Origin of the sequence: Caenimonas sp. SL110, assembly GCF_001044395.1 — a bacterium.
GTDB lineage: Bacteria > Pseudomonadota > Gammaproteobacteria > Burkholderiales > Burkholderiaceae_C > Ramlibacter.
This window is the reverse complement of the sequence record NZ_JANU01000059.1, coordinates 1-56472: the sequence shown is the minus strand read 5'-3', so window position 1 is coordinate 56472 and position 56472 is coordinate 1. Positions and strand designations below refer to the sequence as shown.

The window sequence follows — 56472 nt, the reverse complement described above, 5'->3', positions numbered from 1 at the left end:
AACGCCCTTGTGCGCCGCGCATCGGTCGCGCATCGACGCGCCTCGCGGCTCGATCCTGTTGTTCGCGGCCTGCTCTGGTCGGCCGCAGCGGGCCTGCTCTTCACCGTGCTCAACACAATGATGCGTTCGCTGGCGATGGAGCTCCATCCATTCCAGACCCAGTTCCTGCGCTATTTTTTCAGCCTGGTTGTCATGATGCCGCTGGTGATTCGCGCCGGCATCGCAACTTACAGGCCGGTGAAGATCTCCGGTCACTTCACGCGAGGGGGCGTGCACACACTGGGCCTGGTCCTGTGGTTTGCAGCGTTGCCGCACATCACCATCGCCGACACCACCGCACTGAGCTTCACCGGCCCGATCTTCATCATGCTGGGCGCGGCGTGGTTCTTTGGAGAACGCATGCGCTGGGACCGCTGGGTCGCGGCCATCATCGGCTTTGCCGGGGTCCTGATCGTGGTCGCGCCCAAGCTCACGGGTGTCGGGGGTGGCTGGTCGCTGCTCATGCTCGCTTCATCGCCTGTGTTCGCTGCGTCGTTCCTGCTGACCAAGGCACTCACACGGTACGAGAAGCCCGGCGTGATCGTGGTGTGGCAGTCGATCACGATCACGCTCATGAGCCTGCCGCTGGCCTTGCCCTTCTGGCAAGCGCCAACCATGTTTCAGTGGTTCATATTTCTGCTGTGCGGAATTCTGGGGGCGTCGGCGCACTACTGCCTCACGCGCTCGTTCCTGGCTGCCGACATCTCGGCCACGCAATCCGTGAAGTTTCTCGAACTGGTCTGGGCATCGCTGCTGGGATGGCTGGTCTTTACCGAAACGCCAAGTCGCACCACGCTCATCGGTGGAGTGGTGATCTGCGCGGCCACGCTCTGGATCGCGCGGCGCGAAGCACGAGGGTCGGTTCGCGCTCCGGGTTAGGCGGAGTCTTTCGGCGCGTTGGCGATGCCGCTTGCCACATGCCCCGAAGGCACATGGCGCGCCGCATGATTCACGTGCCCGGTCTGGTCGTCGAAGAAGAAGTCGGGCTCGAACTCGCGCAGGAACTCGCCCTTGGGAAGGCCGCCCAGGAACATCGCTTCATCCACCCGAATATCCCAGTTCATGAGCGTGCGAATCGCGCGCTCGTGCGCGGGCGCGCTGCGCGCGGTGACCAGCGCCGTTCGCAGGCCCATCGCCGGTGTGCTGGCCTGCTGCAGCCGGTGCAGCGCTGCGAGCAGTGGCTTGAAGGGGCCTTCGGGCAAAGGCAGGCTCGCCTTGCTCATTTCGTGCTGCTGGAAAGCATCGAGCCCGTGCGACTGGAACACGCGCTCGGCTTCATCCGAGAACAGCACCGCATCACCGTCGAATGCAATGCGCACTTCGTTGGGATGGTTGCTGCCCGCCAGCACCGATTCGGTGAGCACGCGCGCTGCAGGAAAGCCTGCTGCCAGCGCCTCGCGCACATCCTCTGCATTGGCCGAGAGAAACAGGTTGGCGCGCAGCGGACGCAGGTACTTGAAGGGCGATCGGCCCTGGGTGAACACACCGCGTTCGAGCTTGATCTGGTTGGCCGTGCCCGAACGAAAAATGCGCATGCCCGACACCGGATCGTTGCGCGAGAGGATCACAGCCTCGACACGCTGCGTCGATGTGTCGTTGAACGCGAGCAATTTCTTGACGAGCGAAAAAGCGATGCCCGGTTTGGCTGCTGTATCGAGGCGCTCAAGTTGCAGCTCCATGTAGCGCTTAGGGTCGCCGCTTTCGAAGATCGCGTTCTCTTCCTCGAAGTTGAAGAGCGCACGCGATGAGATCGCCACTACCAGTTTGTCGTCGAGGGTCACGGACATGGTTGGCTCGATGTTGGCTCAGCGTGCGAACTGGTTGAGCTGGATGATCGGCAGCAGCACCGCGAGCACGATCAGCATCACCACCACGCCCATCGACACGATCAGCAGCGGCTCCAGGATGGTGGCCATCTGCATGGCGCGTCTTTGCACTTCGGCGCCGAGCTGGTTGGCTGCGCGCTGCAGCATGTTGGGCAACTGGCCGGTCTGCTCGCCGAGCCGCGCGAACATTGCGAGCAGACCGGGAAAGCGCTTCTTCTGCGCCATGGCCGAGGCCAGCGGTGCGCCTTCACGCACGAGCACGAGCGCGTCCATTGCATCGGCACGCATCGCCCGGTTGCTGAGTGTTTCGCCGGCGGCTTGCAGGGCCTTCAGGATCGGCACGCCTGCGCCCGCGAGCATGGCCAAGGTACTCGCAAATCGCGCTGCGTTGTAGCCGCGCGAGAGGCGTCCGATGAGCGGAAGTCGCAGCCACGCGGCGTCGAACCGTTCGCGCGTGGCTTCGTTGCGAAGCGCAAGGCGCAGGCCTATGAACCCGACAACGAGGATCGACAGGGCAAGCCAGCCCCAGCTGCGAACGAAGCCGCTGATTGCAAGCATGGCCATGGTGAGAAACGGCAGCGCGCGCTTGCTACCCGCAAACACATTGGCGACCTGCGGCACGACGTACGCCACCAGGAACATCACGATCACGATCGCCACGACGGTGACGATGGCGGGGTAGAGCGCAGCGCCCAGCAGTTTCGCCTTGAGCGCCTGGCTGTTTTCCAGGTCATCGGCCAGGCGTTCGAGCACGGTGCCCAGGTTGCCGCTGGCTTCGCCAGCACCAACGACCGCGATATAGATTTCTGGAAACTCGCGTGGGAAGCGCGCCAGCGCCTTGCCGAATGGCGAACCGGCATTCACCTCTGCGCGCAATGCGGCCACGAGATGGCGTTGCCGCTCGTTCTCGGCTTCTTCTGTCAATGCAGTGAGTGCGCGTTCCAGCGGCAGGCCGGAGGTGATGAGGCCTGACAGCTGACGCGTCCAGATGGCCAGGGCCGTGGCGTTGAAGACCGGTCGCGTGAAGATGCTGGAGGACAGGCCGAAGCTCTGCTCGTTGGCAGCGGCACCTGCGTTGACCGGCACCACTTGCAGCGGCACCAGGGACTGGCCCCTGAGCAGGCTGCGCACGGCCTTGGCCGTGTCGGCTTCCATCACGCCGCGCCGGGTGTCGCCTTGTGCGTCTAGCGCTTCGAATGAGTAGGCTGGCATGCGGCGATTATGTCCCCTCTCCCCTTGGGGAGAGGGTTAGGGTGAGGGTCGACGATCCGTCACGCCGACCGCAGGCGAAACCGCTGCAACTTCCCCGTCTCGGTCCGCGGCAAGCTCGCCACGAACTCGATCTCGCGCGGGTATTTGAATGGCGCGATGCTCGCCTTCACATGGTCCTGCAGCGCCTTGACCATGGCCGCATCGGCCGCGTGGCCGGCCTTGAGCACGCAAAACGCCTTCACGATCATCCCGCGTTCTTCGTCGGGCTTGCCGATCACGCCGCATTCGGCCACCGCAGGGTGCCGCAGCAGGGCGTCTTCAACTTCCGGGCCGCCGACGTTGTAGCCGGCCGTGATGATCATGTCGTCGGCGCGCGCCTGGTAGAAAAAGTAGCCATCGTCGTCCTGCATGAATGCATCGCCGGGGTAATTCCAGCCATCCTTGACGTAGTTGGCCTGGCGTGGGTCGTCCAGGTACTTGCAGCCGGTCGGTCCCTTCACCGCGAGCTTGCCGATGGTGCCGCGCGGCACCTCGCGGCCCTCGTCGTCAACCACCTTTGCGATGTAGCCGGGTACAACTTTGCCCACCGCCCCCGGACGCACATCGCTGGCAGCCGACGAAATGAAGATATGGAACATCTCGGTCGCGCCGATGCCGTCGAGCATCTCGATGCCGCTGGCCTGCTTCCACAACTGGCGCGTGGCATCGGGCAGGCCTTCACCGGCGCTCACTGAAATGCGCAGCTTGCCCACGCCGTGCTCGCGCGCAAACGGCGCCATCTGGCGGTAGAAAGTCGGCGCGGTGTAGCAGATGGTCGCGCCGATCTCGTTGATGGTGCGCACCATCGATTCCGGTGAATACGGCGCATCGGGAAAGTACACGCTGGCACCCGCCCACATCGGAAAGATCAGCAGGCCACCCAGGCCAAAGGTGAATGCGAGCGGCGGCGAGCCCACCACGATGTCGTCGGGCGTTGCCCGCAGCACGTGACGCGGCCAGGCTTCGCACGCGGCCATCACATCGCGATGGGTGTGCAGCGCAGCCTTGGGCTTGCCCGTCGTGCCCGATGTGAACGCCATCAGCGCCACGTCGTCAGCAGCGGTATTGCACGGTGCAACACCGCCATCTTTTTGCGACGACAACACCGCCAGCGAACCGGGTGCATCGAGCGTGTTGAAGGGAATGACAGCGCCAAGCACCGGCCGGTCCTTGCGTGCGAGTTCCAGTTCGTCGATGAGCTTGATATCGCACAGCGCCAGCACGGGCTGCGCCTTGTCGATGATGTCCGCGAGTTCGCGAGCGCGCAGCAGCGGCATCGTCGCCACGGCGATCAATCCCGCCTTCACCACTGCAAGCCATGCGAGCGACATCGCAATCGAGTTGCCGCCGCGCAGCAACACGCGGTTGCCCGGCACCAGGCCATGGTCTTCGGTGAGCACGCGGCAGATGCGATCGACGCGATCGCGCACATCCGCGTAGGTCAGCGTGATGCGGCTGGAGCGAAGCAGCGGACGATTGGCGAAGCCCTTGTCCGCGGCCTTGTCGAGCAGTTCTTCAACCAGGTTCAGCTGCGCCGGAAACTGCAGTTCCGGCAGGTCGAAACGCATGTCGGGCAGCAGTTGCGCCTGCGGCAGGCGGTCGCGCACAAAAGTATCCATGGTGGGTGATCGGTCTCAGGCAGCTTCCACGCGATCGCGCGCGTGGTCTTTCACCTTGCCCAGCAGCTTGTGCAGGGCGGAGATGTCCTTGTCGTTCAGGCCCGCGAACGCATCGACGATCCAGCCTTCATGCTGGTGCGCCATCTCATGGAAGAGCTTGCGGCCCTTGGGCGTCAGGCGCACCCGATAGGCGCGGCGGTCGCCTTCGACGTCCACACGGTCCACCAGTCCTTCGGCCACCAGCTGATCGGTGATGCCGGTGACATTGCCCCCGGTCACCATCATCCGGCGCGACAGCTCGTTCATCTTCAGTCCCTCGGGCGAACGCTCGAGCTGGGCCATGAGGTCAAAGCGCGGCAGCGTGGTGTCGAAGCGCTCGCGCAGGTTGCTGCGAACCTGCTTTTCCACGATCTGCGTGCAGGTGAGCAGCCGAAGCCACAGGCGCAGTGCCTCGGGGTGCTCGCTGTGGGCGCGCGCTTCCAGGTCCATGGGGTGTCCTTGTATTCGTACCTTAAATAGTTTAGGCCTAAACAAATTGCTGTCAACAGCATAGTCCCCGTGGTCAGCTCATCCGCAGCGCACAAAAGGCCACGTTCGGCAGCACACGTTGACGACCCCTGCGGCGTTGGTCAGAATTTCGAGATGGAAACCCTTGTTCGCACCATCGAGTCGCGACTGGCGGACCTGCCGGTGCCCGTCGCCGTGCGCCTGCCGGCCGGCGAACGGGTCGGTCCCGCGAGCGCTGCGGTGACGCTCTCGTTCAAGGAATGGTCCGGGCTGGTCAGGATGGCCACCGGGCAGATCGGGCGCATGGCCGAGGACTTCGTGGAAAGCCGCCTGCAACTCGAAGGGCGCATGCGTGACTTCATGGCCGTGGCCGCGCGCCTGCTGCGTGACACGCCCGTCAACCGTGAATCGAACTGGCTGGTGCAGATGCTGCGCCGCGCGCGATCGCTCGCTGCGCATGCAACGCCAGAGCGTGACGCACAGCAGATCGAGTTCCACTACGACGTCTCCGACGATTTCTACGCGCTGTGGCTGGACCCGCGCCGCGTCTATTCCTGTGCCTACTACCAGGACGCGGCCATGACGCTGGCGCAAGCGCAGGAGGCCAAGCTCGACTACATCTGCCGCAAGCTCATGCTTCGGCCCGGTGATCGCTTCCTGGACATCGGGGCGGGCTGGGGCGGGCTGCTGCTGTGGGCCGCGCAGCACTATGGTGTCAGCGGCAAGGGCATCACCCTGTCGAAGAACCAGCTGGCCCATGTGCAGCGGCTGATCGAAGACAAGGGCCTGCAGGGCCGCGTGCAGATCGAGCTGCGCGACTACCGCGAGCTCGATGAGCCGCAGGCCTACGACAAGATCTCGTCAGTGGGCATGTTCGAGCATGTGGGGCAGGCCAACATGCCGGCTTATTTCAAGACGATCCACACGCTGCTCAAACCGGGTGGCCTGGTCATGAACCACGGCATCACGGCCGGTGGCGTGCATGAGGGGGAGCTGGGTGCGGGCATGGGTGAATTCATCGAGAAGTACATCTTTCCCGGTGGGGAACTGCTGCATGTCAGTCACGTGCTCAAGGACCTCGCGATGTCGGGCCTTGAAATGGTGGACACGGAAAATCTGCGGCCGCATTACGCGCGCACCTTGTGGGCATGGTCGGACGCGCTCGAAGCTCAGCTGGAGCAGGCCCAGCGAGTCCTGGGTGCTACCGGCGATGACACGCGGGGCGACAAGGTGCTGCGCGCCTACAGGCTGTACCTGGCAGGCAGCGCGATGTGTTTCGAGCAGGGCTGGATTTCGCTGCATCAAATGGTTGCATCGCGGCCGGACGGCCAGCCTCAAACAGGCGCGTTGCGGGGCGCACAATCGAGCTATCCATTCAACCGCGAGTACATGTATTCATGCTCTACAAGTTCAAATCGAAAGCCGCCGGCGACGTGATCATGCTGGAGCCCAACGGCAAGCAGGTGCTGCAGCTCATCGGCAAGGATGCCGGTGCAAAGGGGATCATCGAACCGTCGCAGATGCACGCAGCTATCGCAGCGCTGGAGTCGGCGATTGCGAAAGAAGAAACGGACCGTGACGCGGAAGGTGCAGAGAAGGCCGACGGCATTTCACTCAAGCAGCGAGCTCTGCCGCTGATCGACATGATGCGCCGCGCAAAGGCAGCGGACGAAGAGATCGTCTGGGGCGTGTGAGCCCCTTCAACCTCAGTCGACCTTCGCGCCCGAAGCTTTCACCACCTGCGCCCACTTCTTGTGCTCGGCATCGATGTGCCTGGCGAACTCAGCCGGTGTATTGCCGCTCGGAATCGCGCCCTGCGCAACCATCTTCTCCTTGATGGCTGCTGTACCCAGTGACTTCGCAACTTCCTGCTGGATGCGATTGACGATGTCCGGCGGGGTGCCCGCGGGCGCCAGCAATCCAAACCACGAAGTCGCGTCGAAGCCCTTGAGCCCGCCCGCTTCTTCCATCGTCGGCACATCGGGCAGCGCAGTGGAACGCTGAAGGCTGGTCACAGCCAGTGCCTTGAGCTTGCCGGCGCGAATGTGCGGCAGCGCCGACGGCAGGTTGTCGAACATCACGTCCATCGTGCCGCCGATCAGGTCGAGCAGTGCAGGCCCGGAGCCCCGATACGGAAAGTGAACCATGAACGTGCCGCTCATCGTCTTGAACAGCTCTCCGGCCAGATGGATCGAGGTGCCGTTGCCGCTGGACGCCATGTTGAGCTTGGCCGGATTGGCCTTGGCGTACTTGATGAAATCGCGCACGTTGTTGATGCCCATGGTGCGCGCCTTTTCGGCGGGCATCACCATCACGTTGGGCACGCCTGCAACCAGCGTCACCGGTGCGAAGTCCTTGATCGGGTCGAAGGGCAGCTTGTCGTAGAGCGCGCGGTTGATGCCGTGCGTGCCGACGGTTCCCATGAGCAACGTGTAACCATCGCCGGGTGATTTGGCGACAATCTCGGCGCCCACGTTGCCACCGGCACCGGCGCGGTTATCGACGATGAACTGCTGGCCGAATGCCCTGGACAACTCAGGTGCAACTGCACGCGCGAGGATGTCGGTGGTGCCGCCTGCGGCGAACGGGACCACGATGCGCACCGGCCTGTTCGGCCAGGCGCTTTGCGCGTATGCCGGCAAGGCGCTCGCGCCCATGGAAGATGCAATCAGCGCCAGCGCTGCACGGCGGGTTGTGAAGGAAGTGGTGTGCTTCAAGTCGGGTCTCCTTGTTGTCGTGTGCCAATGGTAAGCGCGCGGGCGCACAAAAAAGGGCTGCACGCGGCAGCCCTTGATTGTCGGATCGGGTGACGATCAGTCGGCGTAAACGCCGGCAGCCTTGATGATCGGGCTCCACTTGGCGATTTCGGCGGCGACGAACTTCTTGTGCTCTGCCGGCTCCACGCGCTTGTCCACCACGACCACGGCGCCCAGGCCTTCCTGCTTCTTGATGAACTCGGGGTCCTTGAGTGCGACCTTGAGTGCGTCGTTCAGCCGCTTCTGGACGTCAGCCGGTGTGCCCTTGGGGGCGTACAGGCCATGCCAGATCGAGACGTTGAAGTCCTTCAGGCCCGACTCCTGCAGCGTTGGCAGGTCCTTGAGTGCGGGCGTCGTCAGGCGCTTGGGCGAGGTCACTGCAAAACCCTTGACCTTCCTGGCTTCGATCTGCGAGGTGGTGTTGGTGGTCTGGTCGCACATGATGTCGATCTGGCCGCCGATCAGGTCGGTCATCGCAGGGGCCGTGCCCTTGTACGGAACCGGTGTCATGTCGGTCTTGACGGCTTCCTGGAACAGCAGGCCGCACAGGTGCGAGGCCGAGCCCACGCCAGCATTGCCCAGGTTGATCTTGCCCTTGTTCTGGCCGATCCAGACGGCCAGTTCCTTGTAGTTGTTCGCAGGCAGGCTGGGCTTGCCGATGAGGGTCATGGGCACGTCGTTGATCATGCCCAGGTATTCGAAGTCGCTCTCGACCTTGAAGGGGATGTTGCGAACCAGCGTGGGCATGGTGCCCATGCCGATGTGGTGCACGAGCAGCGTGTAGCCGTCGTTGGATGCCTTGGCAACCTTGTTGGCGCCGATGGAGCCGCCCGCGCCGGCAGCGTTGTCCACGACGACAGTGGCGCCACCCAGCGGCTTGCGCAGGGCTTCGGCCAGGTCACGCGCCACACGGTCGGTCGGCCCGCCGGCTGCGAACGGAACGACGAGCGTGATGATCTTGTCCTTGACCGGGAAATCCGCGGCATGGGCGCTGAGCGTGACCGATGCGAGCAGGGCGATTGGCGTGAGCGCCTTCAGTAGTTTTTTCATGCGGATGTCTCCTTCAATGTGCAGTCAGGCAATGGTAGTGAGCGGCGCACACTAACGCATCGCGGGTTCTACTTACCGCAACTCCCGGGAAAGCCCCTACCGATGAGTGCTACTTGTAGCTTCTCGCGTCTTCGATGACCTTGCCATCGTTGGGCAGGGTGCCCGGCGCGAGCAGCAGTACGTCGCCGCGCAGCTTGGTCACATCACGGATGGCCTCGCCAATTCGGGCGTCCAGGCCTTGCGGGGCGTCGGCGGCTTCAACCTTCAGCGTCATCACGTCGTTGGCCATCTCGCCGCTCACGACCAGACGCGCCTTGAGCACTTCGGGAAAGCGCCGCGCAATGTCGGCGACCTGCGCGGGATGCACGAACATGCCGCGAATCTTGGTGGTCTGGTCGGCGCGACCCATCCAGCCCTTGATGCGGGTGTTGGTGCGGCCCGTCGGGCACTGCCCCGGCAGCAGGGCCGACAAGTCGCCGGTTCCGAAACGGATGAGCGGATAAGCCGCATTGAGCGTGGTCACGACCAGCTCGCCCACTTCACCTTCGGGCACCGGCTCGCCGGTCCCGGGTCGCACGATCTCGACGATCACGCCTTCATCCAGCACCAGGCCCTGGCGCGATTGAGTCTCGTAAGCGATGAGTCCCAGATCGGCTGTCGCATAGCTCTGATACGCAGATACGCCATGCTGCGCGAACCAGTCGCGCAATGTGGGTGGCAGCGCCTCGCCGCCGGTGAGTGCTTTCTTCAGGCTGGAGATATCGCTGCCTGCTTCGATCGCTTTTTCGATCAGGATGCGCAGAAAGCTCGGCGTGCCGGTGTACGCATCCGGGCGCAACTCGGCAATGGCCTGCAACTGCTGTTCGGTCTGGCCGGTGCCCGCAGGAAACACCGTGCAGCCCACGGCATGCGCGCCCGATTCCATGATGAACGCGCCAGGCGTCATGTGATAGCTGAAGGCGTTGTGCACCAGGTCGCCTGCGCGAAAGCCCGCGGCATACATCGCGCGGGCGGCGCGCCAGTAGTCCGCGTCCTTGCCCTCCGGCTCGTAGATCGGGCCGGGTGACGAGAACACGCGCTGCATCTGCGGGCCGCGCTTGAGCGCAGAGAAGCCGCCGAACACATCGGTGCGATCGGATGCGCGCTGCTGCTCGAACAGTTCGTGCTTGCGCGTGACTGGAAGCGTTGCCAGTGCTGCGCGTGACTGGACGGCGGATGCGTCAACGCCCTGGAGGATGCGCGTGAAAGCCGGCGCCGATGCCTGCGCATGTGCAACGAGGCCGGGCAACGCCGCCATCAACTGGCGTTCCCGCTCGGCAGCGTCGCGGCTTTCCAGCGCGTCAAAAAATTCGTTCACTCTTTCACCTTCCTCAGGCAAGCCAACGCTTGCGCCGCTTGTAGCTCTTCACATCCCTGAATGACTTGCGCTCACCGCCGCCCACGCCGAGGTAGAACTCTTTCACGTCCTCGTTGGTCGCCAGTTCAGTCGCCGGGCCGTCCATCACGACGCGGCCGCTTTCCATGATGTAGCCGTAGTCGGAATACTTCAGCGCCATGTTGGTGTTCTGCTCGGCCAGCAGGAAGGTGACGCGCTCCTTGGTGTTCAGGTCTTTCACGATCTCGAACACTTCCAGCACGATCTGCGGCGCGAGCCCCATCGAAGGCTCATCGAGCAGCACCATCGAGGGGTTGGCCATCAATGCACGACCGATCGCGCACATCTGCTGCTCGCCGCCCGAGGTGTAGGCGGCCTGCGATGTGCGGCGCGTCTTCAGGCGCGGAAAGTAGGTGTAGACCTTGTCCAGGTTCGCCGCGACCTCGCCCTTGCTCTTGCGCGTGTAGGCGCCGGTGAGCAGGTTCTCCTCGATCGTGAGGTGGGCGAAGCAGTGACGGCCTTCCATGACCTGCACCACGCCGCGCTGCACCAGGTCTGCGGGCGAGAGGTTTTCGATGCGCTCGCCGCGCAACTCGATCGAGCCCTTGGTCACCGCGCCGCGCTCGCCCTTGAGCAGGTTCGACACGGCGCGCAAGGTGGTCGTCTTGCCTGCGCCGTTGCCGCCCAGGATCGCGACGATGCTGCCTTCGGGCACCTGCAACGACACGCCCTTGAGCACGAGGATCACGTGGTTGTAGATGACCTCGATGCCATTGACGTTAAGAACGATGTTGGGTTTTTCCATTTGATGGGATTCCTTTGCAAGCACTGCGCGCAGCGCTTGCAAAGAACCTGTCATTGCGGCCTTGAGCCGGAATCCAGACGGCGCCTGATCAGTTGCCGTCTGGATTGCGGGTCGAGCCCGCAATGACAGCCTGTTTCAGGACTGGCAATCAGCCGGCGTCCGGCGGCTCAGCTTTTTCTCGCTGGCGTACTTTTCTGCGGAGGTCTTGACCAGCGGGCGGATCACTTGCTCGTCGGCCTGCAGCCAATCCGAGCTCCAGGTGAACTTCGCGCCGTCCCAGGTGTGCACCCGGGCCCATGCCGAGCCCATGTGGTCGGCGCAGCTGGTCGACACGGGGCGCATCACGCCCTTGAAGCCCAGCCCATCGAGCTTGGCTTGCGTGAGGTTCAGGTTCTCGTAGCCCCAGCGAGCCTGTTCGCCGGTGATGACCTTGCCCTTGCCGAAGCGGTCCTGCGCTGCACGCACACCTTCGGTCGCCAGCAGGGCGCCGATCACGCCGCGCATGTAAAGCACGCTGCCCACTTCTTCCTTGGGTCCGGTGCCCTGGCCCTTGGCATGCACCTTCTCCAGGATCTCCTTGACCACCTGGGACTGCGGCTCGGCACCGTGCTGCATCATCACCGCGCTGTAACCCTTGGCACCGGCACCGACGTCACGCAGGTCCGGCTCGGCGCCCGACCACCACGTGCCGAACATCTTCTCGCGCGGATAGCCGACCGCCTGCGCTTCCTTGATCGCGGTGGGCGTCATAACGCCCCAGGTCTGCAGGATCACGTAGTCGGGCTGCTGCTGGCGCACCTGCAGCCAGGTGGCCTTCTGCTCCACGCCAGGGGCGGCAATCGGCAACAGCTGAAGCGTGAAACCGTACTGCGCCGCGCGCTCCTGCAGGATCGGCAGCAGTTCCTTGCCGAAGGGGCTGTCGTGATAGCCCACGCCGATCTTCTTGCCCTTGAGCTTGTCCATGCCGCCGGCCTGCTTGCCGATGTGCTGCAGCACGGTGTCGCCGGCCACCCAGTAGTGACCGATCAACGGGAAGTTCCACTTGAACACCTGGCCGTCGGCGGAGTCGCTGCGCCCGTAGCCAGACGTGATCATCGGGATCTTGTCGTTGGGGATTTTCTCGGTCAGCGCGAACGTGATGCCGGTGGACAGGGGTTGGAACACCGTCGCGCCGCCATGCTTGCCCTTGAGGCGCTCATAGCACTCCACGCCGCGCGCTGTGTCGTAGGCGGTTTCGCATTCCTCGGTCAGGGTCATGACGCCGTTGATGCCGCCCCGGGCGTTCACCAGTTTCATGTAGTCGTTGTGGCCGTTGGCCCAAGGCGTGGCATTGGGCGCCACCGGCCCGGTGCGGCCGGTCAGCACCGGAAAGAACTGCTGTTTGGCCTGGGCCATGGCAGCGCCGGTGGAAAGCACGCCTGCGCCCACGGCCATTGCGAATACGAGTTGACGAAGTTTCATGGTTGTCTCCTGGTGATGACGAGAAAATCGTTGTCGGTGCTGCCGACTTTCAGTGGGGAAAAGGCCAAAGGCGCAGTTTCTGCTTGCCCGTGCTCCAGAGCCGGGCCAGACCATGCGGCTCCACGATCAGGAACCACACGATGAGCGCGCCAAAGATCATGAGTTCGGCGTGCGAGATGCCTGCTGTCGAAATCTCGACGCCGACGAGGCTGCCCAGTAGCGGCAGCATCTGGTTGAGCAGAATCGGCAACGTGACGATGAATGCGGCGCCGAAAAAGCTGCCCATGATGGAACCCAGCCCGCCAATGATCACCATGAACAGCAGGCGAAATGACTGGTCCACCGAGAAGGCCGCCGGCTCCCAGGAACCGAGGTAAAGAAAGCCCCAGAGCGCGCCTGCGACTCCGATGATGAAGGAGCTCACGGCGAAGGCGGTGAGCTTGGCATACACCGGCCGGATACCGATCACAGCGGCCGCGACGTCCATGTCGCGGATCGCCATCCACTCGCGCCCGATCGCGCCGCGCACCAGGTTCTTGGCCAGCAGCGCGATCACCGCGAGCAACGAAAGGCAGAACAGGTACTTGGCGAGCGGCGTCTCCAGCGACATGCCGAAGGCGCTCAGGTTCGACACCGACACACCGCCCGATGAGGAGTCGTTGGTGAACCATTTGATGCGCAGGAACATCCAGTCGGAGAAGAACTGCGCAGCGAGGGTGGCCACGGCCAGGTACAGGCCTTTGACCCGCAGGCTCGGCAGCCCGAAGAGGATGCCGAAAAACGTGGCGCACACGCCGCCCAGCAAGATGGCGACCAGCATGGGCATGTCCGGCACGCGCACGAAGAAATTGAACGCGCCGTACGCTCCGACGGCCATGAACGCGCCGGACCCCAGCGAGATCTGACCGCAATAGCCCACGAGGATGTTCACGCCGATCGCTGCCATCGAAAAAATCAGGAAGGGCAGCAAGATGGCGCGTACCGCGTAGTCGCTGGCGAGCAGCGGCACCAGCACGAAAGCGGCGACCAGCACGAGGCCGACCGCGATGCGGTCCTGCACGATCGGGAAGATTTGCTGGTCCGCCCGGTACGTGCTTTTGAATTGTCCGTTTTCCCTGTAGAACATGCTCAGACCCGATCGATGATTTTTTCGCCGAAAAGTCCCTGCGGACGAACCAGCAGCACAGCCAGGGCGAGCACGTAGGCGAACCAGATTTCGATGCCTCCGCCCACCAGGGGGCCGATGTACACCTCCGAAAGTTTCTCCCCGACGCCGATGATGAGACCACCGAGAATGGCACCGGGGACCGAGGTCAGGCCGCCCAGGATCACCACGGGCAGCGCCCGCAGCGCCACGGTCGACAGCGAGAACTGCACGCCCAGCTTGCTGCCCCAGATCATCCCGGCCACCAGCGCCACGATCCCCGCGACGCACCACACGATGACCCAGATGCGCGCCAGCGGTATGCCGATGGACTGCGCGGCCTGGTGATCGTCAGCCACCGCGCGCAGCGCGCGCCCCGTGGCGGTTTTCTGGAAGAACAGCGCGAGCAGCCCGACCAGGGCGGCTGCGATGAGTGCGGCGATCAGGTCTTCCTTGTTGATCAGGATGCCGCCCGGAAAGGTCGACTGGAACGCCATCACCGGGTCCTTGGGCATGCCGATGTCGATCTTGTAGATGTTGCTGCCGAACAGCGTCTGGCCTACGCCTTCGAGGAAGTAGGTGATGCCCAGCGTAGCCATGAGCAGCGTGGCGCCTTCCTGGTTCACCAGGTGGCGCAGCACCAGATACTCGATCAGCCACGCGACGACGAACATGATCGCGGCGGCGATGATGAAAGCGGCAACGTTGGCGACGATCTTGTTCTCGATGCCGGTCCAGGCCGGAAACCATTCGGCGAACCGCGCCATCGCGAGGGCGGCGAACAGCACCATGGCTCCCTGCGCGAAATTGAAGACGCCCGAGGCCTTGAAAATGAGAACGAAGCCCAGCGCCACGAGCGAATACAGCATGCCGGCCATCAGCCCGCCGAGCAGTGTTTCCAGAAAGAATCCCATGTGGCTGTCGTCCTATTCGCTGGTTCCCAGGTAGGCCTTGATGACCTCCGGGTTGTTTCGCACTTCATCGGGCGTGCCGTCGCCGATCTTCTTGCCGTAGTCGAGCACCACGACGCGGTCGCTGATGTCCATCACCACGCCCATGTCGTGCTCGATCAGCACCACAGTCGTTCCGAACTCGTCGTTCACGTCCAGCACGAAGCGGCACATGTCCTGCTTTTCTTCCACGTTCATGCCCGCCATCGGCTCGTCGAGCAGCAGCACCTGCGGCTCCATCGCGAGCGCGCGGCCCAGGTCCACCCGCTTTTGCAGTCCGTAGGGCAGTTGGCCCACCGGTGTCTTGCGAAAGGCCTGTATCTCCAGGAAGTCGATGATGTGTTCGACGAACTCGCGATGGCGCATCTCTTCGCGTTCGGCCGGGCCGATGCGCAGCGCCTGCATGAAGAGATTGCTCTTGATGCGCAGATTGCGGCCGGTCATGATGTTGTCGAGCACGCTCATGCCCTTGAAGAGCGCGAGGTTCTGGAAAGTGCGAGCCACGCCCATCACCGCCACCTGGTGGCTGTTCATGTGCTTGAAGGTCTGGCCGCGAAAGGTGATGGAACCCTGCTGCGGCTGGTACACGCCGTTGATGCAGTTGAGCATCGAGCTCTTGCCCGCACCGTTGGGGCCGATGATCGCGCGGATCTCGTGCTCTTTCACATTGAATGAAATGTCCGACAGCGCCTTCACGCCGCCGAAACTCAGCGAGATGTTCTGCACGTCGAGAATCACTTCACCGGTGGTGCGTCCCGGCGGGCCCTGGTCGAGCATGGCTGCTTCGCTCATCATGTTCATGCCGCCGCCTTCACAGGTGCAAAGAGTTTGGTGTCCGCGATCTTCAGCGTGGCGCTCACGCTGCCGGTGCGGCCGTCTTCGAACTTCACTTGCGTTTCGATGTACTGCTCGGTCTTGCCGCCATACAGCGCATCGACCAGCACGTCGTACTTCTCGGCGATGAAGCCGCGGCGAACCTTGTTGGTTCGCGTGAGTTCGCCGTCATCCGCGTCCAGCTCCTTGTGCAGCACCAGGAAGCGGCTGATCTGCGAACCCGCCAGCAGCGTGTCGGCCGCCAGGTCGGCATTGACCTTCTCCACGCAATCGCGGATCAGCTCATACACCTCGGGTTTTTGCGCGAGGTCGGTGTAGCCCGCATACGGCAGGTTGCGGCGCTCGGCCCAGTTGCCCACGGCATCGAAGTCAATGTTGATCATCACGCAGACCTTCTCGCGGCCGTCGCCATAGGCCACGACTTCCTTGATGTACGGGAAGAACTTGAGCTTGTTTTCCACATACTTGGGCGCGAACATGGCGCCGTCGTTGGCACCGCCCGAAATGCGGCCCACGTCTTTCACGCGGTCGATGATCTTGAGGTGTCCGTGCGCATCGATGAAGCCTGCATCGCTGGTGTGATACCAGCCGTCGGCGGTGAGCACTTCGGCGGTGGCCGCAGGATTCTTGTAGTACTCCTTGAGCAGGCCCGGCGACTTGACCAGGATCTCGCCGTTGTCCGCGACCTTGATTTCCACGCCGCTGATCGGAATACCCACCGTGTCGGCACGCGCCTGGTCGTCAGGCTGCAGGCAGACGAACACGGCAGTCTCGGTCGAGCCATACAACTGCTTGATGTTGATGCCGATCGAGCGATAGAAACTGAACAGGTCCGGCCCGATCGCTTCGCCCGCCGTATAGGCGACCTTCACGCGCGAAAAGCCCAGGTTGTTGCGCAGCGGGCCATACACCAGCAGGTTGCCCAGCGAATACATCAACCGGTCCCATGCGCCGACGGGCTTCTTGTCCATGAGCGCGGGGCCGACCTTGCGCGCCACATCCATGAACGCATGGAACATCTTGCGCTTGATCCAGCCCGCATCTTCCATCCGGATCATCACCGTGGTGAGCAGGCCCTCGAACACGCGAGGCGGTGCGAAGTAATAGGTCGGTCCGATCTCTTTCAGGTCGATCATCACGGTGGCGCTGGACTCGGGGCAATTCACCACGTAGCCGCACGCCAGCCACTGCGCGTAGCTGAAGATGTTCTGCCCGATCCATGCGGGCGGCAGGTAGGCCAGCACTTCTTCGTGCGATGTGAGCTTGTCGAAGATCGCGCCGGCATGGCCGCGGTCGAGCAGCGTGCGATGCGTGTGGACCACGCCTTTGGCATTGCCGGTCGTGCCCGATGTAAAGAACATCGCAGCCACGTCGTCAGGCTGCGCGTTCGCAACTTCATCGGTATAGAACGAAGGATGCTCTTTCGCAAATGCGGCGCCCGATTCGATCAGCGCGTCCAGCGATTGCAGACCCGGCTCTGCATACTTGCGCAGGCCTCGCGGATCATCGAAATAGATCGCGCAAACCTGCGGGCATTGCTCGCGCACTTCGAGCAGCTTGTCCACCTGTTCCTGGTCTTCAGCGAACGCGAACCGCACGTCCGCGTTGTTGATTGGGAACACGCACTCGGCAGCGACGGCGTCCTGGTACAGCGGAATCGGGATGGCGCCGAGCGACTGGGCCGCCAGCATCGTGGCGTACAGGCGCGGCCGGTTGGCGCCCACCACCACCATGTGCTCCCCGCGCGCCAGGCCCGCGCGATGCAGGCCGCATGCGATCTGCGACACCAGCGTTGCCATGGCCGACCATGTGTGCGTCTGCCAGATGCCGTATTCCTTCTCGCGCATCGCGGCATCGGCCGGACGCTCGGCGGCATGTTTGAGCAGCAGGCGCGGGAACGTGGTCTCCATTCGCGGGTGTCCTTTTGTGTTCGAGTCAGTAGCGAGTACGCGACTTGGGCGGATGCTAGGCCGGGGTTTGACGCCATGGTGTCTTTGCGACGACATTCCTAGGGAATGTCCTAGTAGGGCTTGCGCCGACGGCTGCGCGCCGTACCCTCACGCCAGCAACAACTGATTGACTGCAAGTGGCCACCGATCTCACGCTTCACCAGCGCCGCCGCGCGCCGACCTCGCAAGAGCTCGCCGGCATCCCGTGGCTGGCTGTCCTGCAGCCTGGCGAGCGCGAGCGCGCGGTGCGCGAAGTCGCCGTCAGCGATGCAATGGCCGGCGACTTCGTGTGCCGTGTGGGCAGGCCCGTGACCTACTGGTTCGGTGTGATCGAGGGACTGCTGAAAATGAGCAGCGACAACGCCGAAGGCCAGACCATGACGTTCTCGGGGTTGCCGCCCGGTGGCTGGTTCGGCGAAGGCACCGTGCTCAAGCGCGAGACCTACCGCTACAACATCCAGGCGCTGCGCAAAAGCGTGATCGCCGGCATTCCGGCCGATACCTTTCACTGGCTGCTCGATCACTCCATTGGCTTCAACCGCTTCGTGATGAACCAGCTCAACGAGCGGCTGGCGCAGTTCATCGCAGCGCGCGAGATCGACCGCATGAACAACCCGGATCTGCGCGTGGCACGCAGCCTCGCGTCGCTGTTCAATCCGGTGCTTTTTCCAGGTGTCGGCCATGTGCTGCGCATCACGCAGCAGGAGCTGGCGTACCTGGTGGGCCTGTCGCGCCAGCGTGTCAATGAGGCCCTCGCGGCGCTCGAATCGCAGGGCACGATCCGGGTGGAGTACGGCGGTTTGCGCATCCTGGACCTGCAGGCCTTGCGGTCCAGTGTTGTGGTCCGCCCGACGCAGCAGACACATCTTTAACGGGAGGTAAAGTGGGTTTCGCAGGTGCAGTCAGCGGCGCACAATGACGCTCATGAAGCGACGCACATTCCTACCCGTTGTTCTCGGTTTTCAGTTCGCCGCCAGCGGCCTCGCGTTCGCGCAAGGCGACGGCGATGAAGGCGCACGGCGCCAGGCCATGGAAGCTGCCGAGCGCGCCAAGCGCGAGAAGGCCGCGCGCCCTGCGCCCGCGCAAGTGCCCGGGCAAGTGCAACCCGCGCGGCCACCCGAACAGCGGCGCAGCGAGCAGGAACGCAGGGGCGCTGAAGCCCCTCGCCGTGATGACCGCCGGGGCGATCCGCGCTACGTTCAGGAGGCCCCGCGCAATGACTTTCGGCACGACGGCAGGCAGGGTGGCGCGCCCGACTGGAATCGTGACGGGCGGCCGGATGGGCATCGCGATGGCAGATGGGATGGCAACAGGGACGGCAATAGGGACGGCAATCGCCGTGGCTATCGCGACGATCCCCGTCACTGGAGTCCGCAGACGCGCCACGACTGGCGCGGCGCGGGTCCGGGCTACCGCTATTACCGGGGCGACCGCCTTCCCTATGAATATCGCCAGCGGCGCTACCTGATCCAGGATTGGCGGCCGTATTACCTGTACGCACCGCCTCGCGGTTATTACTGGGTGCACTGGGGCGACGACTTCCTGCTCGTGGAAATCGCGACCGGTCTCATCGTGCAGATCCTGCTGGGCAACTGAGAGCGCGGGCCGCGAAGGTTAATCCGGCCTATAGCCGGTCGCGTTGACGAATGTCAACGCGGGCTCGCGCCACAGGGCTACTGTGGGGTTGCATGCAATGGGGCATGCCAACCCGATGGAGGCCCTCATGAAACATACCGAATATCTCGCCGCTCTTGTGGCGCTTTCCCTTGCGCTTGCTGCGCCGGTGTCCGCCCAGGGCGACGGTGACCAGGAGGCGCAGCGCAAGGCCTTCAGGGATGCACAGCGCTACAACCAGCGACAGGCGCAACGCCCCGACCAGCGGCAGGCGCAACGCCCGGGTCAGCCACAGGTGCGTCCTGACCAGCGCCGGGCGCCAGGCAACTGGCAGCCTCCTGTGCAGCGTGCAGGCCCGCCCGACCAGTGGCGCGGTGATCGCAGAGGCAATGAACGCGGGGCAGGGCCGGATCGTCGTTTCTACCGCGGCGACCGGCTGCCGCTGGAATACCGTCATTACAACTACATCGTCGACGACTGGCGCGGCCACTACCTGCCTGCGCCGCCTCGCGGCTACTACTGGGTCCAGGTCGGCGCCGACTATGTGCTGGTGGCGATTGCGACCGGCATCATCTTGCAGCTGCTGCTGAGCAACTGACGCTTTGCCGGTCGCACTGCGCCTTTCGGGGCTGGCATCCATGCTGACTCACCTGCCAGGGCCGCTCGCCGGCCTGGCTTTGGCGCTCGGCGGCTGCGCGAGCGGGCCTGCGCCCACCGGTGCACCGCTGCCATTGGACGTGCCAGCGGCCTGGTCGCAAGGCGAGGCCGCAGATCGTGCCGGCCCGTCCGCGTTGTCGCAGTGGTGGTTGCGCCTGGACGACCCGCTGCTCGCGCGGCTGGTTGCCGATGCGCTGCGGTCCAACCACACCATCGCGATCGCGCAGGCCTCGCTCGCGCAGGCACGCGCCCAGCGCGAAACGGCGGCCGCCGGGCTGCTGCCTGCCCTGGACGGCTCGGCTTCGGCCGGTCGCAGCCGCTCGGGCGGCGGCAGTGCATCGAACAGTTTTCGCATCGGGCTCGACGCGGCCTGGGAGCTCGATGTTTTCGGCGGCAAGCAAAGCGCGGTCGCGGCGGGTGTTGCGGTCGAACGCGCCGGTGCCGCCAACCTGGGCGACGCGCGGGTCTCGATCGCTGCCGAAGTCGCGCTGGGCTATATCGCGCTGCGTAGCGGCCAGGCGCGGCTCGCAATCGCACTGGACAACCTGGCGAGCCAGCAGGAACTCCTGCAGATCACGCAGTGGCGGCTGCAGGCAGGACTTGTGTCTTCGCTCGAAGCGGAGCAGTCGCGCGCGGCAGCCGAACAGTCGCGTGCACAGGTGACGGTTCTGCGCGCAGCCAACCAGCAACTTGTTCATGCGCTTGCGACACTGACCGGGCGGCCGCCGATGGCGTTGTCGGGCCAGCTCGATTCGCCTGGACCCATTCCCGCAGCGCCGGCTGGCATGGCGCTCAGTCTGCCTGCGGACACCTTGCGCCAGCGGCCTGACATTCGTGCTGCCGAGTACCAGGTGGTGGCCGCATCGGCCCGGGTTTCGCAGGCCCATGCCCAGACCCTTCCCAGCTTCCGGCTGGCCGGCTCGCTCGGCCTGAATGCACTCACCCTCGGATCGCTGACCAGCGGCGCATCGGTGGCGAGCTCGTTGCTCGCAGGCCTTGCATGGCCGCTGTTCGACGGTGGGGCCGGGCGGGCGCAAGTACGCGCGCAGCAGGCGGCCATGGATCAAGCCGTTGCGGCCTATCGCGGCGCCGTATTGACGGCACTGAAGGAGGTCGAAGACGCACTGGTGGCGCTGCGCAGCGACCGCGAGCGCCTGGCACACCTGCAGCAAGCCGCTGGCGCCGCCGCCAACGCGGCACTGATGGCGCGGCAGCGCTATTCGAGCGGGCTGGTGGACTTTCAGGTGGTGCTGGAAACGCAGCGCAACCAGCTCTCCACGCAAGACAGCGTCGCCGGTGCGGCAGCCGATGTGACCGCCGACCATGTGCGTCTTTACAAGGCGCTGGGCGGCGGCTGGCAGCCCGATGACGACACGACGCTGGCGCCCACGCCGGCAGGAAGCGCCCCCTCATGAACAGTCCCCTTCCCGCATCTGCGTCGCAACCGGCCGCCGCCCAGCCCGAGAGTCCGGCTGACATCGCGTCCCTGGATGACGGCTCGACCGTGCACCCCTGGTATCGCCGCCCGACGCTGTGGGCCGCCGCCCTGCTGGTGGTGGCGCTGATCGCCGGCGCCTGGTACTGGCAGGTTCGCCAGTCCGCCAACGCGGCCCCCAGCTACATCACCCAGCCCGTGGGGCGCGGCAACCTGACACTGACCGTCACGGCCAACGGCACGCTGCAGCCGACCCGTGCCATCAACATCGGCAGCGAACTCTCGGGCACCGTGCTCAAAGTCCACGTGGACGTGAACGACCGGATTCGCAAGGGCCAGGTCCTGGTCGAGCTCGACACCGCAAAGCTCAACGACCAGATCCTGCGTTCGCGCGCGTCGGTGGCCGCGGCCAACGCGCGGGTCGCCCAGTCGGCCGCAACGGTGCGCGAGGCGCGGGCCGGCCTGGCGCGATTCGAGGAGGTTTCGCAGCTGTCCGGCGGCAAGGTTCCCTCGCGCGCCGAAATGGATGGCGCACGGGCCACGCTCGCCCGTGCGGTGGCCGATGAGACGAGCGCGCGCGCCGGTGTGGCCGATGCGCAGGCGGCTCTTTCCACCGACGGGATCAATCTTTCGAAGGCGTCGATCCGCGCCCCGTCTGATGGCGTCATCCTCACCCGCAATGTCGATCCCGGCAATGCGGTGGCGGCGTCGCTTCAGGCCGTGACACTGTTCTCCGTCGCCGAGGACCTGTCCAAGCTGCGCCTGCAGGTTTACGTCGATGAAGCCGATGTCGGCTCGGTGAAGGCCGGGCAGCCGGCCACCTTCACGGTGAGTGCGTACCCCGGCCGTCAATACCCGGCCACGATCACGCGCGTGGCCTTCGGCTCGACCATCACGGACAACGTGGTCACCTATCTCACGCACCTGGATGTGAACAACGCCGACCTGAGCCTGCGCCCCGGCATGACCGCGAGCGCCAACATCATCGCGGTGCAGCGTAACGACGTGCTGCTGGTGCCCAACAGTGCGCTGCGCTTCGAGCCCGTTGACTCGGCGGCGGCAGCGGCCACGCAACCGGCGGCCAGCGGTGGCATCGTGGCCCGCCTCACGCCCCGCATGCCGCGACGTGCGCGCAATTCGGGCTCGGCAACCACAGACCAGCCGGGCGCTGCTGCCCGCCGCGTGTGGGTGCTGCAGGATGGCAAGGCCGCGCCACTGTCGGTGATGGCAGGCATCAGCGACGGCCGCATGACCGAAATCACGTCGGGGGACCTCAAGGCGGGTATGCAGGTCATCGTCGACCAGAAGACCGCGGCCGCACCATGAGCGCAACGGCGCAGGTGCCGCTCATCCGCTTGCGCGGCGTGACCCGGGTTTATGGCAGCGGGCAGGCCGAGTTGATGGCGCTCAAGGGCATCGACCTGGACATCCAGGCCGGCGAGTTCGTCGCGATCATGGGACCGAGCGGTTCGGGCAAATCGACTGCGATGAACATCATGGGCTGCCTGGATACCCCCAGCGCGGGCGAGTATCTCTTTCGTGGCGCCCACGTCGAGCGTCTGTCGCGCGACGAGCGTGCCTTGCTGCGCCGCCGTTACCTGGGCTTCGTGTTCCAGGGCTTCAACCTGCTGGCACGCACCTCGGCCCAGGAGAACGTCGAGCTGCCGCTGCTGTACCGGGGCGAGAGCGCAGCCGTGCGGCATGCATCGGCGGCCAGGGCGCTGGAGTCCGTCGGGTTGCATGGATGGGAGACTCACACCCCGGCAGAGCTTTCGGGCGGCCAGCAGCAGCGCGTTGCGATCGCGCGCGCACTGGTGACGCAACCGGCAGTGCTGCTGGCCGACGAACCCACCGGCAACCTCGATACCCAGAAAAGCCGCGAGATCATGGAGCTGCTGCGCGACCTCAATGTGAACCACGGCATCACGGTGCTGATGGTCACGCACGAGGCCGACATGGCCGCCTACGCGCGGCGCGTGGTGCGTTTCGTCGACGGCCTCATCGAGAGCGACACGACCAACGCGGCCACGCCGCAGCAGCACTGATGCTGGTCAACACGCTGTTCCTCGCATTGCGCTCGATCCGGCGCAACCTGCTGCGATCGTTCCTCACGATTCTGGGCATCGTCATCGGTGTCAGCGCCGTGATCACCATGGTCACGCTCGGCAACGGCGCCACGCGGGCGGTGCAGATGCAGATATCCAGCCTGGGCACCAACCTGCTGATGGTGCGGCCCGGCCAGCGGCAGGGACCGGGCGGGCCCGGCGGTGGCGCACCTGCGTTCAAGGAATCCGACGGCGATGCCATCCTCGCGCAGATCGGTGGCGTCGAAGCCGTGGCCCCCGAAGCGCGCACCAATGTCACCGTGGTGGGCAACGGGCGCAACTGGTCCACCAGCGTCATCGGCAGCACCAACGCGTGGTTCGACACAGGCAACTGGAAGCTGGCTTCGGGACGCCAGTTCGAAGGCGATGAGCTGCAATCGGGCGGCGCGGTCTGCATCATCGGCGAGACGGTACGGCGCGAGATCTATGGCGCCACGCGCGGCCTGGGCGAGCAATTGCGTATCAAGCAGTTCTCATGCGCCGTGGTCGGCGTGCTCGCCGGCAAGGGACAGGGCGCGATGGGCAACGACCAGGACGACACCGTGCTGGTGCCGCTGCGCACGTTGCAGCGCCGGGTCACCGGCAACCAGCGCATCAACACGCTGCTGGTGTCCATGCAGGATGCCAGCGACGCCACCCGGCTCAAGCAGAGCCTCACGCAACTGCTGCGCGAGCGCCGCAAGCTCGCAGCCGGCGATGACGACAACTTCAACGTGCTGGACACGCAGCAACTCGCAGAGACGCTCTCGGGAACCACGCAGGTGATGACGATGCTGCTGGGCGCCGTGGCCGCAGTGAGCCTGCTCGTGGGCGGCATCGGCATCATGAACATCATGCTGGTGAGCGTGACGGAACGCACCCGAGAGATCGGCCTGCGGCTGGCCATCGGCGCGCTCGAACGGGATGTGCTGCTGCAGTTCCTGATCGAGGCCGTGGTGCTCGCGGCGCTGGGCGGCATCGTGGGCATCGCCATCGCGGCTGCCATGTCCATCGGGCTGGCTGCGGCGATGGACGTGCCCTTTCTCTTTGATCCGCTGACCAACGTGTTGTCGTTCGTGTTCGCCGCCTGCATCGGCGTGCTGTTCGGTTACTTCCCCGCGCGGCGCGCAGCCCGCATGGACCCGATCGAGGCGCTGAGGCACGAGTAGCGGCGACAATCGGCAGCGTCACGTACCCACAGGACTGCCCACCTTGCCTGAATCGCCCGCCGCAGCTGCCCCCACTTCACGCCTGAACAAGCGCATGGCCGAGCTGGGCATGTGCTCGCGCCGGGAGGCCGATGACTGGATCGCCAGGGGCTGGGTTCGCGTCAACGGCGAGATTGCCGTGATGGGGCTGCAGGTCACGCCCGATGCACGCATCGAAGTGGACCGCAAGGCGCATGGCCAGCAGCAGCAACAGGTCACCATCCTTTTGAACAAGCCGATGGGCTATGTGAGCGGGCAGGCCGAAGATGGGCACGAGCCCGCGGTGGTGCTGGTGCAGGACCGCAACCACTGGCGCGGCGATGGATCGAAAAACCGGTTCGCGCATTCACAGCTCAGGGGCCTCGCACCGGCCGGGCGGCTGGACATCGACTCGATCGGGCTGCTGGTGCTGACGCAGGACGGCCGCGTCGCGCGGCAGCTCATCGGCGAAGACAGCGAAGTCGAAAAGGAATACCTGGTGCGCGTGAGCTATGGCGACGTCACGCTTGACGTGCAGGCCGCCTTCCCGCGTGCACAAATGGCGCGGCTGCGCAACGGCCTGAGCCTGGACGGACAGCCCCTCAAGCCCGCGCAGGTCGATTGGCAAAACCCGGAGCAGTTGCGCTTCGTGCTGAGGGAAGGCAAGAAGCGGCAGATCCGCCGCATGTGCGAACAGGTGGGCCTGAAGGTGGTGGGCCTCAAGCGCGTGCGCATCGGTCGCGTGCTGCTGGGACAGTTGCCGGTGGGACAGTGGCGCTACCTGGCGCCTGATGAACGTTTCTGAGGGACAAGCCATGAAGAACGCATTGAAGACACTCGCCATCGGCGCCATCGCCGTATTCACCTTGGGTATTCACGGCACGAACGCGCAGGCGCAAGGCACGGTCAATGCGATCTGCAGCACCGACCAGTCGTGGTGCGAACTCGCAGCGCAGGACTTCACGCGCGCCACCGGCATCCGGGTGCTGCAGACGCGCAAGGCCACGGGCGAGGCGCTGGCGCAATTGCGCGCCGAGCAGGCCAATCCCAAGACCGACATCTGGTGGGGCGGCACGGGCGATCCGTACTACCAGGCCGCAGAAATGGGCCTGCTCGATGCCTACCGGCCCGACTACCTGAACGACCTGCACGGATGGGCGGTGCGGCAGTACGCGATGAGCCAGAACCATGTGGGCGGGTTCTATACGAGTGCGATCGGTTTCGGCTGGAACGAGGAAGTGCTCAAAAAGAAGAAGCTGCCTGCGCCCAAATGCTGGAAGGACCTCATTGATCCGCGCTACAAGGGCGAGATCGAAACCTCGCATCCGGGCTCCAGCGGCACGGGCTACACCATCCTCGCAGGCCTGGTGCAGATGTGGGGCGAGGAGCAGGCGTTCGACTACCTGAAGAAGCTGCACAGGAACGTCACGCAATACACCCGCAGCGGCACGGCGCAGGCGCGCACGGTGGCCAAGGGCGAGGTGGGCATTGGCGTGAGTTTTATCTTCGGCTTCGACAACGAACGCGTCACCAACAAGTTTCCGGTGGGATCGGCCGCGCCGTGCGAAGGCACGGGTTACGAGATTGGCGGCATCGCGCTCATCAAGGGTTCGCGCAACCGGGATGCCGCGCGCAAATACTATGACTGGCTCATGGGCAAGGAAGGCCAGCAGGTCGGCGCGCGCGCCAACAGCCTGCAGGTGCCAGCCAACAAGACCTTCAAGCCCGATCCGCGCATCCCGAAAATCGATGATGTGCGGCTGGTCAAGTACGACTTTGAAAAATACGGGCGGGCATCAGAACGTCGCCGGCTGGTGGACAGATGGGTGAAGGAAGTCGAGTCGCTGCCCAAGTGACCTCAATGGGCTGCTGCCGCTTCGCGGTGGATGCCGGATCAAGTCCGGCATGACAACAGGAGAAGAGGCTGTCATTGCGGACTTGATCCGCAATCCACCGCGAAGCGGCTACGGCGTGCGATCAGGCACAACGCTAATTCGCCGCTAAATATCCGGGCCTACAGTGCGGACATTCCCTCTGGAAGGACACCCCATGCATAGCTGCCCCGCGACCCGAATCCTGATGGCCCTGCTGCTCACCGCAGTGGTCGCCGGCGCCGTCATGCTCGCGGGCGTCGCCGCCTGGGGCGTAGCCCTCTCGCCGCTGCTGGCGATCGCCGCACTGGCCGCCTCGGGCCTGGTGGTCGAAGGGGCCTACTGGCTTCGCGACGAAGTGCGCGCCATGCGCTGGAATGCAGGCGGGCGCCTGCGGTAGGACAATCCACCCATGCGAGTTCTCCTGGTTGAAGACGACGAGATGATTGGCCACAGCCTGAAACAGGCGCTGGCGGCCAACGGCTTTTCGGTCGACTGGGTCAAGGAGGGCCTGCTCGCCCAAAGCGCCATGGCTGACGGCGGCTACGCATGCGTGCTGCTCGACCTGGGCCTGCCCAAGCGAGACGGCATCGAGGTGCTGCGCAAGGCGCGCACGGCAGGCGACCACACGCCGGTGCTGGTGCTCACCGCGCGAGATGGCATCGACGACCGCATCACCGGGCTGGACATCGGCGCCGACGATTACCTGGTCAAGCCCTACGACTTTCGTGAGTTGCTCGCGCGCATGCGTGCCGTGATTCGCAGGCGCGATGGCGCAGCCCACTCCGTGATCGGCGGCAATGATGTGCAGCTGGACCTGACCACGCGCGAGGTGCTGGTGCAAGGTGAGCGTTCGCAACTTTCGGCGCGTGAGTTCGCGCTGCTCCATGCCTTGCTGGAACGACCCGGCGCTATCCTGTCTCGCGACCAGCTCGAAAGCCGCATCTACGGCTGGGGCGAAGAAGTCAGCAGCAATGCGGTCGATGTACTCATTCACGGCATGCGACGCAAGCTGGGTGCGGACACGATCCGCAACGTGCGCGGCCTGGGCTGGCGCATCGCGCCCGAGCGCGCGGCTTCGGTCAATACCGCGCCCGGCGGTCCAGAGGCGCACTGACATGCACTTCTTTCCCAAGGGCCCGATGTGTTCGCTGCGGCGCGCGATGATGCTGTGGCTCATTCCGCTGTTCCTGCTGGTGGGCGGCGTGTCGGCCGCGTTCTCGTACTGGACCTACAGCCGCATGGTTGGCGGTTTCATGGACGACCAGATGGCGCAGCTGGGCAACTCGATCGCGGCTCAGGAAGAAAACGTCGTGCCCGCTGCTGCCACACCCGATCGCATCCACCGCATGGGCGGCTATGTCATCCAGGTCTACGAGGCCGATGGTCGCCAGCGCATGAATTCGTGGCCGCAACTCACGGCCGGCCTGCAGCCTGCACCTGGATTCCATGATGTGCAGACAGCCGATTCGACCTGGCGGGTTTACACAACGGCCGCCGAAGGCGCCGGTGGCAGGCGGGTCCAGGTGTTCCAGAGCGGCATCTTTCGCAAGCATGTGGCGTTCGAACGTGCCGGCGCCGCTATCGCGCCTGTGCTCATTCTCTTGCCGCTGGCCATTCTGATGCTGTGGGGCATGGCCCGCATGATGTCCCGAGCGGTGGAAGACATCGGAAAGCAAGCCGCGCAGCAAGACGAAAACACGATCTCGGAGCTGCCCCTTAATCGTGTGCCCGAAGAAATCCAGCCGCTTGTGATTTCGTTCAACAGCCTGCTGACTCGCCTGAGAACAGCGTTTGCGACGCAGCGCCGGTTTGTGCAGGACGCCGCGCACGAATTGCGCACGCCGATCACGGCCGTTGCCTTGCAACTTGAGAATGTGCGGCGCGACTTGCCGTCGGGCGCCTGCGCGCAAAGCTTCTCGCAGCTCGAAGCCGGCGTGAGCCGCGCGCAGCGGCTGGTGGACCAGTTGCTCAAGCTGTCACGCCAGGAAGCGCCTGTGGTGGACAACCAGGGAACGGTCGATCTGCACGCGCAGTTGCACGAGAGCATCAACGCGCTCATCACGCTGGCTGACCAGCGAAACATCGACCTGGGGCTGGTCTGTCCGCACGAAGGTCCTGCAACGCTCAAGTGCTCGCCGGGCGACCTGCGCAGCGTGCTCGACAACCTGATCGAAAACGCGCTTCGCTACACCCCTGAAGGCGGCGTTGTTGATGTTCGGCTGGTGCAGGGTGGTGCCAGGCCAGCGGTTGAAGTCATCGACTCCGGTCCCGGCATTCCGCCGGATCTGCTTTCACGCGTGTTCGACAGGTTCTTCCGGGTGCCCGGCAGCCAGGTCCGTGGCAGCGGGTTGGGCCTGGCGATTGCGCAGGCTGCGGCGCAGCGCTGCGGCCTGCGCATCACCTTGCGCAACCGCGATGACCGCAGCGGCCTGATTGCGCGCGTCGAAGCGGCCTGAAGCTGTCGCCTGTGGGGTTGCATTTCGTTTGATCCAGGGGGAGTCGCCGCTTCGCGGTGGATGCCGGGTCAAGCCCGGCATGACAGGGATACTGGTTGTCATTGCGGGCTTGACCCGCAATCCACCGCGAAGCGGCCCGAAACATGAATATTCATGCATTGCGATTCCGCCCCCGACTCCATGCTAATTCAAGGCTAACGAAACACTAAGGATCACCTAACGAGCGAAAACTACAGTGAGATCACGGTTGATGCTTAGCAACGAATCAAGAAACAAAGCGGCAACCGAAACGTGTTCTCCCAGTTTTGTTCACTCACTTAAAAGGTCCATCATGAACTCCAAAGCAATCATCGCCATCGCCGCACTCGCCGCCATCGCATCGGGCGTTGCCCGCGCCGACGAAGCCGACGCTTCGCAATACGGCCACAAGTTCGAATCGAGCCGCGTACGCGCCGAAGTGCAAGCTGAAGCAGCAACGGTCGCTCGCACCCGCAGCACCGAGCCAGCCGGCTCGCGCGTTGCAGCGCAAGTCAAGTCCACCGTCCAGCCCAGCGTGATCCGCGCTGAAGCTGCGCAAGCGCTGCGCCTGGGCAAGATCGGCTACGGCGAAGTCGGCGGCGTCTGAGCCCCTTCTCCTCCCACAACAAAAAAGCGCCCTCGGGCGCTTTTTTGTTGTGGAAAAAGGTCAGCCGCTACAGCGGCGGCTCAATCGCAAAGGTGATGGTGAGTTCGCTGGCGTCAGCCGGCACGACGGCAGCCCGCAGCTGGCCTGGCGTATCAGCAGCCGCGATCGAGGCCGTGCCCGTCAGGGGTTCGCTGAAACCCGGCAACGCCTCCAGTGACAGCTGCAGGGTCAGGGTCTGCGACGCCCCATTGGCGCGGGGACTGGCAAGGGACTCCAGGGCAAACGCGTCGAACGCAATCAGGTTGATGTCCATCCGGCTAATGTAACAAGCAGTCTTCGCACCGCAAGCGCGGCGGTGCGCAGGCGGCCGCCGAAATCGCAAGGCGTCGAGTTTGTCACGACATATCCTTGAAAATGCGTCAGGCGGCCTTAAATGCCGCCTCGCACGTTTATCTCATGGGCCGCCGGCCCGCTCGAATGCCATGACCCAAAAACAGACTCTTTCGTTTCAAGCCGAAGTGGCGCAATTGCTCCACCTCGTCACCCATTCGCTCTACTCCAACAAGGAGATCTTTCTTCGCGAGCTGATCTCCAACGCATCGGACGCCTGCGACAAGCTCAGGTTCGAGGCGCTGAACAACAACGCACTGTACGAAGACCAGCCGGGCCTGGAAGTCCGGGTGAGCTTTGACAAGGACGCGAAGACACTCACCATCGCCGACAACGGCATCGGCCTGTCGCAGCAGGAAGCCATCGACAACCTGGGCACCATCGCCAAGAGCGGCACCAAGGAATTCATGGGCCGCCTTTCGGGCGACCAGAAGGCCGATGCGCAACTGATCGGCCAGTTTGGCGTGGGTTTTTATTCGGGCTTCATCGTCGCCGACAAGATTGCTGTCGAGTCGCGCCGCGCGGGCGTCCCGGCCGAAGAGGGCGTGCGCTGGGTCAGTGGCGGCGCTGGCGATTTCGAGGTCGAGACCATCACGCGCGAGCAACGCGGCACCAGCGTCACCCTGCACCTGCGTGACGATGCGCTCGACTACCTGTCGACCTGGAAGCTCAAGTCCATCATCTCCAAGTATTCCGACCACATCTCGCTGCCCATCCTCATGCGCAAGGAAGAGTGGAAAGAGGGCGAAGACAACAAGGGCGGCGAGATGGTGACCACCGACGAGTGGGAAACCGTCAACCAGGCCAGCGCCTTGTGGAGCCGCAGCAAGAAGGACATCACGCCCGAGCAGTACGCCGAGTTCTACAAGCAGATCAGCCACGACCAGCAGGCACCGCTTGCATGGGCGCACAACCGCGTTGAAGGCTCGACCGAATACATCCAGCTGCTCTATGTTCCGGCGCACGCGCCGTTCGATCTGTGGAATCGCGACAAGGCCGCTGGCGTCAAGCTGTACGTCAAGCGCGTGTTCATCATGGACGAGGCCGAAGCGCTGCTGCCGACCTACCTGCGCTTCGTCAAGGGCGTCATCGATTCGTCCGACCTGCCGCTCAACGTCAGCCGCGAGCTGCTGCAGGAAAGCCGCGACGTGAAGGCGATCCGCGACGGCTCGACCAAGCGCGTGCTGGGCATGCTCGAAGACATGGCCAAGGCCGAGACGGCAGAAGATGCGAGCGAAGAAGACAAGGGCAAGTACGCGAAGTTCTATGCCGAGTTCGGCGCGGTGCTCAAGGAAGGCCTGGGCGAAGATTTCGCCAACCACGAGCGCCTGGCGAAGCTGCTGCGCTTTGCTTCGACGACGGCGGATACACCGACGGTCTCATTCGCCGACTACAAGTCGCGCATGAAGGAGGGCCAGGAAGCGATCTACTACATCACCGGCGAAACGCTCGCTGCCGCAAAGAACAGCCCGCAGCTGGAAGTGTTCCGCAAGAAGGGCATCGAAGTGCTGCTGATGGCCGACCGCGTCGATGAGTGGGCGCTGTCTCACCTCAATGAATTCGACGGCACGCCGCTGCAATCGGTCGCGAAGGGGGCGGTCGATCTCGGCTCCCTGCAGGACGAAGCCGAGAAGAAGGCCGCCGAGGAAGCCGCGGAAGTCTTCAAGCCGGTGCTCGACAAGCTGAAAGAAGCGCTCAAGGACAAGGCGCAGGATGTGCGCGTCACCTCGCGCCTGGTCGATTCACCGGCGTGCCTGGTGGCGAGTGACGGCGGCATGAGCACGCAGCTGGCCCGCATGCTCAAGCAGGCTGGGCAGAAGGTGCCCGACATCCTGCCGGTGCTGGAAGTCAACGCCGATCACGCGCTGGTGAAGAAGCTCGAAAGCTCCGAGCACTTCGACGACCTTGCGCACATCCTGTTCGACCAGGCGCTGCTGGCCGAAGGCGGATTGCCCGCCGATCCGGCTGCGTATGTGAAGCGGGTGAACGCGCTGCTGGTTTAGTTCTGGCTTCCACGGCCGCTTCCGCTGCGCGGTGGATGCCGGGTCAAGCCCGGCATGACATCCAGAGTGAGGCTGTCATTGCGGACTCGATCCGCAATCCATGACTTGGGCGGTGGCTTACTCGACCTTGCCCATCTTCTTGACCACGTCCGCCATGCGGCGGACGTCGGCCTGCACATACTTCTCGAAGTCGGGCGTGTCCTGGTAGAGCACCGGGCTGCCGGCGTTCAGGATCACTTCCTTGACCTTCGCGTCGTTGGCCGCAGCGCGTGCCGCCGCGCGCAAACGCTGCGCGATGGGCTCTGGCGTTGCAGCGGGAATGAACAGGCCCGACCACTGGGCGTACTCGGCGTTGTAGCCCGCTTCTTTCAGGGTGGGCACATCGGGCAGTGCATCGAGCCGCGCCGCGCCCCAATGGCCGAGCACGCGCAGCTTGCCGGCCTTGACGTGCTGCAGCACGGTGGCGGGGCCTGACGACACCGCTTCGATCTGGCCGCCCAGCAGTGCCACGACGGCAGGGCCTGCGCCGGTGAACGGCACATGCGTCAACTTGACGCCTGCGTTCTGCGCCAGGATTTCCATGGGCACGTGCATCGTTCCGTAGTTGCCCGACGAGCCGTAGTTGATCGCGCCAGGGCGCTTCTTCGCGTCTTCGACGAAGTCTTTCACCGTCTTCCAGGGCGCATCGGCGCGCACGGCCAGCACGGTGGGGTCGGCGGTGAATCGCGCGATGGGTCGCACGGCGTTGAACGCATACATGGGCGAGCGGCCCAGGATGGCGTCGGCTTCGGGCAGCACGCTGTACGAGGACAGCGCCATGAGCACGGTGTAGCCGTCAGCGGGTGCCTTGGCTGCGACCCCCATGCCGATGCCGCCACCCGCGCCACCCTTGTTCTCGATGACCACGGGCTGGCCCAGTTCGCGTGACATGGCTTCGGCGACCGGCCGTGCGACGAGGTCGGCAAGCCCGCCCGGCGGGAAGGGCACGATCATCGTGATCGGTTTGCTGGGGAATGCGGCTTGTGCAAAAACCGGCGAGGCAATCGTGACGCAGGCGGTGGCAAGCAAGGCGGAAAAGATGGTGTGACGGCGTTGCATGATGAGTGGGCTGGTTAAAAGTGTTTTGACGCGCGGCGTCAGTTCATTTGACGCGTTGCATCAAAGGGGTGCTCGTTAGCATGCTAAATTTGCAGCCCCATCGCGAGAGAGTTTTCCCCATGAGGATTGCAGCCTTCACCCATCAGGGCCAACCCGGCGCCGGCATCGTTTCGGCTGACGGGCTTTCCATCCAGCCGGTTGAGCTGGCAGCGCATGAGAAGCCGCTTGGCGCGCAGTCGCTGATCGAGCGTTTGTCGCGCGGTGACGCGCTGCCGCCCTTGTCTGCGGCGATCGCTATCGATCAGGTCACGCTCACGGCGCCGCTGCCCAGGCCGCGCCGCAACATCTTTTGCGTAGGAAAAAATTACTACGCGCATGCCCGCGAGTTCGCCGGCAGCGGCTTCGACTCCAGCGCCAAGTCGGGTGGAGATGTTCCTGCTCATCCGATCATCTTCACCAAGGTGCCCGAGTGCGTGGTTGGCCCGACCGATGACATCGTCATCCCCAAAGGCGTCTCGGAGGCGATCGACTATGAGGTCGAACTGGCCGTCGTCATCGGCAAGGGTGGCAAGGGCATCACCGCCGCCCGCGCGATGGATCACGTCTGGGGCTACACCATCGTCAACGATGTGACAGCGCGCGACTGGCAGGCGCGCCACCAGCAGTGGGACATGGGCAAGTCGTTCGATACGTTCTGTCCGATGGGGCCGTGGCTGGTCAGCAAGGACGAATGCGACGGCAACAAGGTGCAGGTGCGCTGCTGGGTCAACGGCGAGATCCGCCAGGACGCGAACACGGCAGACCTCATCTTCAACATCCCTTTCCTCATTGAGACCTTGTCGGCAGGCATCACGCTCTACCCTGGCGACGTGATCGCCACCGGTACGCCGGTGGGTGTGGGCATCGGGTTCAAGCCGCCGAAGTACCTGGTGGCCGGCGACGTGGTGAAGATGGAAATCGAAGGCATAGGCGTCATCGAAAACCGCCTGGTCTAGCGGCCTGCACGACTGGCCCGGCCAGCACGACGGGCGCGCCGGATGTGGCACTAGGCGCGCAGCCCACTGTCGGGCAGAATCCGGTTTCCATGGTCAGGTGCTCATCCGTTTTCGCGGTGTCCCTGCTGGCGATCGTGCTCGCGGGCTGTGGGGGTGCGGACGGTCCCGAGGCAAGCGGCAGTGCCACCCTGCCATTGGCGAACAAGCCCAGCCCGCGCGTCGGTCCCACGCCACCTGAGCGCGCCGCGCCCGACGCAAGCTTGCCGCGCGCGCGACGCGGCGGACCGCTGGCACAGGGCGACGGTGGCTTTTCCGTCGACACCACCAGCCGCGAACAGGTGCGGCTCTTCTACAAGACGATTCACGCTTCATCCAACGGCGTGCCCTCCGGCTGGTCCGGCAATACCGAGGCGTGCGCGCAGGGTGACACCAGCGCGCAGCACAAGGCAGCCGTGCTGCGCCGGCTCAACTGGTACCGCGCCATGGCCGGTGTGCCTGCCACCATCACCTTCGATCCGGCACTCAACGCGAAGGCGCAGGAGGCGGCGCTCTGGATGGCTGCCAACAAGACGATCAGCCACACGCCGCCTTCAGGCACGCCTTGCTACAGCGCGACGGTGGCCGAAGCCGCCGGCAAGTCCAACCTGGCCGTCGGCACCCTGGGCGTCGCAAGCGTCAAGGCCTACATCGAGGACGCGGGTGATTTCAACACCGTTGTGGGGCATCGCCGCTGGCTGCTCTATCCGCAGACGCAGATCATGGGCCTGGGCGACGTGGAGCAAGGCTGGAACTACAACGCGATGTGGGTGCAGGACGGAAACATGTTTGCCGCGCGCCCTGCAACGCGCGACGGCTTCGTCGCATGGCCGCCCAAGGGTTACGTGCCCTACACCGAAGTGTTTCCGCGCTGGTCGGTGTCCTATCCTGGTGCCGATTTTTCGGCGGCGGTCGTCACCATGCTGGAGAACGGCGTGCCGATGGCCACGGTGAAGGAAACCGTCGCCAACGGCTACGGCGAAAACACGCTGGTCTGGCGACCGCTTGCCTTTGCCGACGGCGCGCAGTGGTCCAGGCCTGCTGGCGACACGACCTACACGATCACGATTGCCAATGTCACCGGCCTGGGCGTTCCACCGGTGATCAGCTACACCACCACCGTGTTCGATCCCGATCAGGCCGGTGCCGGCGACGGGCCGATCACGCTGTCGGGCGCTGGTACCGCTTACGTCGGGGAGCCTTCGGCGATCAGCTTCCCTGCGATAGCTGGCGCGACGGCTTATGAGTGGCGCGTGATGACCAGTTCACCGTTCTTGCTCAATGACGGCGCCGAATCGGGCTCGGGCAACTTCACCCTCACCACCAGCCCCGGCTATGACCCCGTGGCGAACGACGTTGGCGCAGGCGGTGCGAACTCTTTCCACCTCGCGCACGCGCAGCCTGCTGACCAGGTGATGCTGCTCAACCAGCAGCTCGTGGCAGGCCCCGGCGCGTCGCTGCAATTCGACAGCAGGCTCGGCGCTTCAGCGTCGGGGCAGCGTGCGCTGGTGGAAGTTTCCACCGACGACGGCGCGTCATGGACTGTTGTGTACGACCAGGTGGGCTCGCAGGGCGGCGGCGGTTCCGGTGAGGAAAGCTTCACTGCGAAGAGCCTCTCGCTGGCCGCTTACGCCGACCGTGTGCTGAAAGTGCGGTTCCGTTACGCATTCACCGGCGGTTTGTATTTTCCGCAGTCGAGCACCGGCGTGGGCTGGTACATCGACAACGTGCGTGGCACGCAGCTGAGTACCGTCGCGCCCGTTGCAGTTGCGACGACCGCAGCGGCAAGCTTCGCGTACACACCGTCAGTTGCCGGCACCGTGATGTTGCAGGCACGCCCAGGCATGAATGGGTACTTCGCCGAGTGGGGCATGGTCAAGACCATCACGGCGACAACCAACCCGATGAACTGTTTTTTCAACTGGGTCGAGGCGCAGTATCCGCAGCTCGGAGCGCCAGCGGGGGCAGGCAGGGTCGACCCGTACTATTACCGCTATTACCCAGTCAACGGCGGCATCTATGTCGTCCACTATTCCGTCGACGATCACGTGTACTACTCGGACGTCGGTGGTGTGCACGAGATCGGCACGCGTGCGCAGGCGCTGGCGTTCTCGGGCTGTCCTGCCTAGGTTTCAGACCACCAGCGGCTCTTCGGCCATTGCCTCGATCTGTTCTTCGAGCATCTGTACCTGGCCCTGCCAGTAGTCGCTCGTGCCGAACCACGGAAAGTTGATCGGAAAAATCGGGTCATCCCAGCGACGCGCAAGCCACGCGCTGTAGTGAATGAGGCGCAATGTGCGAAGCGGCTCTATCAGTGCAAGCTCTTCGCGATCGAATTCGCGGAACATCTCGTAGCCGTCCACCAGCGGGCCCAGCTGCTTTTGCCGCTGGGCGCGATCGCCCGATAGCAGCATCCAGAAATCCTGCACGGCCGGGCCCATGCGGGCATCGTCCAGGTCGACAAAATGCGGACCCTGGGTTGGCGTCCACAAGATATTGCCGGGGTGGCAATCGCCGTGCAGGCGCAGCCGCCTCATGCCTTTTGCGTTGGCATCACCCAGCGGGGTGCCCGCAATCATGCGTAGGGCCTCGTCGCATTTTTTCTCCCAGGCCGACTGCACGTCTAGCGGGATCATGTGGTGCGCGGGCAGCCACTCGCGCGGCTCGCGTCCGAACACTTCGATGTCGAGCGCAGGCCGATGCTTGAACGGCATCTTGGCGCCGACGACGTGAATGCGCGCGAGGAAACGTCCGATCCATTCGAGCACTTCTGCATCATCGAGTTCAGGCGCGCGACCGCCGCGCCGGGGACTCACGCTGAACGAGAAGTCGCTGAAGTGATGCAGCGTCTTGCCTTCGAGCACGAGGGGGCCTACTGCCGGAATCTCTGCTTGCATCAACTCGGCAGCAAACGAATGCTCTTCGAGGATCTGCGCTTCGCTCCAGCGCCCCGGCCTGTAGAACTTGGCGACGACGTCGTCCATGCCCTCGTATGGATCGGCAAGGCGCACCTGGTACACGCGGTTCTCGTAGGAGCTGAGCGACATGAGCCGCCCGTCACCCATCAGGCCGACGCTGGCCAGTGCATCGAGCACGACGTCGGGTGTGAGCACCTCGTAGGGATGTGAAGACATCCCCCGATTGTGGGCGATAGCGCGCAGTCGCCGCTGCGCGGTGGATGCCGGATCAAGTCCGGCATGGCGGCCCGTGTGCCTACAGCGAAAGAATGTGCCCCTCGCGTGGATCACCCTTGCCTGCCAGCACCGCTGCATACGCCTGTTGCACTGCCGCAGCGCCAGAGTGGGTCTGCACCTGCAGCCACGGCGATGCGCCCGATGTGGCCTTGTCGCTGAATGCGTGCCAGGCCTGCACCAGCCGCTTGCCCAGCTCAGCCGGTCCCCATTCACCCTGGCGCTTCTTGACTTGCGCAGGCGCAAAAAAGAGCGTGGCTCGAGGCCCCGGCAAGTCCTTCGCGCCGCCGAGCTTGTCCACATGCGTGCCGCCAATCGAGCAGCTGTGTTTCAGGTTCGCAAATCGCGAATGGATCTTCATGCGCAACGCGGCGTTGCCTGCGAAGTCGGTGTACACGCAGGCCGTGTCCGCCGGAACCTGGTCGAGCTCATCGTAGGTGAGGACGCGCGAGTAGCAGCCCAGGCTTTCGCAGAATGCGCGATTCGATGGCGACGTCAGGCCAACCACTTCGATGCCTTGCCTCTGCTTCAACATGAACGCCGTTCCATACGCCGTCTTGCTCGATGCGCTCGACAGCAGCACCGTGTTCGCGCCAAAGAAGTCGTTGTCCGCGAGAAAGTCGTCAATGAGCCAGGAGGTGATGAACAGGGGGCGCAGCAGCGACTGGGTGTCCTCGGTGCCCGCCTTGTGAAATGGATCGGTGTTGCTTCGCAGGTACTGGTTGTAGAGCGAGTGCAGCTCGGCGCGGTGCGGCGCTGCGTCGTAAAAACCGTTTTCCGTCACGCGAGCAGGCTGCAGCACGGCCATGTTCGACATCGGCCAGTAGCCGTAGAGTTTTTCACCGACGGCAATGCCCGGGTGCAGCGATTGCACGACGGTGCCGAAGCCCCACACCGGAATGATTCCCCAACCTGCCTCGCCGGTCGGAAAGAACCGCCAGTAGTTCATCGCGTCACCGAAAGCGGCGTAGGTGATGTTGTTGGCGGTGAGTGCAAACGAATCGACATGCACGCGGACCTGGCCCTCGGACAAGGGTGTGTCGTCCCGCGAGTCGATGCGGGTGTTGGCTAGCGCGTTGTGCTGAACGAGGAGGGTGGTGGTCGTCATGGCCGCAACCGTAACGCAAACGGCCCGCCTGTTCAACACAGGCGGGCCGCGTGGGTGACAGCGGGTTGTCTGTCATGCCGGACTCGATCCGGCATCCATGCATTCAGGCGCAGTCGCCGCTGCGCGGTGGATCCCGGGTCAAGCCCGGGATGACAACCGGATCAGACCAGCGCGATCGTCACGTCGATGTTGCCGCGCGTGGCGTTCGAGTAAGGGCACACCTGGTGCGCGGCATCGATCAGCGACTGCGCAGCGGCGCGGTCCATGCCTGGCAGGCTGATGTTCAGGCGCGCTGCAATGCCGTAGGCGTTAGGGATAGGGCCCAGGTCGACTTCAGCGTCGATGGCCGTGTCCGCCGGCAGCGTGACTTTCATCTTGCCTGCCACGGCCTTCATCGCGCCCAGGAAACAGGCCGAATACCCGGCGGCGAACAGCTGCTCGGGGTTGGTGCCGTTGCACGGCTGGCCGGGAGGCGAGAGCTTGATGTCCAGGCGACCGTCGTCGGTGCGCGACTGGCCGTCGCGTCCGCCCGTGGTGTGGGCCTTGCCGGTGTAGAGGACTTTTTCGAGCGTGGTCATGGTGTTTCCTTTAGGTTTTTCAGTGGGGTGGAAGGTACGTGGTGTGGGAGTTCAGGCGCTGAGCCTGTCCCGCAAATCCCGGACCTGGCGCGTGAGCTGCACCAGTTCGGAAATGGAGCACCGGGATGCATCGAGGATGCAGCCGGGAATCTTCTGGGCGCGGGTGCGCAGCTTGCGGCCCGCAGCAGTGAGGGTGATGTGAACGCGGCGCTCGTCCTGCACATCGCGGATGCGGGCGATGAGGCCGGCTGACTCCAGGCGCTTGAGCAGTGGTGTCAACGTGCCCGAGTCGAGCGACAGGCGCTGGCCGAGTTCGGACACCATCAGGCCGTCGTCTTCCCACAGCACGAGCATGGCCAGGTACTGCGGATAGGTCAGCCCCAACTCATCAAGCAGGGGCTTGTAGAGTTTGGTCATGGCCAGCGATGCGGAGTACAGCGCAAAGCACAGCTGGTTGTCGAGCAGCAAGGCCTGGTTGCTGTCAAAACGGGGATCTGGTTTGCGTGGCATGGGCGTGATTGTAGCGTCCAATTAAATTGTGTGCAATATAATTAGCGGAAAGTGAGTGGAGATCGGCATTTGCCGGGCAGGTGAATGCGCAGTGCGTCAAAATCGGGTCCATGACGGCAAACCCATCCTCCCCCATCCCTGCACGCCTGGCCCGGTTGCGTGCAGCCATGAAGCAAGCCCAGGTGCAGGCCCTGTACGTTCCCTCATCGGACCCGCATGTCTCCGAGTACCTGCCCACACGCTGGCGAGGCCGCGAATGGTTCAGCGGCTTCACCGGGTCGATGGGCACGCTGGTGGTGGGTGACAAGCGCGCCGCGCTCTTTGCCGACAGCCGCTACTGGTCGCAAGCCGAACGGGAGCTGGCTGGCACCGGCGTTGACCTCGTCAAGATCGGCACCGGGGCACTCAAACCCGTGATCGACTGGATCGTTGCCGAGTTGTCACCGGGCGAGGTTCTTGGCTTCGATGCACAGGTCGTGAGCCTGATGGCGGCGCAGCAGATTCGCAGCGCCTTGAGCGCAGCGAATCTCCAGGTCAAGAGCGATGCCGATGTGCTGGACTCCGCGTGGGATGACAGGCCGGGCCTGCCCGACGCGGCGATCTATGAACACGTCGCACCCGAGGCCGCAGTCACTCGCGCATCCAAGCTGGCGCATGTGCGGGGCGCCATGAAGCAGGCGGGTGCGAGCCACCACTTCATCTCATCGCTGGACGACGTGGCCTGGCTGCTGAACCTGCGCGGAGCCGACGTCAGTTTCAATCCGGTGTTCGTCGCGCATGTGCTCATCGATGCGCAGACGGCCACGCTCTTTCTCGCTGAAGGCAAATGCAGCGATGCGCTCCAGCAAATCCTCGCCGGCGACGGCGTGCACATCGCACCGTATGCGCAGGCAGCAACGGCGCTCGCCGCCTTGCCGGGCGATGCCGTCCTGCTGGTGGACCCGCGACGCATCACCTCGGGATTGCGCGAGGCCGTAGCGGCGCAGGTGCGCGTCATCGAAGCGGTTAACCCCAGCACGTTTGCCAAGAGCCGAAAAACCGATGCCGAGGCGCAGTTCGTGCGCCGCGCGATGGAAGAAGACGGCGCAGCAATGTGCGAGTTCTATGCGCGCTTCGAGGCTGCGATGGCGCGTGGCGAGCGCTTGTCTGAATTGACCGTGGATGAGTGGATCACGCAGGCGCGCAGCAAGCGCAGCGGTTTCGTCGGGCGTTCGTTCAGCACCATTGCCGGATTCAACGGCAACGGCGCGATGCCGCACTACCGCGCCGAGCCCGATTCGTATGCGTGGCTCGACGGAAACGGGCTGCTGCTGATCGACTCCGGCGCACAGTACCTGGGCGGCACCACCGACATCACCCGCGTCTGGCCCATCGGCGAAATCACCGCAGCGCACAGGCGCGACTACACGCTCGTGCTCAAGGGAATGATCGGTCTTTCGGTCGCAGCTTTCCCGCGCGGCACGCCCGGCCCGATGCTGGATGCGCTGGCGCGGCTGCCGCTGTGGCAGGCGGGCCTGGACTTCGGTCACGGCACGGGTCACGGCGTCGGCTACTTCATGAATGTGCATGAAGGCCCGCAGACGATTTCAAAGGCGGTGGTCGAGCCGCACATGGCGATGGAACCGGGGATGATCACGTCGAACGAGCCCGGTCTCTACCGTCCGGGTCAGTGGGGCATCCGCATCGAGAACCTGGTGCTCAATGTGCCATTCGTGACACCCGAGCAGGAGCAGTTCGGCGACATGCTGAAGTTCGAAACGCTCACGCTGTGCCCGATTGACACGCATTGCATCGACCTGTCCCTGATGCGGGGCGATGAGCTGGCATGGCTCAACGACTATCACGCCACGGTTCGCGCACGGCTCTCACCGCTGCTCGAAGGCGATGCGCTGGCGTGGCTGACCCGCCGAACTCAGCCGCTGACTCGCGGCTGAGCGGGGATTGGTTGCGAGCCCGTCGTTGCCCGGTATAGCGCACGCACCAGATCGGTCTGCGTGATGATCCCGACCAGACGGCGGTCATGGTCGATGATGGGAATGTGATGGTGTCCGTCATCGGAGAACAGCGGCACCAGCTCTGCAACGGGCCGGTCATGGCTGGCCACGCGCACCGATCGCGTCATGATCTGGCCCACGGTCTCTGGCTTGTCCGTGTGCGTGACGCCGTCGCGCCGGATCATCGAAAGCAGCCGCTCACCAACGCCTTCAGGGCGGCTCATCCCCGCGTGCTCCAGGAAGTCGGCCACAGTCACGATGCCGACGACGCGACGCGACCGGTCGATCACGGGTAGCGCCTTGATCCGGCGCGCGCGCATCAGGGACCAGGCTTCATCGAGCGTCATGCCGAACTGCGCAGTCACAGGCTGGCGCGACATGATGTCCGAGCAGATGAGCTGGCCGAAGTTGCGTTGATACGCTGCCGCTTCGGCGTGATGCAGCAGTTGCTGCAGATCGTCGCGGCTCACATCCAGCACCTGGTTGTAGTGCGCCAGCGCTGCGTCGAGGTCAGCGTTGCTGAAACGCGCGCCCTGGGCAGCCGGCGTTGGCGCGGGAGTCGCCTGGCTGTGCGGGTAACGGCGACCCGTGAGCGAGTTGTAGAGCACGCCCATCATGACCAGCAAGATGGAATCGACCAGCATCGGAAAGACCGCAAAGCTGAAACCCGCACCCGAGAGCGCCACCAGCAGCGCGCTTGCGCCGCCCGGGGGATGCAGGCACCGCAACCCGAACATCACCGCAATGGCAAGGGCCACTGCGCAGGCACCAGCCCATGCAGGATCGGCAATGGCCATCGCGCAGGCAGAACCCACCAAGGCCGACAGCACATTGCCGCCCACCACCGGCCAGGGCTGGGCCAGGGGACTGGCAGGCACTGCGAAGACCAGCACCGCGCTTGCGCCCAGGGGCGCTGCCAGCCAGAGCATGTCGCCATGCGAGGAGGCCCACCAACGGGCGAGCAGTGCAGTGACGACGATACCCAGCCCGGCCCCGACGATCGCGCGCAGTCGCTCGCGAGAGCCGACCCGTGTGCGGCCGGGTCGAAACTTCAGGACAAATTCACCGACCTTGGACAGCATCGATTTCCTTGAGTGGACCGGCGATCTTACTGTTGCGCTCCTGGGTTCGCGCGCCTGTTGCACAACCGTTGCGCCCTGCGACAAGAAGCACCGCAAATATCCTACAAACCCAGACACCGGGCGGCCCGACGATTTCACCTTTACCAATCCAAGGAGCAAGACACATGGCGACCACCCGAACTGAAAAAGATGCGTGCGACCTGCTCGACGCAGACCACAAGAACGTCAAGAAAATGTTCAAGGCCTATGACGAGCTTGCGGGCTCCAAGGCCCGCGGCGCTGCACAAAAGCGGCTCGACCTCGCCCGCGAGATCTGCCGCGAACTCACCGTTCACGCGCAAGTCGAAGAAGAGATCTTCTATCCGGCGCTGCGTGCGGCGCTCAAGGAAACCGACATGCTCGCCGAGGCCGAAGTGGAGCACGCGGGCGCCAAGGACCTGATCGCGCAGATCGAGGCGATGCCCGAGGCCGATGAGATGTTCGACGCCAAGGTGAAGGTGTTGGGTGAATACATCGACCATCACGTCAAGGAAGAGCGAAACGAAATCTTCCCCAAGGCCAGGTCGGCGCGGCGCGTGGACCTTGTTGCCATGCGGGACGAGCTTGCCGCACGAAAGGAAGAGCTGATGGCCGAGGCCGGCGCACTCGCCTGAAAAGGCCCGGAGCCTGCCGCCACCGGTAGGCTCGCGTCGTGCCCGGTTATTGGGCCGCGGGTAGGATTGGGTTCATGCAAGCCCCTCAATCCAACCCCGCCCTCCTGTCGCCCTTCCACGTTGCCTTTCCGGTGCACGACCTGGCTCTTGCCCGCGAGTTCTACGGCACGACGCTGGGTTGCCCCGAGGGCCGTTCCAGCCCCGAGTGGATCGACTTCAATTTCTACGGCCACCAGATCGTCGCGCACCTGGCGCCGCAGGAAGTTTCTCCTGCCGCGCTCAATGCGGTTGACGGCAAGAACGTGCCGGTGCGACACATGGGCATCGTCCTGCCGATGGCGCAATGGGAAGACATGGCGGCACGCCTGAAGGCGCAGGGCATTCGCTTTGTGATCGAGCCCTACACGCGCTTCAAGGGCGAGCCGGGCGAGCAGGCCACGATGTTTTTCCTGGACCCGTCAGGCAACGCGATTGAGGTCAAGGCATTTGCGGATATCTCGATGCTGTTTGCGAAGTAGGACGCGTCCGAATAGCGCAGGGCTACGAAGACTTTGTGAGGGCGATCAGAAATAGCATCGCCACGCCTGTCGCGTTGTTCAGCGCGTGCACGACCGCCGCTGCAGCGAATGCCTCTGAAAACGACGCTGACCTCCAGGCCAGGTACGCGCAGGCGTAGACAAAAAACGCCCATGCACTGGTAAAAAACCAGATGAGCGTAATGAATGCGTGGAGCAATCCGGCAATCGCTGCGGCGGATGCTGCAATGAAGATCTTCCTAACTCCGAGGGAGGTCGAGATTTCTATCAGTGCACACAGAAGCAAGGTCTCGACGAACGGGGCAAATGCAATCGATTGAAATGCAGAGATCCATTGATCGCTGTGTTGTGAGCCAAAGTTGGGGGGAGGGGCTTCCAGCAAGAACGCAACCGCATTCGTGACTGCGCCAATGATGAGTGCAGGTATGGTGGCAATCCCCCATAGCACCAGAATGTGCCTCCAGAGGGGGGGCATCCGATCGAACAAGGCTTTTTTGATCTCTTTCATTCTTCCGGCGCAAGCAGTCACAATCGGCCAATTCTGCACATCCTTGCGCAATGCCATCATCCAGAATCACCTACGACCCGCAGCCTCTCGCGACCAGCCACGCCGTCAAGGAAGAGCAGCTGGAGTACGGCTTCATCGGCAAGCTGCAAAGCCTGAAGTACGAATACCGCAAGGACATTCGCGACCGCGCCAGCCTGGAGCGCAACTTTCGCGAGAAGTTCGAAGCGCTGAACCGCGTCAACCTCTCCGATGGCGAATTCGCGCGCCTGCTGGACGAGATCGTCACCCCCGACGTCTACACCGCTGCCCGCACCCTGCGGGATCGCAACGCATTCACCCGTGACGACGGCACCCCGCTGAACTACACCCTGGTCAACATCAAGGACTGGTGCAAGAACAGCTTCGAGGTCGTCAACCAGCTGCGCATCAACACCGACTACAGCCACCACCGCTACGACGTTCTCATTCTTATCAACGGTGTGCCCTGTGTGCAGATCGAGTTGAAGACGCTGGGCATCAGCCCGCGTCGGGCCATGGAGCAGATCGTTGAGTACAAAAACGACGCAGGAAACGGCTACAGCAAGACGCTGCTGTGTTTTTTGCAACTGTTCATCGTCAGCAACCGCACCGAAACCTGGTATTTCGCCAACAACAACGCCCGGCACTTCGCGTTCAACGCCGACGAGCGCTTTTTGCCCATCTACCAGTTCGCCGACGAGGCCAACAAGAAGATCACCCACCTCGACAGCTTTGCCGAGACCTTCCTGGCCAAGTGCACGCTCGGCGAAGCGATCAGCCGCTACATGGTGCTGGTAGCCAGCGAGCAAAAGCTGTTGATGATGCGGCCCTACCAGGTGTATGCCGTCAAGGCCATCGTGGACTGCATTCACCAGAACTGCGGCAACGGCTATGTCTGGCACACCACCGGTAGCGGCAAGACGCTCACGTCGTTCAAGGCTTCCACCCTGCTCAAGGACAACCCCGACATCGAAAAATGCCTCTTCGTGGTGGATCGCAAAGACCTGGACCGCCAGACCCGCGAAGAATTCAATCGTTTCCAGGAAGGCTGCGTCGAGCAAAACACCGACACCGGTGCACTGGTGCGCCGGCTGCTGTCTGACGACTATGCCGACAAGGTCATCGTCACCACCATCCAGAAGCTGGGCCTGGCGCTCGACGAGAACAGCAAGCGCAACAAACAGCGCAAGAAGAGCGACCTGAAGACTTACAGGGAACAGCTTGAACCGCTGAGCGACAAGCGCGTCGTCTTCATCTTTGACGAATGCCACCGGTCGCAGTTCGGCGACAACCACGAGGCCATCAAGACCTTCTTCCCCAAGGCCCAGCTCTTTGGCTTTACCGGAACGCCCATCTTCGATCAGAACGCCACCGCCAAACAGTACGAAGGCGAGGAAGGCCAGTTCAAGACGACTGAAGACCTCTTCCAGAAGCAGCTGCACGCCTACACGATCACCGACGCGATTGAAGACACCAACGTGCTGCGCTTCCATGTGGACTACTACAAGCCGGAAGGCAAGAACCCACCCAAGCCCGGCGAAGCACTGGCCAAGCGGGCGGTCATCGATGCCATCCTCGCCAAGCACGACATCGCCACAGCAGCGCGTCGCTTCAATGCCGTGCTGGCCACCGCCAGCATCAATGACGCCATCGAGTACTACGCTTTGTTCGACGCGGTGCAAAAGACCAGGAGGCAAGCCGACCCCGACTTCCGGCCGTTGAACATCGCCTGCGTGTTCTCTCCCCCTGCCGAAGGCAATGCCGACGTGAAGCAGTTGCAGCAGGACCTGCTCCAGGAAAAGGCCGATAACGAAGTCGAGCCCGACCAGAAGAAGGCGGCCCTCAAAGTCATACTGACTGACTACAACGCCCGGTATGGCACCAACCACAGCATTGGCGAGTTCGACCTGTACTACCAGGACGTGCAAAAGCGCATCAAGGACCAGCAGTGGCCCAATACCGACTTCGCGCACGCCAAAAAGATCGACATCACCATCGTGGTGGACATGCTGCTCACCGGGTTTGACAGCAAATACCTGAACACACTGTACGTGGACAAAAACCTCAAGTACCACGGGCTGATCCAGGCGTTCTCGCGGACGAATCGCGTGCTCAATGGCAGCAAGCCCTACGGCAACATCCTCGACTTTCGCCAGCAGCAAGACAACGTGGACGCGGCCATTCGTCTGTTCTCCGGCGAAAAGTCCGACCCCGAGGCCCGCAAGATCTGGCTGGTGGAAAAAGCGCCCGTGGTCATCGAGAAGCTGGACGCGGCGGTGCAAAAACTGACCGACTTCATGCAGTCGCAGGGCCTGGCCTGCGCGCCCGAAGCTGTGCCCCAACTCAAGGGCGACGACGCCCGCGCCGCCTTCATCAAGGTCTTCAAGGAAGTGCAGCGGCTGAAGACCCAGCTCGACCAGTACACCGACCTGACTGCCGATAACGCCACCGTCATCGAAGCCATCCTGCCGCGCGAAGCCCTGCAAGCCTTTCGCGGCGTGTACCTGGACACGGCCCAGCGTCTGAAGGCGCAGCAGGACACGGGGAGCCCAGCGGATGACAGTACGCAGGAGAACGAAGTGGACCAGCTCGACTTCGAATTCGTGCTGTTCGCCTCTGCTGTCATCGACTACGACTACATCATGGGCCTGATGGCGCGCTTCTCGCAGCAGGGCCAGGCGGGCCGGCAGAACATGACCAAGGATGAACTGATAGGCCTCATCCTGGCCGACGCCAAGTTCATGAACGAGCGCGAAGACATCGCCGCCTACATCAACACCCTCAAGGCTGGCGCGGGTCTGAGCGAGACTGCGATCCGCGAGGGCTACACGCGCTTCAAGAAGGAAAAAGACGGCGCCGAGCTTTCGTGCATTGCGGAGAGGCACCACGTAGCCACCCCCGCGCTGCAGGCCTTTGTGGACGTCGCCCTGCAACGCCTTGTGCTGGACAGCGAGGCGCTCAGCGACCTGCTGACTCCGCTGGAACTGGGCTGGAAGGCGCGGGCGCAGGCTGAAACGGCACTGATGGCGGACTTGATTCCTCTGTTGAACAAACGGGCGCAGGGACGCGAGATTTCGGGATTGAGCGCGTATGAACAGTGAACAGCATGCGAAGGACGCACCATGGTCTTAGCCAACAAGCTGAATATTGAAAGCCAAGTCGAACTCAACAGAGCAGAAGAAAGGCTCAGCAAGAAAAAAGCCCGGCAGTTGTTTGAAAGCGGCGACATCGACAAAGTGGAAGTGGGCACCTTTGCAGGCCTGGCCTACATCCATGCTTATCTGTTTGACGAGGTGTGCGACTTTGCCGGACAGGTGCGCGACGTGAATCTGGCGAAGGGCAACTCCCGGTTTGCCCCCGTCATGTACCTGCAGCAATCGCTGGCGCACATCAGTGCCATGCCACAGCAGACCTTCGAGCAGATCATCGAGAAATACGTGGAAATGAACGTGGCCCACCCGTTTCGCGAAGGCAACGGGCGCGCCACACGCATCTGGCTGGACTTGATGCTGAAGAAAGAAATCCGCCAAGTCATCGACTGGAACGCGGTGGACAAAGCCGAGTATTTGTCGGCCATGGAGCGCAGCGTGGTGAAGGACCTGGAGATCAAACACCTGCTCATGGGTGCCTTGACCGACCAAATCAATGACCGCGAGCTGTACATGAAGGGCATTGACGTGAGTTATTACTACGAAGGGTACAGCGAGTACCGGGTTGAGGACTTGTGAACGAGCGTCGCAAACTGAGAGCCACCGTCATGACGGAAGAGGCAAAGCCCGCGCTGGTGCCCAAGCTGCGGTTTCCGGAGTTTCAGGAGGCTGAGCCGTGGAACCTAGTTTCGCTTGGCGAAGCATCCACCCCAGTGGCTGAGCGGGTTGGCGAAAGAAACCTCACGCCAGTGAGCATTTCCGCTGGCGTTGGATTCGTTTCGCAAGCAGAGAAATTCGGTAGAGACATCTCAGGAAATCAATATCAACTCTATACCCTTGTAAGGGACGGCGACTTTGTCTACAACAAAGGCAACTCACTCAAATTCCCTGAAGGCTGTGTCTATCTCCTGCAGGGTTGGGGTCAAGTTGCAGCGCCTAATGTGTTCATCTGTTTTCGCCTCAAGAAAGGCTATTCGAACGGTTTTTTTCAGAACTGCTTCGAGGCGAACGCACACGGGAAACAGCTCAAGAAGCACATCACTAGCGGTGCGCGGAGCAATGGCCTGCTGAACATCAGTAGAGAGGCTTTCTATGGGGTGGAAATCCCAACGCCCAGCTCGGCGGAACAACAAAAAATCGCCGACTGCCTGAGTTCGCTGGACGAGCTGATCGCCACGCAAGTCCGCAAAGTAGATACGCTCAAGCTTCACAAAAGAGGGTTGATGCAGCAGCTCTTCCCCTGCGAAGGTGAAACGCAGCCGCATCTGCGATTTCCCCAATTCGAGTCCGCCGGTGATTGGGAAGTGAAGAAGTTGGAAGACTTGGCCAAGCGCGGATCCGGTCATACGCCGAGCAAGAGCAATTCGGAGTTCTACGGCGGCGCAGTCAAATGGATCTCCCTTGCCGATTCGAAGCGACTGGACGCCGGATTGATATCTGAGACCGCGACCGAAATTTCAGAGCAGGGCATCAAGAATTCCTCGGCCGTCCTTCACGCGGCGGGGACCGTGCTCGTCAGCCGCGATGCAGGTGTTGGCAAGAGTGCAGTGATGGCTGCACCCATGGCGGTTAGTCAGCATTTCATCGTATGGACCTGCCATGCCAATTTGCTCTCGAACTGGTTCTTGTATTACCTGCTTCAGGTGATGAAACCGATCTTCGAGAGGATCGCTACTGGCAGCACGATCAAGACCATTGGACTTCCTTTTTTTAAAGAGCTGCGGCTTGCAGTCCCAGCGTTGCCGGAGCAACAGCGCATTGCCGAAAGTCTCACCGCGCTCGACTCCCTTCTCACAGCCGCCACCGAAGAACTCGACGCCCTCAAGATGCACAAGAAAGGCATGATGCAACAGCTGTTCCCTTCGACAGACGAAGTCGCTGCATGAGCGACCTCATCCTCTACACCACCGAAGATGGCCGCAGCCAGATCAAGCTGCGGGCGGAGCAACAAACCGTCTGGCTGACCCAGCTTGAAATTGCCGAGCTGTTCGACGCTACAAAGCAGAACATCTCGCTGCACCTGAAGAACATTCTCCAGGAAGGGGAGTTGGACCCGGCGGCAGTTGTCAAGGATTCCTTGACAACTGCCGCCGACGGCAAGAACTACCGAACGCAGCTCTACAACCTCGACGCCATCCTCGCCGTCGGCTACCGGGTGCGTTCACCCCGCGGCGTTCAGTTCCGCCGCTGGGCCTCCGCCGCGCTCAAGGAGTACCTGCTCAAGGGCTTCGTGATGGATGACGAGCGGTTGAAGAATCCGGACGGCCGCCCGGATTACTTCGACGAGATGCTGGCCCGCATCCGGGACATACGGGCCTCCGAAAAGCGCTTCTATCAAAAGGTGCGCGACCTCTTTGCGCTGAGCAGCGATTACGACAAGAGCGACCAGACCACGCAGACATTCTTTGCCACGGTGCAGAACCTGCTGCTGTACGCGGTGACCCAAAAGACGGCTGCCGAACTCATTGCGGCGCGGGCCGACCCCGCAGACCCGCACTTTGGCCTGCTGCACTGGAAGGGTGCCCAGGTGCGCAAGCAGGACATCGTGGTGGCCAAGAATTACCTGACCGCTGACGAGATCGACACCCTGAATCGTTTGGTGGTGATTTTTCTGGAAACGGCCGAGCTGCGCACCAAGAGCAGGCAGGAAATTCGCATGAGTTTCTGGCGCCAGAACGTGGACCAGATCATCGGCAGCAATGGCTTCCCGGTGCTCACCCACGCGGGCACGATCAGCCATGCGCAGATGGAGAGCCGCACGCACGCGCTGTACCTGGACTTTGACCAGCGTCGCAAACAGCAAGAAGCCACGCAAGCCGACCAGCAAGACGAGGCCGAGCTGAAGGCGCTGGAAGACACGCTCAAACACCGTCCGAAAAAATGACCGAAGAAAAACAGAAACAACTGGGCAAGACCCTGTGGGCCATTGCCGACCAGCTGCGCGGGGCGATGGATGCGGACGACTTTCGCGATTACATGTTGTCGTTCCTGTTCCTGCGCTACCTGTCCGACAACTACGAGACCGCCGCCAGGAAGGAGTTGGGCCGCGATTACCCGGCGCAGATCGACACCTCGGTCTCCACACCTTTGCAGCTTTGGTACCAAAGCAATCTGGATGACGTAGCGACCTTCGAAAAGCAAATGCGCCGGAAGGTGCATTACGTCATTGAGCCGCAGCACCTTTGGAGCAACATCGCCAACATGGCCCGAACGCAGGACGGCGAGCTATTGCACGTGCTGCAGGCGGGTTTCCGCTACATCGAGACGGAATCGTTCGAAAGCACATTTGCCGGCTTGTTCTCGGAGATCGACCTGGGCTCGACCAAGCTGGGCAAGACCTATGCGGATCGCAATGCCAAGCTTTGCACCATCATCAAGAAGATTGCCGATGGGCTTGCCGACTTTTCCACCGATATCGACGCGCTGGGTGATGCCTACGAATACCTTATCGGCCAGTTTGCAGCCGGCTCAGGCAAGAAGGCTGGTGAGTTCTACACGCCCCAGCAGATCTCCGACATCCTCTCTACCATCGTCACGCTCGACAGCCAGGAGCCGGCAACGGGCAAGAAGGAACGCCTGGAAAGCGTGATGGACTTTGCCTGCGGCTCGGGCTCGCTCCTGCTGAACGTACGCAAGCGTATGGGGCCGCACGGCGTCGGCAAGATCTACGGGCAAGAGAAGAACATCACCACCTACAACCTGGCGCGCATGAACATGCTGCTGCATGGGGTGAAGGACACCGAGTTCGAAATCTTTCACGGCGACACGCTGACCAACGACTGGGACATGCTGCGCGAGCTGAACCCGGCCAAAAAGCCGGCGTTCGACGCCGTCGTGGCCAACCCGCCGTTCAGCTACCGCTGGGAGAACAGTGACGCGCTGGCCGACGACGTGCGCTTCAAGAACCACGGCTTGGCCCCCAAGTCGGCGGCTGACTTTGCCTTTCTGCTGCATGGCTTCCACTTCCTGAAAGACGAAGGGGTGATGGCGATCATCCTGCCGCACGGTGTGCTGTTCCGCGGTGGGGCGGAAGAGCGCATCCGCACCAAGCTGCTGAAAGATGGGCACATCGACACGGTCATCGGTCTGCCGTCCAACCTGTTTTATTCCACCGGCATACCGGTGTGCATCCTGGTGCTGAAGAAGTGCAAGAAGCCCGACGACGTGTTGTTCATCAACGCTGCGGAGCACTTCATCAAGGGCAAGCGACAGAACCAGCTCACCGACGAGCACATCGCCAGGATCATTGAGACCTATCAGTTCCGAAAGGAAGCGCCCCGTTATGCCCGCCGGGTGTCGATGCAAGAGATCGAAAAGAACGGCTTCAACCTGAACATCTCACGGTACGTCAGCACGGCTGTCGGTGAGACCGAGATTGATCTGGACGCCGTGCACGCCGAGCTGGTTGAAGTGGAGAAGGCCATCACAGAAGCGAAACGAAAGCACAACAGCTTTTTGAAAGAGCTGGGCTTGAAGCCCTTGCCGTAGCGCGCTTGCCTGTGGCAGGTGCCATGCAATCGCCGCTTGCCCCCACCCCAACCCTCCCCCGGGAGGGGAGGGAGAGAGTCCAGGTGCTTCAGTGGTTGTCTCGCGGCAACCCGAAGGTCGTGTTGATGCGCTGGTACTTCACAGCCGGCTTGAGCACCATGCCCTCGGACAACTCATCAACAATGCCGCGCTGGATTTCCTGCCACGGGGTCTGGCTGGCGGGGTACTTGTAGCCGCCGGCGGCTTCGAATGCGGCGCGGCGTTTCGCGAGTTCCTCGTCAGAAATCAGCATGTTGGCCGTGCGCTTTTTCAGGTCGATGCGCACGCGGTCGCCGGTCTTGAGCAGGGCGAGGCCTCCACCCGTTGCAGCCTCGGGCGACGCATTGAGAATCGATGGCGAACCGGACGTACCGGACTGCCGGCCATCACCGATGCAAGCCAGCGCCGACACACCCTTTTTCAGCAGGTAGTCGGGCGCGCGCATGTTGACGACCTCTGCAGCGCCGGGATAACCGATGGGCCCGACCCCACGCATGAACAGCACGCTCGCAGGCGTCAGCTTGAGCTTGGGGTCATCGATGCGGCGGTGGTAGTCCTCGGGCCCATCGAACACCACGGCCGTGCCTTCGAATGCCATCGGGTCATCGGGATTTTCAAGGTACTGCTTGTGGAACTGCGGCGTGATCACGCTGGTCTTCATGATGGCCGAGTCGAACAGGTTGCCGCTGAAATTCAAGAAGCCCGCATCCTTTTTCATCGGCTTGGCATACGGCCAGATCACCTTGCGGTCGCTCGTGAACTGGCCTTCGCAGTTTTCGATGAGCGTCTTGCCGTTTGCGGTGAGCGCCGGCTTGATCTTGCCGCGTGCAATCAGTTCAGCCACCACCGCAGGCACGCCGCCTGCACGGTAATACTCTTCGCCCAGGTATTCACCGGCGGGCTGCAGGTTCACCAGCAGCGGAATCTTGTAGCCATGCTTTTCCCAGTCGGCCATGTCGAGCTTCACGCCGATGTGCTTGGCAATCGCGTTCAGGTGCACCGGTGCGTTGGTGGAGCCGCCGATGGCGGAGTTCACCACGATGGCGTTCTCGAATGCTTCGCGGGTCAGGATGTCGGAGGGCTTGAGGTCCTCGCGCACCATCTCCACGATGCGCTTGCCAGTCAGGTAGGCCATCTCCTGGCGATCGCGGTAGGGCGCGGGAATCGCGGCGCTGCCGGGCAAGGTCATGCCCAGCGCTTCGGCCAGCGAATTCATGGTGGAGGCCGTGCCCATCGTGTTGCAGTGGCCAGTGGACGGCGCTGACGACGCGACGAGCTTGAGGAACTCCTGGTAGCCGATCTTGCCTGCCGCCATCATCTCGCGCGCGCGCCAGACGATGGTGCCCGAGCCGGTGCGCTCGCCTTCATACCAGCCGTTGAGCATCGGGCCGGAATTCAGCGCGATGGCAGGAATGTCCACCGTGGCTGCGGCCATGATCTGCGCAGGCGTGGTCTTGTCGCAACCGGTGGTCAGCACCACGCCGTCGATCGGATAGCCGTAGAGCACCTCGATCAGCGAGAGGTATTGCAGGTTGCGGTCGAGCGCCGCAGTAGGGCGCTTGCAGGTTTCCTGGATCGGGTGAATCGGAAATTCAAATGCGATGCCGCCTGCATCGCGAATACCTTCGCGCACGCGTTCAGCCAGCACCAGGTGATGGCGATTGCACGGCGCAATGTCAGAGCCCGTCTGCGCGATGCCGATGATGGGGCGACCCGATTGCAGCTCGTCGAAACCGAGCCCGAAGTTCATGGTGCGCTCCAGGTAGAGCGCGGTCATGTCGGCGTTGTCAGGGTTGTCGAACCAGGCTTGCGAGCGCAGGCGCGGCGCGGCCTTCTTGCCGGGGGACTTGCGCTTGGCGCTGGTGGTGGAAGTCTTTTTCATTGTAGGCCCTTGAGGGTTTGCGCAGCCGTGGGCAGCGCCTTGCAATCGTCGATGTACTGCTGGACGATTTCAGCGAAATTTTCATGGGGCTTGAGGCCCAGCCGCGCAGCCCGCGCCGCGCTCGCGCCGCTGGGCCAGTTGGCAACGATGCCTGCGATGCGTTCATCACGCTCGAAGCGCACCAGCTTGCGCACGGCAGGGCCTGCGACCTGTTCGAGCGCATCGAGCATGTCGCTGACACGCACATTGAGCGCAGGCAGGTTCATGCCCAGGCGGCCCTGGAATTGATCGCGCGAGGCTTCGTACACCGCGATCAGGCCGTCGATGGTTCGCGCCGGCGATGACATCGGATGCGACACATCCGGCGATACCGGGCACACCGATTCGACACCGGCCAGCGGCTCGCGAATGATGCCGCTGAAAAACGAGGAGGCCGCGCCATTGGGCCTGCCCGGTCGCACCGTGACAGTCATCAGGCGTGCGGCGCGCCCGTCGATATAGCCCTTGCGGGTGTAGTCGGCGATGAGGTGTTCGCAGATGAGTTTCTGCGTGCCGTAAGACGTCTGCGGCGCGGGCAGCGTGTCGTCGGCGACCACCTTGGGTAGCGGCACGGCAGCGTCCGGCCCGAACACAGCCACGGAGCTGGAGAACACCAGGCGCGGGACCTTGCCGCCCGCACCGACGTTGGCCCGCACCGCGTCCAGCAGCGCGCGTGTGCTGTCGAGGTTGGACCGCAGGCCCAGGTCGAAATCGGCCTCGCATTCGCCCGACACTGCAGATGCAAGATGGAACAGGCCGTCGAAGCTTTCGGTGCGCAAGGCGTCGGTCTGCGTCAGCAGCGGCCCGGTGCGTGCCTCGACGCGCGCATCCGCGAGCAGGTCGGCAGGTGGGGGCGCGATGTCGGTCAGGACGATGCGCTCGATGCGTTCGCCGGCCAGTGTTCCGCGCGCGAGCAGGGTGCGCGCCAGGCGTGCGCCGACGAAGCCGCCGCCTCCGGTGATCAGCAGTTTCATGAGTTTCCTTTGAGTGTTTTTTTCGCTGCAACGGCAGGTGCCGCTGCAGGCGTTGTCGACTTGCGGCGCCTTCCGGAAATCACGCCGCCTTCAACCAGACGCTGCTCGCCGCGCAGGATGTGGCGCGTGGCATGACGGCGTGCCGCCACCGGATCGCGCGCCGCGATGGCCTCGACCATGGCGCGGTGTTCCTGTTGCACCGACACCATGAAGTCGTGGCGGCGCGCTTCGTTGCCGCGCGTGATGCGCATGCCTTCGCGCAGGTACTGCTCCAGAAAGCCCAGCAGCAAACGAAACTGCGGGTTGCCGGTCGATTCGCCAATGACGCGGTGAAACTCCAGGTCTTCGGCCACGCCGTCGCGACCTTGCGCGACCGCCGTATCAATGGCCTTGAGCGATCGGCGCAGCTGCGCGATCTGCGCGCGGGTGGCGCGTTCCGCGGCCAGCGCCGCAATCTCGCCTTCCAGCACGCGCCGCACTTCGATGACATGAACCACCGACTGCACCGATTCCAGCACGGCGGGGTCGAATGCGAGCGGCAGGTTTTCCGGCGTCGGGGCCACAAACACACCGGAACCCTGGCGTGCCACCACCAGCGCGCGCGACTTGAGCTGGTGCACGGCCTCGCGCACCACCGTGCGTGACACGCCGTGGGCCAGAGCCAGCTGTTGTTCAGTCGGCAGCCGGTCGCCCGGGTTGAGTTCGCCCGACTTGATCTGCGAGATCAGGCGCACCGCCAGCCGGTCCGAAAGCCGTTCGGACACCAGCGGAGTCGCACCGGTGGAAGCGGGATTGGCGGGCACGGAGGAAGGAGAATGAAGCACGGTTATCGGGTCATCATACAAATTATGGTGAATTTTCTTCTAGCAGGGTTTCCCTGATGGTGACAGCCCGATTCCGTGCGGATACTGCGCGAGCGACCCGGATCTGCGCCGGGCCGTCCGCGCATCCATCTCATGGGCTGGCGGCATCCAGAGGGACTCCATCGCATGGCCAGTGTCACGATCCAGGGCGTCAAGAAGAACTTCGGCGAAGTTGCCATCCTGCATGGGGTGGACATCGACATCCAGGACGGTTCGTTCACCGTGCTGGTGGGCCCGTCGGGCTGCGGCAAGTCAACACTGCTGCGCATGATCGCGGGGCTCGAACAGATCAACGGCGGCGAGATCCGCATCGGCGACCGGCGCGTCAACGACCTGCCGCCCAAAGAGCGCGATATCGCGATGGTGTTCCAGAACTACGCGCTCTATCCGCACATGACGGTTCGCGAGAACATGGCCTTCGCCCTGGCGCTGGCCAAGACCGACAAGGCCACGATCGAAAGCAAGGTCAAGCGCGCTGCAGAAATCCTGGGCCTCATCCCGCTGCTCGACCGCTATCCCCGGCAGCTGTCGGGCGGCCAGCGCCAGCGCGTCGCCATGGGCCGCGCCATCGTGCGTGACCCGCAGGTGTTCCTGTTTGACGAGCCGCTATCCAACCTCGATGCCAAGTTGCGCGTGGCCATGCGCGCCGAGATCAAGGAGCTTCACCAGCGGCTCAAGACTACATCGATCTATGTCACGCACGACCAGATCGAAGCCATGACCATGGGCGACAAGATCGTGGTCATGCGCGACGGCCGCATCGAGCAGACCGGCAGTCCGCTGGAGTTGTACGACCGCCCTGCCAACCAGTTTGTTGCCGGCTTCATCGGCTCCCCCCCC

52 protein-coding genes (1 of these 52 only partly in view) are annotated in these 56472 nt (G+C 63.5%); 28 read left to right on the top strand and 24 right to left on the bottom strand.

The genetic code is table 11. The annotated features are described in order from the left end of the window. Positions 1–918: the 3' portion of a DMT family transporter gene (locus AQ12_RS20055; protein WP_238587778.1), read on the top strand. The gene continues 66 nt to the left of window position 1, outside the view; the window shows 918 of its 984 coding nt (coding positions 67–984); its start codon lies beyond the left edge, outside the window; the stop codon is at positions 916–918. On the opposite strand, the gene AQ12_RS20050 is transcribed toward AQ12_RS20055, so the two are convergent. From AQ12_RS20050 to AQ12_RS20035, 4 genes are read right to left on the bottom strand one after another with little or no spacing between them, the layout of a single operon-like run. After that, on the bottom strand, positions 915–1826 hold the full coding sequence (locus AQ12_RS20050; RefSeq protein ID WP_048441738.1) for a 5'-nucleotidase: 912 nt from the start codon (positions 1824–1826) through the stop codon (positions 915–917). The genes AQ12_RS20055 and AQ12_RS20050 overlap by 4 nt on opposite strands. A gap of 18 nt (positions 1827–1844) precedes the next feature. After that, complete coding sequence (gene gspF / locus AQ12_RS20045; RefSeq protein WP_048441737.1) at positions 1845–3077, bottom strand: type II secretion system inner membrane protein GspF; 1233 nt, start codon at positions 3075–3077, stop codon at positions 1845–1847. 59 nt (positions 3078–3136) lie between these two features. Continuing rightward, positions 3137–4735, bottom strand: a complete 1599-nt coding sequence (locus AQ12_RS20040; protein WP_048441736.1) for an AMP-binding protein — start codon at positions 4733–4735, stop codon at positions 3137–3139. 15 nt (positions 4736–4750) lie between these two features. After that, the gene (locus AQ12_RS20035; RefSeq protein ID WP_048441735.1) at positions 4751–5224 is read right to left on the bottom strand and encodes a MarR family winged helix-turn-helix transcriptional regulator; all 474 of its coding nucleotides are present in this window, start codon (positions 5222–5224) and stop codon (positions 4751–4753) included. Positions 5225–5377: 153 nt separating this feature from the next. On the opposite strand from AQ12_RS20035, the gene AQ12_RS20030 reads away from it, so the two are divergent. Both AQ12_RS20030 and AQ12_RS20025 read left to right on the top strand, forming a co-directional pair. Continuing rightward, the gene (locus AQ12_RS20030; protein WP_048441734.1) at positions 5378–6679 is read left to right on the top strand and encodes a class I SAM-dependent methyltransferase; all 1302 of its coding nucleotides are present in this window, start codon (positions 5378–5380) and stop codon (positions 6677–6679) included. Then, on the top strand, positions 6640–6936 hold the full coding sequence (locus tag AQ12_RS20025; protein ID WP_048441733.1) for a DUF1840 domain-containing protein: 297 nt from the start codon (positions 6640–6642) through the stop codon (positions 6934–6936). Before AQ12_RS20030 ends, AQ12_RS20025 begins: the two co-directional genes overlap by 40 nt. 12 nt (positions 6937–6948) lie before the next feature. On the opposite strand, the gene AQ12_RS20020 is transcribed toward AQ12_RS20025, so the two are convergent. The 9 genes from AQ12_RS20020 to AQ12_RS19980 form a co-directional block, all read right to left on the bottom strand. After that, positions 6949–7899, bottom strand: a complete 951-nt coding sequence (locus AQ12_RS20020) for a tripartite tricarboxylate transporter substrate binding protein (RefSeq protein WP_048441801.1) — start codon at positions 7897–7899, stop codon at positions 6949–6951. Between the two features lie 156 nt (positions 7900–8055). Next, positions 8056–9048, bottom strand: coding sequence for a tripartite tricarboxylate transporter substrate-binding protein (locus tag AQ12_RS20015; RefSeq protein ID WP_048441732.1), 993 nt, complete (start codon positions 9046–9048; stop codon positions 8056–8058). Positions 9049–9157: 109 nt separating this feature from the next. Further along, the gene (locus AQ12_RS20010) at positions 9158–10405 is read right to left on the bottom strand and encodes a phenylacetate--CoA ligase family protein (RefSeq protein WP_048441731.1); all 1248 of its coding nucleotides are present in this window, start codon (positions 10403–10405) and stop codon (positions 9158–9160) included. Positions 10406–10418: 13 nt separating this feature from the next. Continuing rightward, positions 10419–11228 carry an ABC transporter ATP-binding protein gene (locus AQ12_RS20005; protein ID WP_048441800.1) on the bottom strand — a complete coding sequence of 270 codons (810 nt, stop codon included), beginning with the start codon at positions 11226–11228 and terminating at the stop codon, positions 10419–10421. A 135-nt stretch (positions 11229–11363) separates the two neighbouring features. Then, entirely contained in the window at positions 11364–12689 is a 1326-nt protein-coding gene (locus tag AQ12_RS20000) for an ABC transporter substrate-binding protein (protein ID WP_048441730.1), read from the bottom strand. A 49-nt stretch (positions 12690–12738) separates the two neighbouring features. Next, on the bottom strand, positions 12739–13815 hold the full coding sequence (locus tag AQ12_RS19995; protein WP_048441729.1) for a branched-chain amino acid ABC transporter permease: 1077 nt from the start codon (positions 13813–13815) through the stop codon (positions 12739–12741). Positions 13816–13817: 2 nt separating this feature from the next. Further along, positions 13818–14747 (bottom strand): branched-chain amino acid ABC transporter permease, encoded by a 930-nt coding sequence (locus tag AQ12_RS19990; protein ID WP_048441728.1) that lies wholly within the window; start codon positions 14745–14747, stop codon positions 13818–13820. Positions 14748–14759: 12 nt separating this feature from the next. Continuing rightward, entirely contained in the window at positions 14760–15584 is an 825-nt protein-coding gene (locus tag AQ12_RS19985; protein WP_193388010.1) for an ABC transporter ATP-binding protein, read from the bottom strand. Beyond that, a complete protein-coding gene (locus AQ12_RS19980; protein ID WP_048441727.1) occupies positions 15581–17527 on the bottom strand; it encodes a long-chain fatty acid--CoA ligase in 1947 nt (648 codons plus the stop codon). The genes AQ12_RS19985 and AQ12_RS19980 overlap by 4 nt, the downstream gene beginning before the upstream one ends. Before the next feature lie 176 nt (positions 17528–17703). Between AQ12_RS19980 and AQ12_RS19975 the strand changes: the two genes are divergently transcribed. The 13 genes from AQ12_RS19975 (at position 17704) to AQ12_RS19915 (ending at position 29498) form a co-directional block, all read left to right on the top strand. Then, on the top strand, positions 17704–18438 hold the full coding sequence (locus AQ12_RS19975) for a Crp/Fnr family transcriptional regulator (RefSeq protein ID WP_152682878.1): 735 nt from the start codon (positions 17704–17706) through the stop codon (positions 18436–18438). Positions 18439–18490: 52 nt separating this feature from the next. Then, positions 18491–19162, top strand: coding sequence for an RcnB family protein (locus tag AQ12_RS22290; protein ID WP_238587777.1), 672 nt, complete (start codon positions 18491–18493; stop codon positions 19160–19162). A 127-nt stretch (positions 19163–19289) separates the two neighbouring features. Continuing rightward, complete coding sequence (locus AQ12_RS19965; protein ID WP_048441797.1) at positions 19290–19778, top strand: RcnB family protein; 489 nt, start codon at positions 19290–19292, stop codon at positions 19776–19778. A gap of 40 nt (positions 19779–19818) precedes the next feature. Continuing rightward, positions 19819–21252, top strand: coding sequence for an efflux transporter outer membrane subunit (locus AQ12_RS19960; RefSeq protein ID WP_048441796.1), 1434 nt, complete (start codon positions 19819–19821; stop codon positions 21250–21252). Further along, a complete protein-coding gene (locus tag AQ12_RS19955) occupies positions 21249–22598 on the top strand; it encodes an efflux RND transporter periplasmic adaptor subunit (RefSeq protein ID WP_048441725.1) in 1350 nt (449 codons plus the stop codon). Before AQ12_RS19960 ends, AQ12_RS19955 begins: the two co-directional genes overlap by 4 nt. Continuing rightward, the gene (locus AQ12_RS19950; RefSeq protein ID WP_048441724.1) at positions 22595–23317 is read left to right on the top strand and encodes an ABC transporter ATP-binding protein; all 723 of its coding nucleotides are present in this window, start codon (positions 22595–22597) and stop codon (positions 23315–23317) included. The genes AQ12_RS19955 and AQ12_RS19950 overlap by 4 nt, the downstream gene beginning before the upstream one ends. Continuing rightward, positions 23317–24525 carry an ABC transporter permease gene (locus tag AQ12_RS19945; RefSeq protein WP_048441723.1) on the top strand — a complete coding sequence of 403 codons (1209 nt, stop codon included), beginning with the start codon at positions 23317–23319 and terminating at the stop codon, positions 24523–24525. Before AQ12_RS19950 ends, AQ12_RS19945 begins: the two co-directional genes overlap by 1 nt. A gap of 43 nt (positions 24526–24568) precedes the next feature. Continuing rightward, a complete protein-coding gene (locus AQ12_RS19940) occupies positions 24569–25348 on the top strand; it encodes a pseudouridine synthase (RefSeq protein ID WP_048441722.1) in 780 nt (259 codons plus the stop codon). A gap of 10 nt (positions 25349–25358) precedes the next feature. After that, on the top strand, positions 25359–26399 hold the full coding sequence (locus AQ12_RS19935; protein WP_048441721.1) for an ABC transporter substrate-binding protein: 1041 nt from the start codon (positions 25359–25361) through the stop codon (positions 26397–26399). A 193-nt stretch (positions 26400–26592) separates the two neighbouring features. Then, the gene (locus AQ12_RS19930; RefSeq protein WP_152682877.1) at positions 26593–26814 is read left to right on the top strand and encodes a hypothetical protein; all 222 of its coding nucleotides are present in this window, start codon (positions 26593–26595) and stop codon (positions 26812–26814) included. Between the two features lie 12 nt (positions 26815–26826). Further along, on the top strand, positions 26827–27531 hold the full coding sequence (locus AQ12_RS19925; RefSeq protein WP_048441719.1) for a response regulator transcription factor: 705 nt from the start codon (positions 26827–26829) through the stop codon (positions 27529–27531). A gap of 1 nt (position 27532) precedes the next feature. After that, positions 27533–28873, top strand: a complete 1341-nt coding sequence (locus AQ12_RS19920; RefSeq protein WP_048441718.1) for an ATP-binding protein — start codon at positions 27533–27535, stop codon at positions 28871–28873. A 331-nt stretch (positions 28874–29204) separates the two neighbouring features. Next, a complete protein-coding gene (locus tag AQ12_RS19915) occupies positions 29205–29498 on the top strand; it encodes a DUF4148 domain-containing protein (RefSeq protein WP_152682876.1) in 294 nt (97 codons plus the stop codon). 67 nt (positions 29499–29565) lie between these two features. Here AQ12_RS19915 and AQ12_RS19910 read toward each other — a convergent pair whose 3' ends face one another. Further along, entirely contained in the window at positions 29566–29811 is a 246-nt protein-coding gene (locus tag AQ12_RS19910) for a hypothetical protein (protein WP_048441717.1), read from the bottom strand. 169 nt (positions 29812–29980) lie between these two features. On the opposite strand from AQ12_RS19910, the gene htpG reads away from it, so the two are divergent. Further along, a complete protein-coding gene (htpG, locus tag AQ12_RS19905; RefSeq protein WP_048441716.1) occupies positions 29981–31891 on the top strand; it encodes a molecular chaperone HtpG in 1911 nt (636 codons plus the stop codon). Between the two features lie 117 nt (positions 31892–32008). On the opposite strand, the gene AQ12_RS19900 is transcribed toward htpG, so the two are convergent. Continuing rightward, on the bottom strand, positions 32009–32989 hold the full coding sequence (locus AQ12_RS19900; protein WP_048441715.1) for a tripartite tricarboxylate transporter substrate binding protein: 981 nt from the start codon (positions 32987–32989) through the stop codon (positions 32009–32011). 119 nt (positions 32990–33108) lie between these two features. Here AQ12_RS19900 and AQ12_RS19895 point away from each other — a divergent pair, with 119 nt between their 5' ends. Together AQ12_RS19895 and AQ12_RS22285 are read left to right on the top strand one after the other, a co-directional pair. Further along, positions 33109–33984 carry a fumarylacetoacetate hydrolase family protein gene (locus AQ12_RS19895; RefSeq protein ID WP_048441714.1) on the top strand — a complete coding sequence of 292 codons (876 nt, stop codon included), beginning with the start codon at positions 33109–33111 and terminating at the stop codon, positions 33982–33984. Between the two features lie 89 nt (positions 33985–34073). Next, on the top strand, positions 34074–36149 hold the full coding sequence (locus AQ12_RS22285; protein ID WP_082151700.1) for a CAP domain-containing protein: 2076 nt from the start codon (positions 34074–34076) through the stop codon (positions 36147–36149). A 3-nt stretch (positions 36150–36152) separates the two neighbouring features. Here the strand turns inward: AQ12_RS22285 and AQ12_RS19885 are convergent, their stop codons facing one another. From AQ12_RS19885 to AQ12_RS19870, 4 genes are all read right to left on the bottom strand, one after another. Further along, positions 36153–37154 (bottom strand): serine/threonine protein kinase, encoded by a 1002-nt coding sequence (locus tag AQ12_RS19885; RefSeq protein WP_048441713.1) that lies wholly within the window; start codon positions 37152–37154, stop codon positions 36153–36155. Between the two features lie 79 nt (positions 37155–37233). Next, positions 37234–38319 (bottom strand): DUF2855 family protein, encoded by a 1086-nt coding sequence (locus tag AQ12_RS19880; protein ID WP_048441712.1) that lies wholly within the window; start codon positions 38317–38319, stop codon positions 37234–37236. A 161-nt stretch (positions 38320–38480) separates the two neighbouring features. Next, positions 38481–38897 carry an organic hydroperoxide resistance protein gene (locus AQ12_RS19875; RefSeq protein WP_048441711.1) on the bottom strand — a complete coding sequence of 139 codons (417 nt, stop codon included), beginning with the start codon at positions 38895–38897 and terminating at the stop codon, positions 38481–38483. 51 nt (positions 38898–38948) lie between these two features. Next, the gene (locus AQ12_RS19870; RefSeq protein WP_048441710.1) at positions 38949–39407 is read right to left on the bottom strand and encodes a MarR family winged helix-turn-helix transcriptional regulator; all 459 of its coding nucleotides are present in this window, start codon (positions 39405–39407) and stop codon (positions 38949–38951) included. 110 nt (positions 39408–39517) lie between these two features. Here AQ12_RS19870 and AQ12_RS19865 point away from each other — a divergent pair, with 110 nt between their 5' ends. Further along, entirely contained in the window at positions 39518–41341 is a 1824-nt protein-coding gene (locus AQ12_RS19865) for an aminopeptidase P family protein (RefSeq protein WP_048441709.1), read from the top strand. Here the strand turns inward: AQ12_RS19865 and AQ12_RS19860 are convergent. Then, entirely contained in the window at positions 41320–42483 is a 1164-nt protein-coding gene (locus tag AQ12_RS19860) for an HPP family protein (protein WP_048441708.1), read from the bottom strand. The two genes, AQ12_RS19865 and AQ12_RS19860, sit on opposite strands and share 22 nt — an antisense overlap. A gap of 164 nt (positions 42484–42647) precedes the next feature. Between AQ12_RS19860 and AQ12_RS19855 the strand changes: the two genes are divergently transcribed. Both AQ12_RS19855 and AQ12_RS19850 read left to right on the top strand, forming a co-directional pair. Beyond that, a complete protein-coding gene (locus AQ12_RS19855; RefSeq protein ID WP_048441707.1) occupies positions 42648–43136 on the top strand; it encodes a hemerythrin domain-containing protein in 489 nt (162 codons plus the stop codon). A 74-nt stretch (positions 43137–43210) separates the two neighbouring features. After that, positions 43211–43654, top strand: a complete 444-nt coding sequence (locus AQ12_RS19850) for a VOC family protein (RefSeq protein ID WP_048441706.1) — start codon at positions 43211–43213, stop codon at positions 43652–43654. Positions 43655–43676: 22 nt separating this feature from the next. Here AQ12_RS19850 and AQ12_RS22280 read toward each other — a convergent pair whose 3' ends face one another. Beyond that, the gene (locus AQ12_RS22280; protein ID WP_152682875.1) at positions 43677–44240 is read right to left on the bottom strand and encodes a hypothetical protein; all 564 of its coding nucleotides are present in this window, start codon (positions 44238–44240) and stop codon (positions 43677–43679) included. Here AQ12_RS22280 and AQ12_RS19840 point away from each other — a divergent pair. The 5 genes from AQ12_RS19840 to AQ12_RS19820 are packed head-to-tail and all read left to right on the top strand — an operon-like array spanning position 44231 to position 51835. Beyond that, complete coding sequence (locus AQ12_RS19840) at positions 44231–47299, top strand: type I restriction endonuclease subunit R (RefSeq protein WP_048441705.1); 3069 nt, start codon at positions 44231–44233, stop codon at positions 47297–47299. The two genes, AQ12_RS22280 and AQ12_RS19840, sit on opposite strands and share 10 nt — an antisense overlap. Positions 47300–47320: 21 nt before the next feature. Continuing rightward, positions 47321–47926, top strand: coding sequence for a protein adenylyltransferase Fic (fic, locus tag AQ12_RS19835; RefSeq protein ID WP_048441704.1), 606 nt, complete (start codon positions 47321–47323; stop codon positions 47924–47926). Positions 47927–47955: 29 nt separating this feature from the next. Then, positions 47956–49233, top strand: a complete 1278-nt coding sequence (locus tag AQ12_RS19830) for a restriction endonuclease subunit S (RefSeq protein WP_048441792.1) — start codon at positions 47956–47958, stop codon at positions 49231–49233. After that, positions 49230–50231 carry a virulence RhuM family protein gene (locus AQ12_RS19825; protein ID WP_048441703.1) on the top strand — a complete coding sequence of 334 codons (1002 nt, stop codon included), beginning with the start codon at positions 49230–49232 and terminating at the stop codon, positions 50229–50231. The genes AQ12_RS19830 and AQ12_RS19825 overlap by 4 nt, the downstream gene beginning before the upstream one ends. Next, complete coding sequence (locus tag AQ12_RS19820) at positions 50228–51835, top strand: type I restriction-modification system subunit M (protein WP_048441702.1); 1608 nt, start codon at positions 50228–50230, stop codon at positions 51833–51835. The genes AQ12_RS19825 and AQ12_RS19820 overlap by 4 nt, the downstream gene beginning before the upstream one ends. A gap of 88 nt (positions 51836–51923) precedes the next feature. Here the strand turns inward: AQ12_RS19820 and AQ12_RS19815 are convergent, their stop codons facing one another. Genes AQ12_RS19815 through AQ12_RS19805 form a run of 3 tightly spaced genes read right to left on the bottom strand, consistent with a single transcriptional unit; the run spans position 51924 to position 55572 of the window. After that, a complete protein-coding gene (locus tag AQ12_RS19815; protein WP_048441701.1) occupies positions 51924–53756 on the bottom strand; it encodes an IlvD/Edd family dehydratase in 1833 nt (610 codons plus the stop codon). Further along, positions 53753–54769: a D-erythronate dehydrogenase gene (gene denD / locus AQ12_RS19810; RefSeq protein WP_048441700.1), complete on the bottom strand. Its 1017-nt coding sequence runs from the start codon at positions 54767–54769 to the stop codon at positions 53753–53755. Before denD ends, AQ12_RS19815 begins: the two co-directional genes overlap by 4 nt. Next, the gene (locus AQ12_RS19805) at positions 54766–55572 is read right to left on the bottom strand and encodes a FadR/GntR family transcriptional regulator (RefSeq protein WP_238587776.1); all 807 of its coding nucleotides are present in this window, start codon (positions 55570–55572) and stop codon (positions 54766–54768) included. The genes denD and AQ12_RS19805 overlap by 4 nt, the downstream gene beginning before the upstream one ends. Before the next feature lie 186 nt (positions 55573–55758). Here AQ12_RS19805 and AQ12_RS19800 point away from each other — a divergent pair. Further along, the coding region (locus AQ12_RS19800) for an ABC transporter ATP-binding protein (protein WP_048441699.1) at positions 55759–56472 on the top strand (714 nt) is incomplete at its 3' end.

Coding starts and splice junctions, on each gene's coding strand:
- AQ12_RS19980 (WP_048441727.1), bottom strand. CDS start 17,527: ATGGAGACCACGTTCCCGCGCCTGCTGCTCAAACATGCCGCCGAGCGT.
- AQ12_RS19925 (WP_048441719.1), top strand. CDS start 26,827: ATGCGAGTTCTCCTGGTTGAAGACGACGAGATGATTGGCCACAGCCTG.
- AQ12_RS19910 (WP_048441717.1), bottom strand. CDS start 29,811: ATGGACATCAACCTGATTGCGTTCGACGCGTTTGCCCTGGAGTCCCTT.
- AQ12_RS22290 (WP_238587777.1), top strand. CDS start 18,491: ATGAAGCGACGCACATTCCTACCCGTTGTTCTCGGTTTTCAGTTCGCC.
- AQ12_RS19985 (WP_193388010.1), bottom strand. CDS start 15,584: ATGAACATGATGAGCGAAGCAGCCATGCTCGACCAGGGCCCGCCGGGA.
- htpG (WP_048441716.1), top strand. CDS start 29,981: ATGACCCAAAAACAGACTCTTTCGTTTCAAGCCGAAGTGGCGCAATTG.
- AQ12_RS20030 (WP_048441734.1), top strand. CDS start 5,378: ATGGAAACCCTTGTTCGCACCATCGAGTCGCGACTGGCGGACCTGCCG.
- AQ12_RS19825 (WP_048441703.1), top strand. CDS start 49,230: ATGAGCGACCTCATCCTCTACACCACCGAAGATGGCCGCAGCCAGATC.
- fic (WP_048441704.1), top strand. CDS start 47,321: ATGGTCTTAGCCAACAAGCTGAATATTGAAAGCCAAGTCGAACTCAAC.
- AQ12_RS19840 (WP_048441705.1), top strand. CDS start 44,231: ATGCCATCATCCAGAATCACCTACGACCCGCAGCCTCTCGCGACCAGC.
- AQ12_RS19875 (WP_048441711.1), bottom strand. CDS start 38,897: ATGACCACGCTCGAAAAAGTCCTCTACACCGGCAAGGCCCACACCACG.
- AQ12_RS19915 (WP_152682876.1), top strand. CDS start 29,205: ATGAACTCCAAAGCAATCATCGCCATCGCCGCACTCGCCGCCATCGCA.
- AQ12_RS19960 (WP_048441796.1), top strand. CDS start 19,819: ATGCTGACTCACCTGCCAGGGCCGCTCGCCGGCCTGGCTTTGGCGCTC.
- AQ12_RS20005 (WP_048441800.1), bottom strand. CDS start 11,228: ATGGAAAAACCCAACATCGTTCTTAACGTCAATGGCATCGAGGTCATC.
- AQ12_RS19950 (WP_048441724.1), top strand. CDS start 22,595: ATGAGCGCAACGGCGCAGGTGCCGCTCATCCGCTTGCGCGGCGTGACC.
- AQ12_RS19895 (WP_048441714.1), top strand. CDS start 33,109: ATGAGGATTGCAGCCTTCACCCATCAGGGCCAACCCGGCGCCGGCATC.
- AQ12_RS19880 (WP_048441712.1), bottom strand. CDS start 38,319: ATGACGACCACCACCCTCCTCGTTCAGCACAACGCGCTAGCCAACACC.
- denD (WP_048441700.1), bottom strand. CDS start 54,769: ATGAAACTGCTGATCACCGGAGGCGGCGGCTTCGTCGGCGCACGCCTG.
- AQ12_RS19820 (WP_048441702.1), top strand. CDS start 50,228: ATGACCGAAGAAAAACAGAAACAACTGGGCAAGACCCTGTGGGCCATT.
- AQ12_RS19870 (WP_048441710.1), bottom strand. CDS start 39,407: ATGCCACGCAAACCAGATCCCCGTTTTGACAGCAACCAGGCCTTGCTG.
- AQ12_RS19955 (WP_048441725.1), top strand. CDS start 21,249: ATGAACAGTCCCCTTCCCGCATCTGCGTCGCAACCGGCCGCCGCCCAG.
- AQ12_RS19815 (WP_048441701.1), bottom strand. CDS start 53,756: ATGAAAAAGACTTCCACCACCAGCGCCAAGCGCAAGTCCCCCGGCAAG.
- AQ12_RS19990 (WP_048441728.1), bottom strand. CDS start 14,747: ATGGGATTCTTTCTGGAAACACTGCTCGGCGGGCTGATGGCCGGCATG.
- AQ12_RS19930 (WP_152682877.1), top strand. CDS start 26,593: ATGCATAGCTGCCCCGCGACCCGAATCCTGATGGCCCTGCTGCTCACC.
- AQ12_RS20000 (WP_048441730.1), bottom strand. CDS start 12,689: ATGAAACTTCGTCAACTCGTATTCGCAATGGCCGTGGGCGCAGGCGTG.
- AQ12_RS20035 (WP_048441735.1), bottom strand. CDS start 5,224: ATGGACCTGGAAGCGCGCGCCCACAGCGAGCACCCCGAGGCACTGCGC.
- AQ12_RS19830 (WP_048441792.1), top strand. CDS start 47,956: ATGACGGAAGAGGCAAAGCCCGCGCTGGTGCCCAAGCTGCGGTTTCCG.
- AQ12_RS20040 (WP_048441736.1), bottom strand. CDS start 4,735: ATGGATACTTTTGTGCGCGACCGCCTGCCGCAGGCGCAACTGCTGCCC.
- AQ12_RS22280 (WP_152682875.1), bottom strand. CDS start 44,240: ATGATGGCATTGCGCAAGGATGTGCAGAATTGGCCGATTGTGACTGCT.
- AQ12_RS20015 (WP_048441732.1), bottom strand. CDS start 9,048: ATGAAAAAACTACTGAAGGCGCTCACGCCAATCGCCCTGCTCGCATCG.
- AQ12_RS19920 (WP_048441718.1), top strand. CDS start 27,533: ATGCACTTCTTTCCCAAGGGCCCGATGTGTTCGCTGCGGCGCGCGATG.
- AQ12_RS19860 (WP_048441708.1), bottom strand. CDS start 42,483: ATGCTGTCCAAGGTCGGTGAATTTGTCCTGAAGTTTCGACCCGGCCGC.
- gspF (WP_048441737.1), bottom strand. CDS start 3,077: ATGCCAGCCTACTCATTCGAAGCGCTAGACGCACAAGGCGACACCCGG.
- AQ12_RS19945 (WP_048441723.1), top strand. CDS start 23,317: ATGCTGGTCAACACGCTGTTCCTCGCATTGCGCTCGATCCGGCGCAAC.
- AQ12_RS19965 (WP_048441797.1), top strand. CDS start 19,290: ATGAAACATACCGAATATCTCGCCGCTCTTGTGGCGCTTTCCCTTGCG.
- AQ12_RS19850 (WP_048441706.1), top strand. CDS start 43,211: ATGCAAGCCCCTCAATCCAACCCCGCCCTCCTGTCGCCCTTCCACGTT.
- AQ12_RS20020 (WP_048441801.1), bottom strand. CDS start 7,899: ATGGGCGCGAGCGCCTTGCCGGCATACGCGCAAAGCGCCTGGCCGAAC.
- AQ12_RS20050 (WP_048441738.1), bottom strand. CDS start 1,826: ATGTCCGTGACCCTCGACGACAAACTGGTAGTGGCGATCTCATCGCGT.
- AQ12_RS19865 (WP_048441709.1), top strand. CDS start 39,518: ATGACGGCAAACCCATCCTCCCCCATCCCTGCACGCCTGGCCCGGTTG.
- AQ12_RS20025 (WP_048441733.1), top strand. CDS start 6,640: ATGCTCTACAAGTTCAAATCGAAAGCCGCCGGCGACGTGATCATGCTG.
- AQ12_RS19900 (WP_048441715.1), bottom strand. CDS start 32,989: ATGCAACGCCGTCACACCATCTTTTCCGCCTTGCTTGCCACCGCCTGC.
- AQ12_RS19885 (WP_048441713.1), bottom strand. CDS start 37,154: ATGTCTTCACATCCCTACGAGGTGCTCACACCCGACGTCGTGCTCGAT.
- AQ12_RS19855 (WP_048441707.1), top strand. CDS start 42,648: ATGGCGACCACCCGAACTGAAAAAGATGCGTGCGACCTGCTCGACGCA.
- AQ12_RS19935 (WP_048441721.1), top strand. CDS start 25,359: ATGAAGAACGCATTGAAGACACTCGCCATCGGCGCCATCGCCGTATTC.
- AQ12_RS22285 (WP_082151700.1), top strand. CDS start 34,074: ATGGTCAGGTGCTCATCCGTTTTCGCGGTGTCCCTGCTGGCGATCGTG.
- AQ12_RS19995 (WP_048441729.1), bottom strand. CDS start 13,815: ATGTTCTACAGGGAAAACGGACAATTCAAAAGCACGTACCGGGCGGAC.